At 71.5% G+C, this 55,883-nt stretch carries 52 protein-coding genes, 2 tRNA genes, 1 pseudogene and 1 riboswitch (1 of these 56 running past the window's edge); of the genes and pseudogenes, 25 read left to right on the top strand and 30 right to left on the bottom strand.

Going from position 1 to position 55,883, the window contains the following annotated elements; translation table 11 throughout:
* The 3 genes from A4V12_RS12370 to A4V12_RS12360 form a co-directional block, all read right to left on the bottom strand.
* Positions 1-323: the start of a glycosyl hydrolase family 18 protein gene (locus A4V12_RS12370; protein WP_064069351.1), read on the bottom strand. Its footprint begins 1,345 nt before the window's first position; the window shows 323 of its 1,668 coding nt (coding positions 1-323); it begins with the start codon at positions 321-323; its stop codon lies beyond the left edge, outside the window.
* Between the two features lie 500 nt (positions 324-823).
* Positions 824-1,972 carry an LLM class flavin-dependent oxidoreductase gene (locus A4V12_RS12365; RefSeq protein WP_079137026.1) on the bottom strand — a complete coding sequence of 383 codons (1,149 nt, stop codon included), beginning with the start codon at positions 1,970-1,972 and terminating at the stop codon, positions 824-826.
* A gap of 78 nt (positions 1,973-2,050) precedes the next feature.
* On the bottom strand, positions 2,051-2,770 hold the full coding sequence (locus A4V12_RS12360) for a maleate cis-trans isomerase family protein (protein ID WP_064069350.1): 720 nt from the start codon (positions 2,768-2,770) through the stop codon (positions 2,051-2,053).
* A 285-nt stretch (positions 2,771-3,055) separates the two neighbouring features.
* On the opposite strand from A4V12_RS12360, the gene A4V12_RS12355 reads away from it, so the two are divergent.
* The 4 genes from A4V12_RS12355 (at position 3,056) to A4V12_RS12340 (ending at position 6,674) form a co-directional block, all read left to right on the top strand.
* A complete protein-coding gene (locus A4V12_RS12355; protein ID WP_064069349.1) occupies positions 3,056-4,006 on the top strand; it encodes a D-2-hydroxyacid dehydrogenase in 951 nt (316 codons plus the stop codon).
* The gene (locus A4V12_RS12350) at positions 3,999-5,396 is read left to right on the top strand and encodes an amidase (RefSeq protein WP_064069348.1); all 1,398 of its coding nucleotides are present in this window, start codon (positions 3,999-4,001) and stop codon (positions 5,394-5,396) included. The genes A4V12_RS12355 and A4V12_RS12350 overlap by 8 nt, the downstream gene beginning before the upstream one ends.
* A 359-nt stretch (positions 5,397-5,755) precedes the next feature.
* Positions 5,756-6,514 carry an IclR family transcriptional regulator gene (locus A4V12_RS12345; RefSeq protein WP_064069347.1) on the top strand — a complete coding sequence of 253 codons (759 nt, stop codon included), beginning with the start codon at positions 5,756-5,758 and terminating at the stop codon, positions 6,512-6,514.
* A gap of 86 nt (positions 6,515-6,600) precedes the next feature.
* A tRNA-Lys gene (locus tag A4V12_RS12340) sits at positions 6,601-6,674 on the top strand.
* A gap of 158 nt (positions 6,675-6,832) precedes the next feature.
* Here A4V12_RS12340 and A4V12_RS12335 read toward each other — a convergent pair.
* The 5 genes and pseudogenes from A4V12_RS12335 to A4V12_RS12315 form a co-directional block, all read right to left on the bottom strand.
* Positions 6,833-7,486, bottom strand: a complete 654-nt coding sequence (locus tag A4V12_RS12335; RefSeq protein ID WP_064069346.1) for a response regulator — start codon at positions 7,484-7,486, stop codon at positions 6,833-6,835.
* A complete protein-coding gene (locus A4V12_RS12330; RefSeq protein ID WP_064069345.1) occupies positions 7,465-8,718 on the bottom strand; it encodes a sensor histidine kinase in 1,254 nt (417 codons plus the stop codon). The genes A4V12_RS12335 and A4V12_RS12330 overlap by 22 nt, the downstream gene beginning before the upstream one ends.
* 129 nt (positions 8,719-8,847) lie before the next feature.
* The gene (locus A4V12_RS12325; RefSeq protein WP_064069344.1) at positions 8,848-9,438 is read right to left on the bottom strand and encodes a lytic polysaccharide monooxygenase auxiliary activity family 9 protein; all 591 of its coding nucleotides are present in this window, start codon (positions 9,436-9,438) and stop codon (positions 8,848-8,850) included.
* A 142-nt stretch (positions 9,439-9,580) separates the two neighbouring features.
* Positions 9,581-10,879: pseudogene (locus A4V12_RS12320) on the bottom strand (SPFH domain-containing protein); the annotation flags it as partial.
* 62 nt (positions 10,880-10,941) lie between these two features.
* Positions 10,942-12,258 carry a peptidoglycan-binding protein gene (locus A4V12_RS12315; RefSeq protein WP_064069342.1) on the bottom strand — a complete coding sequence of 439 codons (1,317 nt, stop codon included), beginning with the start codon at positions 12,256-12,258 and terminating at the stop codon, positions 10,942-10,944.
* A gap of 197 nt (positions 12,259-12,455) precedes the next feature.
* Between A4V12_RS12315 and A4V12_RS12310 the strand changes: the two genes are divergently transcribed.
* The 3 genes from A4V12_RS12310 to A4V12_RS12300 all read left to right on the top strand — a co-directional run bounded on the left by A4V12_RS12310 (position 12,456) and on the right by A4V12_RS12300 (position 16,824).
* A tRNA-Lys gene (locus tag A4V12_RS12310) sits at positions 12,456-12,529 on the top strand.
* A 414-nt stretch (positions 12,530-12,943) separates the two neighbouring features.
* Positions 12,944-14,875: a glycosyltransferase family 2 protein gene (locus tag A4V12_RS12305; protein ID WP_064069341.1), complete on the top strand. Its 1,932-nt coding sequence runs from the start codon at positions 12,944-12,946 to the stop codon at positions 14,873-14,875.
* Positions 14,872-16,824 (top strand): galactose oxidase-like domain-containing protein, encoded by a 1,953-nt coding sequence (locus A4V12_RS12300; protein WP_064069340.1) that lies wholly within the window; start codon positions 14,872-14,874, stop codon positions 16,822-16,824. The genes A4V12_RS12305 and A4V12_RS12300 overlap by 4 nt, the downstream gene beginning before the upstream one ends.
* Positions 16,825-16,900: 76 nt before the next feature.
* On the opposite strand, the gene A4V12_RS12295 is transcribed toward A4V12_RS12300, so the two are convergent.
* The 6 genes from A4V12_RS12295 to A4V12_RS12270 all read right to left on the bottom strand — a co-directional run bounded on the left by A4V12_RS12295 (position 16,901) and on the right by A4V12_RS12270 (position 22,869).
* Entirely contained in the window at positions 16,901-17,935 is a 1,035-nt protein-coding gene (locus A4V12_RS12295; RefSeq protein WP_064069339.1) for a glycoside hydrolase family 6 protein, read from the bottom strand.
* Between the two features lie 146 nt (positions 17,936-18,081).
* Positions 18,082-18,777 carry a class F sortase gene (locus A4V12_RS12290; protein ID WP_079136998.1) on the bottom strand — a complete coding sequence of 232 codons (696 nt, stop codon included), beginning with the start codon at positions 18,775-18,777 and terminating at the stop codon, positions 18,082-18,084.
* The gene (locus A4V12_RS12285; protein WP_064069337.1) at positions 18,774-19,361 is read right to left on the bottom strand and encodes a hypothetical protein; all 588 of its coding nucleotides are present in this window, start codon (positions 19,359-19,361) and stop codon (positions 18,774-18,776) included. The genes A4V12_RS12290 and A4V12_RS12285 overlap by 4 nt, the downstream gene beginning before the upstream one ends.
* A 113-nt stretch (positions 19,362-19,474) precedes the next feature.
* The gene (locus A4V12_RS12280) at positions 19,475-20,254 is read right to left on the bottom strand and encodes an HAD-IIA family hydrolase (RefSeq protein WP_064069336.1); all 780 of its coding nucleotides are present in this window, start codon (positions 20,252-20,254) and stop codon (positions 19,475-19,477) included.
* Between the two features lie 485 nt (positions 20,255-20,739).
* Complete coding sequence (locus A4V12_RS12275) at positions 20,740-21,564, bottom strand: hypothetical protein (RefSeq protein ID WP_064069335.1); 825 nt, start codon at positions 21,562-21,564, stop codon at positions 20,740-20,742.
* 237 nt (positions 21,565-21,801) lie between these two features.
* Positions 21,802-22,869, bottom strand: a complete 1,068-nt coding sequence (locus A4V12_RS12270) for an ROK family transcriptional regulator (protein WP_234372159.1) — start codon at positions 22,867-22,869, stop codon at positions 21,802-21,804.
* Between the two features lie 56 nt (positions 22,870-22,925).
* Between A4V12_RS12270 and A4V12_RS12265 the strand changes: the two genes are divergently transcribed.
* Both A4V12_RS12265 and A4V12_RS12260 read left to right on the top strand, forming a co-directional pair.
* On the top strand, positions 22,926-23,990 hold the full coding sequence (locus tag A4V12_RS12265; protein WP_064069574.1) for a Gfo/Idh/MocA family oxidoreductase: 1,065 nt from the start codon (positions 22,926-22,928) through the stop codon (positions 23,988-23,990).
* 20 nt (positions 23,991-24,010) lie between these two features.
* Positions 24,011-24,544, top strand: a complete 534-nt coding sequence (locus A4V12_RS12260; protein WP_423563136.1) for a heme-degrading domain-containing protein — start codon at positions 24,011-24,013, stop codon at positions 24,542-24,544.
* 76 nt (positions 24,545-24,620) lie between these two features.
* Here A4V12_RS12260 and A4V12_RS12255 read toward each other — a convergent pair whose 3' ends face one another.
* Entirely contained in the window at positions 24,621-25,130 is a 510-nt protein-coding gene (locus tag A4V12_RS12255) for a DUF2000 family protein (protein WP_234372158.1), read from the bottom strand.
* 49 nt (positions 25,131-25,179) lie between these two features.
* Here A4V12_RS12255 and A4V12_RS12250 point away from each other — a divergent pair, with 49 nt between their 5' ends.
* Entirely contained in the window at positions 25,180-26,004 is an 825-nt protein-coding gene (locus tag A4V12_RS12250; protein ID WP_064069333.1) for an AraC family transcriptional regulator, read from the top strand.
* Between the two features lie 106 nt (positions 26,005-26,110).
* Here the strand turns inward: A4V12_RS12250 and A4V12_RS12245 are convergent, their stop codons facing one another.
* The 3 genes from A4V12_RS12245 to A4V12_RS12235 form a co-directional block, all read right to left on the bottom strand.
* A complete protein-coding gene (locus A4V12_RS12245; protein ID WP_064069332.1) occupies positions 26,111-26,968 on the bottom strand; it encodes a fumarylacetoacetate hydrolase family protein in 858 nt (285 codons plus the stop codon).
* A gap of 101 nt (positions 26,969-27,069) precedes the next feature.
* Complete coding sequence (locus tag A4V12_RS12240) at positions 27,070-27,762, bottom strand: YidC/Oxa1 family membrane protein insertase (protein ID WP_064069331.1); 693 nt, start codon at positions 27,760-27,762, stop codon at positions 27,070-27,072.
* A 90-nt stretch (positions 27,763-27,852) separates the two neighbouring features.
* Positions 27,853-28,161 (bottom strand): DUF6412 domain-containing protein, encoded by a 309-nt coding sequence (locus A4V12_RS12235; RefSeq protein WP_064069330.1) that lies wholly within the window; start codon positions 28,159-28,161, stop codon positions 27,853-27,855.
* 383 nt (positions 28,162-28,544) lie between these two features.
* On the opposite strand from A4V12_RS12235, the gene A4V12_RS12230 reads away from it, so the two are divergent.
* The 8 genes from A4V12_RS12230 (at position 28,545) to A4V12_RS12195 (ending at position 38,651) form a co-directional block, all read left to right on the top strand.
* Complete coding sequence (locus A4V12_RS12230) at positions 28,545-29,558, top strand: SEC-C domain-containing protein (RefSeq protein ID WP_064069329.1); 1,014 nt, start codon at positions 28,545-28,547, stop codon at positions 29,556-29,558.
* Positions 29,559-29,691: 133 nt separating this feature from the next.
* Entirely contained in the window at positions 29,692-30,153 is a 462-nt protein-coding gene (locus A4V12_RS12225; protein WP_064069328.1) for an excalibur calcium-binding domain-containing protein, read from the top strand.
* Between the two features lie 92 nt (positions 30,154-30,245).
* On the top strand, positions 30,246-30,692 hold the full coding sequence (locus A4V12_RS12220; RefSeq protein WP_234372172.1) for a very short patch repair endonuclease: 447 nt from the start codon (positions 30,246-30,248) through the stop codon (positions 30,690-30,692).
* A gap of 100 nt (positions 30,693-30,792) precedes the next feature.
* Entirely contained in the window at positions 30,793-32,325 is a 1,533-nt protein-coding gene (locus A4V12_RS12215) for an ATP-binding protein (RefSeq protein WP_064069327.1), read from the top strand.
* On the top strand, positions 32,318-33,292 hold the full coding sequence (locus tag A4V12_RS12210) for a PD-(D/E)XK motif protein (RefSeq protein ID WP_064069326.1): 975 nt from the start codon (positions 32,318-32,320) through the stop codon (positions 33,290-33,292). Before A4V12_RS12215 ends, A4V12_RS12210 begins: the two co-directional genes overlap by 8 nt.
* Positions 33,293-33,310: 18 nt before the next feature.
* On the top strand, positions 33,311-36,241 hold the full coding sequence (locus A4V12_RS12205; protein ID WP_064069325.1) for a Z1 domain-containing protein: 2,931 nt from the start codon (positions 33,311-33,313) through the stop codon (positions 36,239-36,241).
* Between the two features lie 89 nt (positions 36,242-36,330).
* Complete coding sequence (locus tag A4V12_RS12200) at positions 36,331-37,326, top strand: DNA cytosine methyltransferase (protein WP_064069324.1); 996 nt, start codon at positions 36,331-36,333, stop codon at positions 37,324-37,326.
* Between the two features lie 89 nt (positions 37,327-37,415).
* Positions 37,416-38,651 (top strand): DNA cytosine methyltransferase, encoded by a 1,236-nt coding sequence (locus A4V12_RS12195; protein WP_234372157.1) that lies wholly within the window; start codon positions 37,416-37,418, stop codon positions 38,649-38,651.
* A gap of 24 nt (positions 38,652-38,675) precedes the next feature.
* On the opposite strand, the gene A4V12_RS12190 is transcribed toward A4V12_RS12195, so the two are convergent.
* Genes A4V12_RS12190 through A4V12_RS12180 form a run of 3 tightly spaced genes read right to left on the bottom strand, consistent with a single transcriptional unit; the run spans position 38,676 to position 42,564 of the window.
* Positions 38,676-39,557 carry a DUF6339 family protein gene (locus tag A4V12_RS12190; protein ID WP_234372156.1) on the bottom strand — a complete coding sequence of 294 codons (882 nt, stop codon included), beginning with the start codon at positions 39,555-39,557 and terminating at the stop codon, positions 38,676-38,678.
* Complete coding sequence (locus A4V12_RS12185) at positions 39,554-40,519, bottom strand: hypothetical protein (protein ID WP_064069323.1); 966 nt, start codon at positions 40,517-40,519, stop codon at positions 39,554-39,556. Before A4V12_RS12185 ends, A4V12_RS12190 begins: the two co-directional genes overlap by 4 nt.
* The gene (locus tag A4V12_RS12180; RefSeq protein ID WP_064069568.1) at positions 40,516-42,564 is read right to left on the bottom strand and encodes a helix-turn-helix transcriptional regulator; all 2,049 of its coding nucleotides are present in this window, start codon (positions 42,562-42,564) and stop codon (positions 40,516-40,518) included. Before A4V12_RS12180 ends, A4V12_RS12185 begins: the two co-directional genes overlap by 4 nt.
* A 435-nt stretch (positions 42,565-42,999) precedes the next feature.
* Here A4V12_RS12180 and A4V12_RS37490 point away from each other — a divergent pair, with 435 nt between their 5' ends.
* Positions 43,000-43,176, top strand: coding sequence for a hypothetical protein (locus A4V12_RS37490; protein WP_159028862.1), 177 nt, complete (start codon positions 43,000-43,002; stop codon positions 43,174-43,176).
* Between the two features lie 303 nt (positions 43,177-43,479).
* Here the strand turns inward: A4V12_RS37490 and A4V12_RS12175 are convergent, their stop codons facing one another.
* Complete coding sequence (locus A4V12_RS12175) at positions 43,480-44,091, bottom strand: hypothetical protein (RefSeq protein WP_064069322.1); 612 nt, start codon at positions 44,089-44,091, stop codon at positions 43,480-43,482.
* A 282-nt stretch (positions 44,092-44,373) separates the two neighbouring features.
* Between A4V12_RS12175 and A4V12_RS12170 the strand changes: the two genes are divergently transcribed.
* Genes A4V12_RS12170 through A4V12_RS39480 form a run of 3 tightly spaced genes read left to right on the top strand, consistent with a single transcriptional unit; the run spans position 44,374 to position 45,067 of the window.
* Positions 44,374-44,616 (top strand): hypothetical protein, encoded by a 243-nt coding sequence (locus A4V12_RS12170; RefSeq protein ID WP_064069321.1) that lies wholly within the window; start codon positions 44,374-44,376, stop codon positions 44,614-44,616.
* 50 nt (positions 44,617-44,666) lie between these two features.
* The gene (locus tag A4V12_RS12165) at positions 44,667-44,969 is read left to right on the top strand and encodes a hypothetical protein (protein ID WP_064069320.1); all 303 of its coding nucleotides are present in this window, start codon (positions 44,667-44,669) and stop codon (positions 44,967-44,969) included.
* Positions 44,942-45,067: a hypothetical protein gene (locus A4V12_RS39480; protein ID WP_267893189.1), complete on the top strand. Its 126-nt coding sequence runs from the start codon at positions 44,942-44,944 to the stop codon at positions 45,065-45,067. Before A4V12_RS12165 ends, A4V12_RS39480 begins: the two co-directional genes overlap by 28 nt.
* Before the next feature lie 89 nt (positions 45,068-45,156).
* Here the strand turns inward: A4V12_RS39480 and A4V12_RS12160 are convergent, their stop codons facing one another.
* The 5 genes from A4V12_RS12160 to A4V12_RS12140 all read right to left on the bottom strand — a co-directional run bounded on the left by A4V12_RS12160 (position 45,157) and on the right by A4V12_RS12140 (position 49,820).
* Entirely contained in the window at positions 45,157-46,446 is a 1,290-nt protein-coding gene (locus A4V12_RS12160; RefSeq protein ID WP_234372155.1) for a DUF445 domain-containing protein, read from the bottom strand.
* 91 nt (positions 46,447-46,537) lie between these two features.
* Positions 46,538-47,212, bottom strand: a complete 675-nt coding sequence (locus A4V12_RS12155) for a DUF1707 SHOCT-like domain-containing protein (RefSeq protein ID WP_064069318.1) — start codon at positions 47,210-47,212, stop codon at positions 46,538-46,540.
* Between the two features lie 26 nt (positions 47,213-47,238).
* Positions 47,239-48,210 carry an ABC transporter ATP-binding protein gene (locus tag A4V12_RS12150; protein ID WP_064069317.1) on the bottom strand — a complete coding sequence of 324 codons (972 nt, stop codon included), beginning with the start codon at positions 48,208-48,210 and terminating at the stop codon, positions 47,239-47,241.
* A 4-nt stretch (positions 48,211-48,214) separates the two neighbouring features.
* On the bottom strand, positions 48,215-48,979 hold the full coding sequence (locus A4V12_RS12145; RefSeq protein ID WP_107415399.1) for an ABC transporter permease: 765 nt from the start codon (positions 48,977-48,979) through the stop codon (positions 48,215-48,217).
* Between the two features lie 40 nt (positions 48,980-49,019).
* Complete coding sequence (locus A4V12_RS12140; RefSeq protein WP_064069315.1) at positions 49,020-49,820, bottom strand: ABC transporter permease; 801 nt, start codon at positions 49,818-49,820, stop codon at positions 49,020-49,022.
* A gap of 191 nt (positions 49,821-50,011) precedes the next feature.
* On the opposite strand from A4V12_RS12140, the gene A4V12_RS12135 reads away from it, so the two are divergent.
* Positions 50,012-52,405 carry a transglycosylase domain-containing protein gene (locus A4V12_RS12135; protein ID WP_064069314.1) on the top strand — a complete coding sequence of 798 codons (2,394 nt, stop codon included), beginning with the start codon at positions 50,012-50,014 and terminating at the stop codon, positions 52,403-52,405.
* 33 nt (positions 52,406-52,438) lie between these two features.
* Here A4V12_RS12135 and A4V12_RS12130 read toward each other — a convergent pair whose 3' ends face one another.
* From A4V12_RS12130 to A4V12_RS12120, 3 genes are all read right to left on the bottom strand, one after another.
* Entirely contained in the window at positions 52,439-52,759 is a 321-nt protein-coding gene (locus A4V12_RS12130) for a DMT family transporter (protein ID WP_064069313.1), read from the bottom strand.
* A 35-nt stretch (positions 52,760-52,794) separates the two neighbouring features.
* A riboswitch (guanidine-III (ykkC-III) riboswitch) is annotated at positions 52,795-52,864 on the bottom strand.
* 77 nt (positions 52,865-52,941) lie between these two features.
* Positions 52,942-53,280 (bottom strand): GroES family chaperonin, encoded by a 339-nt coding sequence (locus A4V12_RS12125; RefSeq protein ID WP_064069312.1) that lies wholly within the window; start codon positions 53,278-53,280, stop codon positions 52,942-52,944.
* 55 nt (positions 53,281-53,335) lie between these two features.
* Positions 53,336-53,656 carry a DUF3618 domain-containing protein gene (locus A4V12_RS12120; protein ID WP_064069311.1) on the bottom strand — a complete coding sequence of 107 codons (321 nt, stop codon included), beginning with the start codon at positions 53,654-53,656 and terminating at the stop codon, positions 53,336-53,338.
* A gap of 132 nt (positions 53,657-53,788) precedes the next feature.
* Between A4V12_RS12120 and bcp the strand changes: the two genes are divergently transcribed.
* Both bcp and proP read left to right on the top strand, forming a co-directional pair.
* Complete coding sequence (bcp, locus tag A4V12_RS12115) at positions 53,789-54,256, top strand: thioredoxin-dependent thiol peroxidase (protein ID WP_064069310.1); 468 nt, start codon at positions 53,789-53,791, stop codon at positions 54,254-54,256.
* Between the two features lie 129 nt (positions 54,257-54,385).
* The gene (proP, locus tag A4V12_RS12110) at positions 54,386-55,867 is read left to right on the top strand and encodes a glycine betaine/L-proline transporter ProP (protein WP_064069309.1); all 1,482 of its coding nucleotides are present in this window, start codon (positions 54,386-54,388) and stop codon (positions 55,865-55,867) included.
* The last annotated feature ends 16 nt before the right edge of the window (positions 55,868-55,883 follow it).

Genomic DNA, 55,883 nt, shown 5'->3' with positions numbered 1-55,883 from the left:
GAGTCGCCCGCGCCGTCACCGGCGTTGGGGTTGTTGTCGTCCCCCGCCGCCTTGTTGGCCTCGAAGCAGGTCAGCTCGGTCGGGTGGATGTTGCCGAACGAGTAGTTGATGACGTCCAGCTTGCCGGCGATCCCCCGGGTGTCGAGGTGCTTGGGGTAGAAGGCGTTCCCGTACACGCTCCACTGGTCGTAGTACGCGATCTTCACCCCGCCCGAGGAGGGCGCGGCGGGCTGCGCGGTGGCCGTGCCACCCACGGCTGCCAGCGCCCCGGCGGCGAGCACCACGCTCGTGAGCGCGGCGATGAGGGGTTTGCGGTGGTGCACGTGCGGCCTCCGGGAGGGGGTGTGCGGTACGGGAGTTGGAGAAGTGATAGCCGCCGCGTGAACACCGCGTCAATGGTCCGGACCAAATGAGGACTAGACCAATGCTTCACCAAAACCCCTTGTCACCAGGGGTGTCCACCGCGAAGGGACCCTTCCGCGCCCCCCATGACAAGCCCTTTAAGCCTGTCTTAGGAACCTTGTGCGCCCGTTCCCGAGCGAGAACCACCCGCCCCCGCCCGGGGCCGCATCCCGCCCCGACCCACCCGCGGCCGGGCGACGGCCCGGGGTGGGGCCGTGCAGGGTCGCCCCCGCAGGGGTTGGCGGCGAGGGGTGGGCTCTCGATCCCGTGACCCAAGGCCGCCGGCCCCGAGGAGGCGAGCCCGGAGGGGCCACACCCCACCACCCGCCGCACCGGTGCCGCCCACCGGACCGGCACCCCGACCGGGGCACTGGCCACCCGGCGGGGGCACGAACCACCCGGCCGGGCACTCAGCGGGCGGTCAGGCCCGCGGCGCGACCGCCGGGAGGTCGTACACGTCGGCGATCAGCTCGTACGACCGCAGCCGCGCCTCCGCCCCGTGCGCGTTCGCCGTGATCATCAGCTCGTCCGCGCCCGTCCGCTTCTGCAGCCCGTCCAGTCCGTCCCGGACCGCGTCCGGCGTACCGTGCACCACGTTCGCCAGCCAGCCGTCCACGAAGTCCCGCTCGACGGCGCTGAACTCGTACGCCTCCGCCTCCTCGGGCGTCGGGATCAGGCCGGGCCGCCCGGTGCGCAGCCGGACCATCGACAGCGCTCCCGTCAGCACCTGCCGGCGCGCCTCGCGCTCGTCGTCCGCGGCCAGCGCCGAGACGCCGATCAGCGTGTAGGGCGCGTCCAGCACGGCCGAGGGCCGGAAGGAGTCGCGGTAGAGCTCCAGCGCCGGAACGGTGTTCCGCGCCGAGAAGTGGTGGGCGAACGCGAACGGCAGGCCGAGCATCCCCGCGAGGCGCGCGCTGAACCCGGAGGAGCCCAGCAGCCACACGGGCGGGCGCCCCTTCGGTCCCTGCACGGGCCCCGGTACGGCGTGGATCCGGGCGTAGGGGTGGCCGTCGGGGAAGTCGTCGTCGAGGAAGCGCACCAGCTCGGCGAGCTGTTCCGGGAACTCGTCGGCGCCCTCGCTCAGCCGGTCGGTGCGGCGCAGCGCGGCGGCGGTGGCACCGTCCGTGCCGGGGGCGCGCCCCAGGCCGAGGTCGATCCGCCCGGGCGCCATCGCCTCCAGGGTGCCGAACTGCTCGGCGATGACGAGGGGCGCGTGGTTGGGCAGCATGACGCCGCCGGACCCGAGGCGGATCCGCGACGTGTGGGCGGCGAGGTGCGCGAGGATCACGGCCGGCGACGAGGAGGCGACGCCGGGCATGGAGTGGTGCTCGGCGACCCAGTGCCGGTGGTAGCCGCGCCGCTCGGCCAGGCGGGCGAGGGCGACGCTGGTGCCGAGGGCCTGTGTGGCGGTGCGGCCGCTGCCGACGGTGACCAGGTCCAGTACGGACAGGGGGACGGGCGCCGTCCCGCTCGCCGCGCCCCGGACGGCGTCCGCGCCCCGGATCTCGCCGGCGCCGGGGCGCACGTCCGCACCGGGGGCCTCGCCCGGGCCCGTACCCTTGCCTCGCATCGCGTCGTCGTCGCTCACCGGTGGACCTTCCTGCACGGGAAACACATACGGCCACCGGTAACAGGAGGTTATCTCCGTTTATTCCTTGCGGGCGAACAGCGTCCCCAGGTCCGCCGACCACGCCCCGCGCCGCTCCGCCAGCCGCAGCCCTTCCCACACCGTCACCTGGTTCGCCGTGAGCACCGGCTTGCCCACCGCGGCCTCCAGCTCCGGCAGGCACCCCACGGTGTGCAGTGCCGTGTCCGGTACGAGGACGGCCTCCGCGCCGGGACGGTCCGCCGCCCGCACCAGCTCCAGCACCCGCTCCGGCCCCCACGCCGCGGCCTCGGCCGCCGTGGCGACGCCGGCCGCCCGGGACGCGACCACCTCGACGCCGGCCGCCTTCAGGAAGCCGGCGAACAGGTCGGTGACGTCCTCCGGGTAGGTGGCCGCCACCGCCACCCGCGCGGCGCCCACCTCCCGCAGCGCGTGGACGAAGCCGAACGAGGTGCTGGACGCCGGGAGCCCCGCCGACACGGCCAGGGTGCGGATCTGCTCCTGCGCTCCCTCCCACCCGTACAGGAACGATCCGCTCGTGCTCGCCCACACCACCGACTCGGCGCCCGACAGGCGCAGCTGCTCCATCCCGGCCGCGAGCCGCCCGGCCGATCCGCTCTCCAGCAGCGCGTCGACCCGGCGTGCGTCCTCGCCGGTGCCGGTGTGGACGATCGGCACGTTGACGCCGGTCAGCAACGTCTCGATGCGGGGGTAGTCGTCCTCCGCGTGGTGACCGGGGTAGAGCAGTCCCACAGTCGTCATGTCACGCCCTCCTGGGGGTCGGGGGCCGTCCTCGGCCCCGTTCATGAGCAGCGCCGCACGCGCGCCGGTCCGCCGCGCCACGGCCCGTGGCGGCCGGACGCGCGGCGGGGTCCGCCCCGTCACGGCTGCCCCCGCCGGCCCGGGATAGTCCTCGCGACCCCCCACCCGGCCCTCCGGGCGGGCAGTGTCCACCGCGGGTGTCCCCCGCTCCCGCGACCCGCCCAGGGGCTTGTTGACGGCGGTGGGCCGGGGTGCCACCGTGGTCGACCGATGCCGCCCCGACCGATGTCGCCCCCGACGCTGCTCGTCCTGCGGGCCGACCCGCCGCCCCGTCTCGGCCGGCTGACCGGGCGGGTCCGGGTCCGGTACGCCGACGAGGGCTCCCTCGCGGCCGAGCTGCCGTCCGCCGACGTCCTGCTGGTGTGGGACTTCACCTCGGACGCCGTCCGCGCGGCCTGGCCCGGCGCGGGGCCGCGACCGGCCTGGGTGCACACACCGAGCGCGGGGGTCGACCGGCTGCTCTGCCCCGAACTGGTCGCCTCCGACACGGTGGTGACGAACGCGCGGGGCATCTTCGAGCAGCCCATCGCCGAGTACGTGGCGGGTCTGGTGCTGGCGATGGCCAAGGACCTGCCGGGCACCCTGGAGCTGCAGCGGGAGCGGCGCTGGCACCACCGCGAGGGGCTGCCGGTGGCGGGCACCCGGGCGGTGGTGGTCGGCGCGGGGCCGATCGGCCGGGCCGTCGCCACGACGCTGCGGGCGCTGGGCGTGCGGACGGCGGTCGTGGGGCGGACGGCACGGCCGCGCGTCCACGGCGCCGAGGAGCTGGACCTGCTGCTGACGCGGGCCGACTGGGTGGTGTGCGCGGCGCCGCTCACCACGTCGACCCGGGGCATGTTCGACGCCCGGCGCTTCGGGCTGATGCAGCCGTCGGCGCGGTTCGTCAACGTGGGGCGCGGGCAGTTGGTGGTGGAGGACGACCTGGTGGCCGCGGTCACCAAGCGGTGGATCGCGGGAGCCGCGCTGGACGTCTTCGCCGAGGAGCCGCTGGGCGAGGACAGTGCGCTGTGGGACGTGCCGGGGCTGATCGTCTCGCCGCACATGAGCGGGGACACGGTGGGCTGGCGGGACCGGCTGGGGGCGCAGTTCGTGGACATGTTCGAGCTGTGGGCGGCCGGGCGGCCGCTGCCGAACGTGGTCGACAAGGAACGTGGGTACGTACCCGTGCATGACTGAGCCGACGACGTTCCTGACGGACCTGTCCGCCCGGCAGCTCCTCGACGGTTACGCCCGGGACGACTTCACGCCGGTGGACGCGGTGCGCGCGGCTCTGGACCGGATCGAGGCGGTGGAGCCGCTGGTGAACGCGTTCGTGCGGGTCGACGCGGAGGAGGCGCTGGCGGCCGCGGCGGCCTCGGCGCGCCGGTGGCGGCGCGGGGAGCCGGTGGGGCGGCTCGACGGGGTGCCGGTGACGGTCAAGGACGTGCTCCTCCAGGCCGGTGGCCCGACCCTGCGCGGTTCGCGGACCGTGCCGGCCCGGGGCCGCTGGAACGAGGACGCGCCGCCGGTCGCCCGGATGCGGGCGGAGGGGGCGGTGTTCCTGGGCAAGACGACGACCCCGGAGTTCGGGTGGAAGGGCGTCACCGACTCGCCGCTGTCGGGCGTCACCCGCAATCCGCACGACCCGTCCCGGACGGCGGGCGGTTCCAGCGGCGGCAGCGCGGCGGCGGTGGCGCTGGGGGCGGGAGCGCTGTCGCTCGGGACCGACGGGGGCGGCTCGATCCGTATCCCGGCCTCGTTCTGCGGGGTCTTCGGTCTGAAGCCGACGTACGGGCGGGTTCCGGTCCATCCGGCCAGTCCGTTCGGCACGCTGTCGCACACGGGGCCGATGGCCCGCGACGCGGCGGACGCGGCGCTGCTGCTGGACGTGATCAGCGGGGAGGACTGGCGGGACTGGTCGCACCTCGGCCCGGCGCGTCCGGTGGGCGCCGCGCTGCGGGAGGGCGTGAAGGGGCTGCGGGTCGCGTACTCGGCGTCGTTCGGCGGGCAGGTGGCGGTGCGGCCCGGGGTGGCGGCGCTGGTGCGGGCCGCGGTGGAGCGGCTCGCGGGTCTGGGCGCGTACGTGGAGGAGGCGGATCCGGACGTCGCGGACCCGGTGGACGCGTTCCACACGCTGTGGTTCAGCGGCGCGGCCCGGCTGGTGCAGCGCCTGGGGCGGGAGCGGCGGGAGCTGCTGGACCCGGGGCTGCGGGAGGTCGCCGAGCGGGGGGCGCGGTACAGCGCACTGGAGTACCTGGCGGCGGTGGACGTGCGGACGTCGCTGGGGCACCGGATGGGCAGGTTCCACTCCTCGTACGACGTGCTGGTGACGCCCACGCTGCCGCTGGCCGCGTTCGACGCGGGGGTGGAGGCGCCGGAGGGGGCGCGCCGGTGGACGGCGTGGACGCCGTTCACGTACCCCTTCAACCTGACGCAGCAGCCGGCGGCGTCCGTCCCGGTGGGTGTCGACGACGAGGGGATGCCGGTCGGGCTCCAGTTGGTGGCCGCCCGCCACCGGGACGACCTGGTGCTGCGGGCGGCGCACGCGCTGTACGAGTGCGGCGCGGCGGGCGCCCCGCAGCCCTAGTGGGATGTCCGGCCGCACCGGCGGGCCGCGGGCAGCGGGCCGCGGTCGGGGATCGGTCGGCCAACTCGCGGGCACATGCCGGGAGGTCCGCATGTGCGACGGCGGGAAGGCGATCTGGTCCGGCTCGCCGGAGAAAAACTTCTCCGCGCCCGAGCACGAGCGGACCCGCGACTTCCTCGGCGCGGTGCTCTGACCTCACGTTACCGGCGGGAAGTTTGCCTCTGTCATATGCCGGTGTGTCCCGCCCCAGCGTACGCGCATGGGGCCGGGCAGTTTCTTGTCAACAGGAGCCCACGAAACGGCTCTTGGCCGCTATCGTGGTACGGAAGCTTGCGGTCACAACCTGGTAGGGGGAAACCGTGGCGCTGAAGCCCGAGCCGACCGCGCCGTTCCACTCGGTGCAGTACGCCCTGCGCGTCCTCGAGACGATCTCACGGCACGGCGGCGGGGTGACCGACGTCCAGATCGCTCGCGAGACGGGGCTCCCGGCCGGCCACCTGACCCCGCTGCTGCTCATGCTGCGCCGCGAGGGTTACGTCGAGCAGGTCAGCGACGGCGCCTATGTGGTGGGTGATTCCCTGGTGCTGCTGGGTTCCGGCGCGACCCGCCGCGAGGCCCTGGAGACCAAGCTGCAGGAGACCCTCACCGAGCTGCGCGACTCGGTCGGTGCCGCCGTCTACATCAGCCGGTACATCGACGGCGAGGTCAAGATCACCCAGATGGCGGACGGCCCGCACACGCCGAAGGTCAACGAGTGGGTCGACTTCCGCTCGGCGGCCCACGCCAGCGCGGTCGGCAAGTGCCTGCTGACCCAGCTCGACCAGAACGGCCGCCGCGACCACCTGTCCCGCCACAAGATCGCGCGGCTGACCTCGCGGACGATCACCAGCGAGAAGGTGCTCTTCTCCAAGCTGGACAGCCAGCCCCCGACCGTCCCGGTCCTGGACCTCCAGGAGTACGCGGTGGGCACGGTCTGCGCGGCCGTGCCGCTGACGGCCGGTTCCGCGGTCGGCTGCCTCGCCCTCTCGCTCCCCATCGAGCACGCGCACCGGCTCCGCTCGGCGGCGGACACACTGAACCGCAGAGCCGCGCCGGTGGTGCTGTCGCTGGCGCTCTAAACCTCCGGGACGCGCACTGTGACCCGGATCACGGCCGGTTGGTCGGAAGCGCCCCTCGGGCCAGGTAGTATTAACTCTGTCAGCAGGCGCCGCTAGCTCAGTTGGTTAGAGCAGCTGACTCTTAATCAGCGGGTCCGGGGTTCGAGTCCCTGGCGGCGCACAGACGGGAAAAGCCCCTCGCGGAAGCGGGGGGCTTTTTCGTACGTCCACGGAATCACGGGGCCGGGATCACGGGGCCGAAATCGGCCCGGCCGTACGGGGCGGGCGGCGGGCACCGGCCGTACACGCCCCGTTCCGCTCGCCGCTCCACCCGCGGTCTCACGCGCGGAGGAAGGCCAGGACCGCGAGGACCCGGCGGTGGGTGTCCCCGGCCGGCGGCAGGTCCAGCTTCCCGAGGATGTTCCCGATGTGCTTGCCGACCGCCGCCTCGCTCACCACCAGCCGGCGGGCGATCGCCCCGTTCGAGTGGCCTTCCGCCACCAGGGCCAGCACCTCGCGTTCGCGCGGGGTCAGCGCCGCCAGCGGGTCGCGGTGCCGGCGCAGCAGGTGGCGCACCACTTCGGGGTCGACGACCGTGCCGCCCGCCGCGACCCGGGCCAGGGCGTCCACGAACTCCTCGACCTGGCCGATCCGGTCCTTGAGCAGGTATCCGACGCCGGTGCCGTCGCCCGACTCCAGCAGCTCCGCGGCGTACGCCCGCTGCACGTACTGGCTGAGGACCAGCACCGGCAGTGCGGGGCGCTCGGCGCGCAGCGCCACGGCGGCGCGCAGCCCCTCGTCCTGGAAGCCGGGCGGCATCCGGACGTCGGTGACCACGATGTCCGGGTCGTGCTCGGCGACCGCCCCGCGCATGGCGGCCGCGTCGCCGACCGCCGCGACGACCTCGTGGCCGAAGCGGAGGAGGAGCCCGGTGAGCCCTTCGCGCAGCAGCACGCTGTCCTCGGCCAGGACTATCCGCAGAGGGGTCGGCACGGGATCTCCACTCGCAGTACGGTCGGCCCGCCCGTCGGGCTGGTGATCGTCAGTCTGCCATCGAGGACGGCGATGCGGTCGGCCAGACCGGTGAGGCCGGTGCCGCCCGAGGGGTCGGCGCCGCCGGTGCCGTCGTCCCGCACCTCCATCCGCAGCAGCGTGCCGGTGTGGCGGGCGGTCAGCCGGACGCGGGACGCGCCGCTGTGCCTGCCGGTGTTGGCGAGCGCCTCGCACACCGCGAAGTACGCGGCGCTCTCGACCGGCGGTGGCAGGCGCGGCAGCTCGATGTCGGTGTCCACCGGTACGGCCGAACGGTCGGCGGCGTCGGTCAGGGCGGCGTCCAGGCCGTAGTCGGTCAGCACCTGCGGGTGGATGCCGTGGATCAGCTCGCGCAGCTCGGTGAGGACCCGGCCGGCCTGGTCGTGGGCCTGGGCGAGCCGGTCGGCGAGGGGGCCGGGCGGGGCGTCGAGCCGGGCGAGCCCGAGGGTCATGGTGAGGGCGACCAGCCGCTGCTGGGCCCCGTCGTGCAGGTCGCGCTCGATCCGGCGACGCTCCGCCTCGAAGGCGGCGACCAGGCGGGCCCGGGAGCGGGTGACCTCGCCGATGCGGCGCCGCAGCTCGGCGTCCCGGGGGGCCAGCAGCATCCGGGCGAGGGCGGCGCGGGCGCCGGCCAGGGCGCCGAGCCCGTACAGCAGGGCGGGCAGGAGGAGCAGCCCGCACAGGGCGGCCGCGCAGGCGCCCGGGTAGGTGGTGACGAGCGGGCCCTTCAGCACCCGCACCTCCTGCCCGTCCAGCGCGAGGAGCGCGGGCGTGGCGAGCAGGGCGAGCGGCCCGCCCAGGGCCACGGCGAGGGCGAGGAGTTCCAGGGGCCAGAGCACGCAGCCGTGCAGCAGCGCGTACGCCAGCTCCCGCCAGGTGGCCTGCTCCCGCAGCCGGAGCCGCAGCCAGGCCGGGAGGCCGGGCTCGTCGGGCGTCCGGTGCGGGTCCGCGGCCGGCTCGGTGTCGACGAGCCGCAGCCGCCGCCGCTCGGCGCCGCCGAGGGCGACCCCGAGGAGCAGCAGCGGCGGCAGGCCGACGAGGACCAGGGAGAAGACGGCCAGCAGCAGCAGGACGGCCAGCAGGGGCAGCCCGACGAGCACGCCGCTCGCCAGGTAGCCGGCCGACCGCCAGGGCCAGCCGCCGCGCAGGTAGTCACCCCTGGTCAGGGCCTGCCAGGGCGTACGGGGATCCATGGGGATCACGGTAGGTGCCGGGCTCTCGGCGCCACCATGGCCCCAGCGGGTGTACGCGGGGTGGGGCAGGCCCCACCACCTGCGCGGCGGCCGTCCGCCGTCACCTGCGCGACGGTCGCACGCCGTCCGTCAGAACTGCACGTCGGAGCAGGCGTAGAAGGCGTTCGTCGTGTCCGCGACCGTCCAGACGGCCAGGATCAGGTGCTTGCCGGTCTTCCCGCTCGGGATGGTGCCCTGGTGGGAGAGCGTGGACGGCGGCTGCTGGGCGTTGTAGGGGATGGTGAGGAACGGCTGGGGGTCCAGGGCCGCGCGGGTGAGCGGCGCGCTCTGGTTCCAGCCGTTCCTGGTGATGTAGTACTTGAAGTCGGTGGTGCGGTGCCGGGCGGTGAACTGCCAGCGGAAGGTGAAGCTCTGACCGCCGGTCACCCTGGTGGCGGGCCAGCCGCCGCCGCGCGGGTCGTCGAGCTGGGCGAACTGCCCGTTGCCGCCGGCGCAGATCCGGCCGTCGGCGGGGCCGCCGGACGGGAAGCCCTTGGGTCCCTCGACCGACTGCGGCTCCCACTGGATGTTGCCGCAGTTCGAGACGGTGCCGTTGGCACAGAGCTTCTGGCGGCTGATGGGCGAGTCGGTGTAGCCGTGGCTGCTGGCGCTGCCGGTGGCCACGAGGGAGACCCCGGCCACGCCGAGGGCCACCACGGCCGCGCCTATCTTGTGTCGCATGCTGTCGCTCCTGACAGAACGTGGGGGAGTTCGATGAGCCGTGCTGCACGCGTGCGGGGGTGGTGCGGCTGGTGACCGCACGGTCGATCCGGTCTAGACCAAGTTCCAATGTATGGACGCGAGTTGAACATGTCCATACCAATCACGGGCCTTCGACCGGACCACCACGACCCGTGTAGAAGGCCACCGTCAGGTCCTTGACCAGCGCCTTGCGGTCGTAGTCGTCCAGCTCGACCAGACCACGCGTGGTCAGCCGGTGGACCATGTCGTCGACCGCGTCCACCACGGAGGTGAGCACCGCGTCCCGGTGCCTGGCGTCGATCGCCGCGACCCGGCGCCGCAGCATGGCCGCGGCGATCTCCGGCGCGTACTCGATCCGGGTCGGCTGCGCCGAGAAGACCTCGACGCCGACCGGTGCGCAGTGCTCGGACAGCATCCCCGTCAGCGCCTCCCCCACCGCCTCCGCGTCCCGCAGCGTCATCGGGGCGTCCTCGCCGGCGGAGCAGTCCCCGCCGGGGCCGGCGGGAGCGTCGGCCGGCAGCCGGGACAGCACCCGGGCCATCGCCGACTCCACCTGCTCGCGCAGGTACCGCTCGTGGTCCGCCACCCCGAGCGCCGCCCGCACCGTGTCGCTGATGCGCCACACCACCAGCACCACCACCCGCAGCGCGGTGCCGTTCGCGTCGACGGCCGGGAGCGGCTCGCTGCGCCAGTGCCGCAGCCGTACGTCGACACGGCGGCGCAGCAGCAGCGGGCTCACCCACATCAGCCCGGTCCGCCGCACACTGCCCCGGTAGTCCCCGAAGAGCGTGAGCACCCAGGCGTGCCCCACCCTCCCCCGGCACAGCCCGCCGAAGGAGAAGAGCACCGCGAGCACCCCCAGGGCCAGCAGCGCCCAGACGCCCAGCCCGATGCCGTTGTACGGGCGGTACGGCAGCCCCAGCATGTCCGCCGCCGACGGGGGCACCGCGCCGGTCCACCACAGCAGCGCGGCGCAGCCGGCCAGCGCGGCCGCCCCGCCGGCGACCCCGGCCCACCCGGGCAGCACCGGCCCCGGCCGCTCGGCCGGTTCGGGCCCGGCCGGCGGCACGGTCCGCCGCGCCGACGCGGGTACGGTCACCGCCGCCGTGCCGGCCGGTGCGGCGGGCACGGCACGCGGCACGACGGCGGGGACGGCACGCGGCGCGGCGGTGGTGGCGCCGGCGGATCCGGCCGCCGGGGCCGGGCGCACGTCACCGGACGGCCCGCCCCTGCCGGACGGCCGTTCCGTGACCGGCGGCCGTTCCGTCACCAGCGCCCGCTCCTCCCCGGCCGTCCGTCCGCGCACGGCGGCGGCCGGCCCGGCGGCCACCGCCCCCGGACCGGCCTTCTCGTCGTCGCGGAACAGCAGGTGCACCGGGATCGGCCCGGTGGTCTCGTTCCCGATGACGGGAACCCGCCGCCCGGCCGTCGTCCCGCCGCCCTCCGGCATCGCCGTGCTCAACCCTGCCTCCTCGTGGTCGGTCATCCGAACAGCCGCCGCCATGTCTCGGGGCCCGGGTAGCCGTTGGCGGCGGCCCCGCGCCAGCCCTGGGCCCGCTGGAACGCCTCGACGTTGCGCCGGTCCGCCTCGCTCCAGCGCGGCCCCGGCCCGGAGCGGTAGTGGGCGCCGAAGCCCCGCTTCACCAACTGGCGCCCGAGCGCCTCGACGTACGTGCTCGAAACGCCCGGCCGGAAGTGCGCGCGGCCGGGGAAGGCGGGAGCCGGTGCGGCCGCGCCGGGGCCGGAGGGGATGTCGCGGCCCCGGCCGGTGACCAGCAGCCGCCAGGTGTCCGGCCCCGGCAGCCCGTCCGCCTCCCGCCCGGTCCAGCCCTGCGCCCGCTGGAACGCCCGCGTCGCCCGGCGGTCCGCCTCGGTCCAGCGCGGCCCGGGCCCGGAGCGGTAGAACCGCTTGCCGCCGCGCTCCACGAGCATCTGTCCGAGGCGGGTGACGTGGCGGTTGTTCGCGCCCGGTCCGAAGGCCGCCGGGCCGGGGTACGCGGCGGAGACCCCCGGGCCGCCGGGCGTCCCGCCGCTCAGGCCCTTGTAGCGGTAGGCGACGTAGCGGCTGGAGTTGTCCCAGTACGCCATCGGGGTGGCCAGCCTGCGGGCGTGCGGCCGGGTCTGCTCGTAGGCGGTGTAGGAGGTGTGCGTGTAGTCGGTCCAGCCGCCGAAGATGGTGACGTGCGAGCCCCGGTTGGGGTCGGCCGGGTTGTGGAACAGCAGGATGTCCCCGGGCTGGAGCTCGGAGCGGTCCAGCCGGGTGCCGAACCGGTCGAGGGAGCCGGTCCACTCGTTGCCGGCGAGGTTCCACGCCATCGAGACGAAGCCCGAGCAGTCCTGGCGGTAGCCGTCCGTCCAGTACTTCTCCATGGAGTACGGGACCTTCGCGGCGACCCAGCGCTTGGCGCGGTTGATGATCTCGGCGCGGGTGGACCGGCGCAGCGAGGGCGCGGAGACGTGACCGCCCGTCGGCCCGGCGTGCGGGCGGCCGTGCAGCGGCCCGGTGCCGCCCTGCGGGGTGGCGGCGTCCGGGTCGTCCCGGTCGCGGCCCGGGCCGGCCGGGTCCAGCGGCCCGGCCGGGCCCGCCGGGAGGGTGACGGCGCCCGCCCCGGCCCCGCCGCCGAGGGCGACCCCGGCGGCGGTGAAGAGGACCAGGGCGCGCCGCGCGCCGTGGGCGGCGGGGTGACCGCCGGCCCGCACGGCCGGGCGGAGGGCCGTCTCGCGCCGGTGCCGGGCGCAGCCGGTGCAGGGACAGTCGGGGGCGGGCTCGTACTCCTCGAAGACCGGCACGGCGGCCATGCGCTTCCCCTCCAGGTTCTTACGGTGCTGCGGTACGGGCGCCAGTGTCGCAACTGACCCGACATGTCGCATTTTGACGGTTGAAAGGGAAAAACCGGTCGGCCGACAGGCCGGGGCGGCCCCATTCACCGGCGCGCGGCACTCCCGGGCGGTCCTGACCACCCCCGCGCATCGGGTAGAGTTGTGCAGGTCAGCACGCGCCGCTAGCTCAGTTGGTTAGAGCAGCTGACTCTTAATCAGCGGGTCCGGGGTTCGAGTCCCTGGCGGCGCACGCGAGGCCGAGGCCCCCTCACCACGAGTGAGGGGGCCTCAGTCGTGCCACCACTCCCGATTCATCCGCGAAGCACGCATATGCCCGACAAGCAGTCCGTATCGCCCTTACGACCGGGCGGGACGGCCGCAGACCCTATCCTGGAACGGGTGTCCCCCAATGGGACACGTGGTTCGTGCGGTTGGCGGCGGTTCCGGGGGGTGCTCCGGTTGCGTGGACCACGGGGTGGGGGTCCCGTTCACGCAGCGATGCAGTGACAGGCATCATGCAACCGGAAGGCCGTCCATCCCTGTCTTCGGGAATGGTGGCCGACCACTGATGTGCCGGAACGCGCCGGTCTAGGGGGACCGCGCGCTCCGGACGGAAACGAACACGACCAATCACGCAGCCAGTATGCGTGCGGGGGGAAGACTCATGACGTCGACGCCGAGCGGCGCCCGGCAGGACAACGACCCGTCCCGAACCACGCAGCTCCGGGTTCCCCCGCAGCTCCGGTCCGGCGGGTCCCGGCAGCGCGGCGCCGCCAAGCCGCTGCCCCGCTACGACTACGAGCACTACAGCAGGCTCGCGGGCCCCCTGACGCAGCCCGCCGCGGACAAGCCGTACCGGGTGCAGTACCGCTCCCTGATCTCGCAGGAGCCGCACCGCATCCGGGTCGCGCTGATGCTGGCCGCCGCCCCGGTGCTCTCCCTGGTGCTGCTGGTGTGGCTGCTCCAGCCCTCGCACTGGACCGAGCGCGACTACCCCGCGTTCGACTGGCTGCCGGCCCTCGACATCGTGATGCTCGTCTCGATCGGTCTGATCGAGTTCTTCCGCTGCATGAACGTGCTGTCGAACGCCCACGCGACGCTGGTCGCGCGCGACCCGGTCCCGGTCGTGCCGGAGACCGGCACCCGCGTCGCCTTCCTCACCTCCTTCGTCCCGGGCAAGGAGCCGTTGGAGATGGTGACGAAGACGCTGGAGGCGGCCGTCAGGATCCGGCACCGCGGCCTGATGCACGTCTGGCTGCTCGACGAGGGCAACGACCCCGAGGTCAAGGCCGTCTGCGAGCGCCTGGGCGTGCACCACTTCTCCCGCAAGGGCATCGCGAAGTGGAACCAGCCCACCGGCCCCCACCGCGCCAAGACCAAGCACGGCAACTACAACGCCTGGCTCGACGCGCACGGCGACAACTACGACTTCTTCGCCTCCGTCGACACCGACCACGTGCCGCTGCCGAACTACCTGGAGCGCATGCTCGGCTTCTTCCGGGACCCGGACGTCGGCTTCGTCATCGGCCCGCAGGTCTACGGCAACTACGACAACTTCGTCACCAAGGCAGCCGAGTCGCAGCAGTTCCTCTTCCACGCGCTGATCCAGCGGGCCGGAAACCGCTACGGCGCGCCCATGTTCGTCGGCACGTCGAACGCCGTGCGCATCAAGGCGCTGAAGCAGATCGGCGGCCTGTACGACTCGATCACCGAGGACATGGCGACCGGCTTCGAGATCCACCGCCACAAGAACCCGGCGACGGGCAACAAGTGGCGCTCGGTCTACACCCCGGACGTGCTCGCGGTCGGCGAGGGCCCCAGCGCCTGGACGGACTTCTTCACCCAGCAGATGCGCTGGTCGCGCGGTACGTACGAGACGATCCTCAAGCAGTACTGGAAGGGCTGGTACTCGCTGCCGCCGAGCAAGCTCTTCAACTACACGATGATGATCATCTTCTATCCGATGTCCGCCCTGAACTGGATCCTCGCCGCCCTGAGCTGCGCGCTGTTCCTGGGCCTGGGCGCCTCGGGTGTGAACATCGACCCGACGGTGTGGCTGATGCTCTACGGCAACGCCTCCGCGCTGCAGATCGGCCTGTACGTCTGGAACCGCCGCCACAACGTCTCCCCGCACGAGCCGGAGGGGTCCGGCGGCGTGGCCGGCATGCTCATGTCCGCGCTCTCCGCGCCGCTCTACGCCAAGGCGCTGATCGACTCCGCCCTGCGCCGCAAGAGCAAGTTCGTGGTCACCCCCAAGGGCGACTCCGCCAGCCCGGACCGGTGGTTCGGCACCTTCCGCTACCACTGGTACTTCATCGGGATCTTCGGCGCGTCCATCGCCGCCGGCTTCGTCTTCGGGCACTCGCACCCGGCGATGATCATCTGGGCGTCCTTCGCCACCCTGATCACCGCCACGCCGATCTTCGTCTGGCGGCACATGCTGCGCCAGGAGAAGAAGAAGCCCGCCCGGCACGGAGGCGGCGGCCGGCCGCCGCAGCCGCCCGTCCCGCCCGTGGACGAGGCGCCGCAGGCCAAGCCGAGCTGGGCCGAGCAGAACGACACCATGCAGATCGCCCTTGGGGGACGTAACAAATGAGCAGCCTGCCCGTCCGGCCGAACCACCGGAGGAACCGTGCCCGTCGCATCCTGATAGGCACGGCGGTGGTTGCTGTGGTCGCCGGGTTCAACGGGCCGGCCCTGTACAGGTACGGCTCGGAGACATACCACGACTACACGATCAACAAGCCGGAGTACAAGGCCGCCAACGGCCACTGGGACTTCCTCGACGTCCCCTCCGAGTTCCGGATCAACACCATCCACGCGGCGCTGCTGCACACCGGCAAGGTGCTGCTGGTCGCGGGGTCCGGCAACAACCAGAAGAACTTCGACGCGAACAAGTTCGAGTCGGTCCTGTGGGACCCGAGGACGAACAAGTTCAAGATGATCCCCACGCCGAAGGACATGTTCTGCGCCGGGCACACCCAGCTGCCCGACGGCAAGCTGCTGATCGCCGGCGGCACCAAGCGGTACGAGAAGCTCAAGGGCGACGTCACCAAGGCCGGCGGCCTGATGATCGTCCACAACGAGGACCCGGACAAGCCGATCACCCTGCCCGCCGGGACGAAGTTCACCGGCAAGGCCAACGGGAAGACGTTCGTCTCCAAGGACCCGATCCTGGTGGAGAAGGCCGAGAAGGTCTTCGACAAGGCCACCGGCCGCTTCCTGCGCACCCAGCCGGGGCTGGGCCGCATCTACGTCGAGGCCGAGGAGTCGGGCAAGGAGTTCGAGACCGGCACCGAGGACAACTACAAGGTCGTGGGCCTCAAAGGCAAGGACGCCCGCAACGTCTACGGCATGGCGCAGAAGCTCGCCCTCGACAAGAAGGACTTCCAGGGCATCAAGGACGCCTTCGAGTTCGACCCGGTCGCCGAGAAGTACATCAAGGTCGACCCGATGAACGAGGCGCGCTGGTACCCCACGCTGACCACGCTCAAGGACGGCAAGGTCCTCGCCCTGTCGGGCCTCGACGAGATCGGGCAGATCGTCCCCGGCAAGGACGAGATCTACGACCCGAAGACCAAGAAGTGGGAGTACACGGGGATCGAGCGCCGCTTCCCCACGTACCCGGCGATCTTCCTCATGGACAACGGCAAGCTGTTCTACTCCGGTTCCAACGCCGGGTACGGCCCCGCCGACGTCGGCCGTGACCCGGGCGTCTGGGACCTGGAGACCAACAAGTTCAAGAAGATACCGGGGCTGGGCGACGCCGACCGGATGGAGACGTCCGCCACCGTCATGCTGCCGCCCGCCCAGGACCAGAGGTTCATGGTCATCGGCGGAGGCGGCGTCGGCGAGTCGCAGGACTCCAGCGAGAAGTCCCGGCTGGTCGACCTCAAGGACCCCAACCCCCGCTTCAAGGACGGCGCCTCCCTCGACAGGGGCACCCGCTACCCGAGCGCCTCGCTGATGCCGGACGACACCGTCCTGGTCACCGGCGGCTCCGAGGACTACCGGGGCCGCGGCGACTCCAACGTGCTGGAGGCGCGGACCTACGACCCGAAGACCGGGACGTACACCCGTGTCGCCGACCCGCAGGTGGGCCGCAACTACCACTCGGGGTCGGTGCTGCTGCCCGACGGCCGTGTGATGATCTTCGGTTCGGACTCGCTCTTCGCCGACAAGGCCAACACCAAGCCGGGCGTCTTCGAGCAGCGCATCGAGATCTACACCCCGCCCTACCTCTTCCGTGACTCCAAGCCCAAGGTCACCGGCGGTCCGGAGACGATCAAGCGCGGGCAGAGCGGTGTCTTCACGACCCCGGACGCCGCGAGGATCAAGACGGCGAAGCTGATGCGGCCGAGCGCCGTCACGCACGTCACCGACGTCGACCAGCGCTCGATCGCGCTGGAGATGAAGAAGACCGCCGACGGCATCCAGGTCACCGTCCCGAAGAACCGGGCCCTGGTCCCCTCCGGCTGGTACATGCTCTTCGTCACCGACGACAAGGGCACCCCGTCCGAGGCGGTGTGGGTCGAGGTCCCGTAGGACCCGGACACGACGGCGAAGGGGCGCCCCCGGCGGGGGCGCCCCTTCGTCGTGCGTGTACTGCCGCGCGGTGCCGCTACTTCGTGTTGCGGGCCAGTTCGAGGGCGTACTCCGGGAACCAGTCGCCCGCCTTCGGGCCGCCCTTGCAGTCGCCGTCCGACTCGCCCGGGCGCTTGATCCACAGGTAGGCGTCGACCAGCGGGTCGCCCGTCTGCGTCGTGGGCGTCTCGCCGAGGGCGCGGCCCGGCGGGTTGCACCAGTTCTCGGCGGGGTCGCCCTTGGTGTAGGGGCCGTTGCCGTTGCGGCTGGTGTCGACGACGAACGGCTTGCCGCCGACCCTCTGCGACACCTTCTTGCCGTACTCCTTGCTGGCGGCCGTGGTCTGGAAGTTGGCCACGTTCACCGCGAAGCCGTCCGCCTCACCGACGCCCGCCCACTTCAGGGGCTCGAAGATCTGGTCCGGCTTGCCCCAGCCCGCGTTGCCCGCGTCCAGGTACACCTTGGTGTTCGGCAGCTGCTTCAGCCGCTTCACGGCGCCCTTCAGCAGGTCGTACCGCTCCTCGTGGTACTGGTCCTCGGTGCAGCCGTCCACCATGTGCATCACGGCGTCCGGCTCCACGATCACCGTGGCCCGCCGGTCGCCGATGCCCTTGGCGACCTTGTCCAGCCAGGCGCGGTACGCGCCGCCGTCGGCGGCGCCGCCCGCGGAGTGCTGGCCGCAGTCGCGGTGCGGGATGTTGTAGAGCACCAGGACCGCGTCCCGGTCCGCCTTCGCGGCCGCCTCGGTGAAACCGCGGGCGTCCTCCTCGGGCTGCTCCGTGCCGACCCACTCGCCCACCGGCTGGGAGGCGATCTTCCGGATGAGGTCGGCGTCCTCCTTCTTGCCGTCCCGCAGGTAGCTGGCCACCTGCTGGGCCGCCTTGCTGCCGGGATTGACCCAGAACGGATCGGTCGCCTTCGGCTGCTGGCTCACGCCGGGCACGGCCTCGGTCTTCTCGCCGCCGCCGGCGTCGGGGGAGGTGCAGCCGGCCAGCAGCAATGCCGCCACGGCTCCGACCGCCCCCACCGTGGCCGCCCTCACGCGGGCACGCCCGGTGCAACTGCCGTACATCCACTCCCCCTCGGGTGCACTCTGTGCGGGGCCACCCCCCAGGCGCCCCCTCCCGGACAACCCGGTCCAATCCATCCTGACACACGTGTCCGGAAAGCCACGAGGGCGGCCACCCGCCCCCGGGACCCCACGGCCGCCCGTCACCGTCACCCGCCCCGCGCCGCCGGCGCGGCGTCCCGGCCGCCCGTCAGATAGCCGGAGACGACGACGTTCGCGGTGTAGACACCGGCCGCGCGGTCGAAGGTGCCGCCGCAGGTGATCAGGCGCAGTTCGGGGCGGCCCGGACTGCGCTGCCCGTACGCCTTCTTCGGGTCGAACTCGTGCCGGGCGAAGACCTGCACGTCGTCGATGGTGAACTCGGCGACCGAACCGTCCGTCCGGGTCACCCGGACCCGCTCGCCGGGGCGGGCCGAGCTGAGGCCGTAGAAGACGGCGGGCTCCGTCTCGGTGTCGACGTGGCCGACGAAGAGCGCGGCGCCGTCGGCGCCCGGCTTCGCCCCGCCGCCGAACCAGCCGACGCTGTGCGCCTCCTCGTACGGGGGCGGGTCTATCGCGCCCGTGCCGTCCAGGCCCCGCGGGGCGACCGGCGCGGTGATCCTGAGCGACGGGACCTCCAGGCGCGCGGGGGCGGCGGGCTCCATCGGCGGGCGGGCCGGCGGCAGCGGGACGCCCAGGGGGCGGCCGACGGCGGCCACGTCACCGGTGGTCGGCGCGGACAGGCCGCCGGGGCCGGCCGTGATGTCCTTGCCCCACAGCCACAGGCCGAGCAGCAGCAGTGCCCAGGCCACACCGGTGAGCAGCCGGCCGTTTCCGGCGGGGCTCGGTGCGCGGGACACGGTCAGTCCGCGCGGGTACGGCGCCGGCGGCGGGTGCTGCGGAACGCGACGGCGACCGCCGCGGCGCCCGCCAGCACCAGGCCGATCACGGTGTGCGGGGTGCCGGGCCCCTGCCCCTCGGTGTCGCCGCGGGGCGCGTCGGCGGCCATCGGCGCCGCTCCCCCGCCCCCGGCCCGTACCGGGGCGACGGGGGTGGCCGGCGTGTGGTGGGTGACGTGCACGGTGCCGGCGTCGTGGTGGTCGCGCCCGTCGCAGTGGACGGTGAGCGGGTACGTGCCGGTGTCCAGGTGGGACTTGACGGTGGTGTCGCCGTGCAGCGGCCCGCCCTTGCCCTCGCGGCCGGACAGCTCGGCGTCCGCGACGAAGGCCTTCGACCTGACGGAGCCGTGCTCGGCGCGGCAGCCGTGGACCCGGACGTCCACGTCCTCGCCGGGCCTGGTGGTGGCCGGGACGACCACGGCCGTCACCTTCTCCCGGTGCTTCTCGCCGTCCCGGTGCTCCTCGCCGTCACCGGCGTGCGCCGGCCCCGCCGCCAGCGCCAGGACGGTGACCGTCCCCGCGGCACGGAGAGCAAACAAAGCTGAACGCATCGTGAACCTCCTGCACTGAAGATTCACCCGGTTCGGCGGTTCCCGCATCCGCAGGGGGACGGTGTTCACCCGGTCGGACGTCGCTGACCTGGGCTGATGCCCGGCCGAACAGGTCAGATGCGATCCACCAGATCGGCGATGGAGTCGACGACGGTCGAGGGCCGGAAGGGGTAGCGGTCCACGTCGGCCGGGGTGGTGAGCCCGGTCAGGACGAGGAAGGTCTCCATACCGGCTTCCAGGCCGGCCAGCACGTCGGTGTCCATCCGGTCGCCGATCATGGCGCTGGACTCCGAGTGGGCGCCGATGGCGTTCAGGCCGGTGCGCATCATCAGCGGATTGGGCTTGCCCGCGAAGTACGGGTCCTTGCCGGTGGCCTTGGTGATCAGCGCGGCGACCGAGCCGGTGGCGGGCAGCGGGCCCTCGGTGGACGGGCCGGTCTCGTCGGGGTTGGTGCAGATGAACCGGGCGCCGCCGTTGATCAGCCGGATCGCCTTGGTCAGGGACTCGAAGCTGTAGGTGCGGGTCTCGCCGAGGACGACGTAGTCGGGGTCGTGGTCGGTGAGGATGTAGCCGATGTCGTGCAGCGCGGTGGTGAGCCCCGCCTCGCCGATCACGTACGCCGTGCCGCCGGGCCGCTGGTCGTCCAGGAAGCGGGCGGTGGCCAGGGCGGAGGTCCAGATGTTCTCCACCGGCACGTCCAGCCCCATGCGGGCGAGACGGGCGTGCAGGTCGCGGGCGGTGTAGATGGAGTTGTTGGTGAGGACCAGGAAGGGCCGCTCCGCGTCCCGCAGTTTCTTGATGAAGGCGTCGGCACCGGGGATGGGAACGCCCTCGTGGATGAGGACTCCGTCCATGTCGGTCAGCCAGGACTCGATCGGCTTGCGCTCTGCCATGGGGCGGGACTCCTGCCGTACGGATACGTGCATGCGTGCTGGGGGCGCCGCGACAGCGCTGTGGCGACGCCCCAAGACTAGGCCCTGCCGGACCGGGCGGGCCGGGCCGGGGAGCGCCGGTCCGGTGCGTGCGGACGCAGGGCGGAGGAGGGGGTCGCCGCGGTGGGGCCCCTGGTCGAGCGAAGCCGAGACCTTGGGGGAGCCGGCGACCGGCGACGCCGCCGCAGGGGTGGGTGCCGGGGCACGGGAGCCCGCGCACGGCCGGCCGGACTCGTCCTGATCGGCTCGCGCCGATCCTCACCCGTCGACCGTCCGGTGCCAGTTGGTCGGACCCGTATGGCGGGAAGGGAAGGAGACGGCCCGGGGGCAGCGCTCGGCCCTCGCTCAGGTTCTCGACGGCGGGCCCCGTCGGTGGGGCCCGTCAGGGCCGGGTGGGGCGGTGATGGCGGCCCGTCAGGGCCGGTGGCGCCGGGCGGCTCCGGCGGTCAGCCGCGGCGGTCGCGGATCCGGCCCGCCAGGGCGAGCGTTCCGGCGCCGAGGAGGAAGGCGAGGACCGACGCCCCGGCGATGACCAGGACGTTGCGGCCGGTGCGCGGAAGCTCCTCGGCGAACTGACTGGCGGGCTCGTCGTGGACGAGCGCGAAACGGTAGTCGGCGGACTCGCCCACCCAGTCGCCGTCCCCGCCGCGCCGCTGGACGACGGCGGCGTTCGCGGTGATGGTGTCGGGCGGGGCGTCGGAGGTGAAGGCGAGGCGGACCGGCACGGTGACGGTCCGTCCGGGCGCCACCACGAAGCCGCGGAAGCGGTCGCCGCCGCGGGCGGAGCCCGTACCGGTGCCCGTGACGCCGACGCCCGCGGTGCCCGCGGCTTCGCCCGCCGCGCCGGCGTCCAGGACGCCGACGAGTTCGCTCTCGTCGGTCTTCTCGATGACGACGGGGTGCTGGCGGCCGCCACCGCCCCGCTCGTCGGCGCCCTCGTAGAACTCCAGCTGGATCTGTCCCGGCTTCAGGGCGCGGGTGCGGTCGGTGAAGACGATCACCGGATGGATGTTGCGGCAGGGCTCGGCGGTGGTGTTGGTCAGCTCCACCGTCCAGGTGTGGAAGCCGCCACCGGGCCGGTACGAGGCGGGCCCGCCGACGATGCGGGTACGGATGGGGAACTCCGCGGCCGAGGGCGTGCCGCAGGCGGGCTGCCGGTCGGGAACGGCGGCCTCGAAGGTGGCGGTGCCGTCCGCCGGCGCCGCCGCGGTGAGCGCGAGTACGGCGACGGCGACGGCGGCGCCGGGGGCGGTGGCGTTGCGCAGTCGCATGGGGAACCTCTGGCGGCCGGTGGACAGTCGTGCCCCGAGAACCTCCCACGCGGTCGTCCCGCCGCACCGCGCAGCCGGCCACCACCCGCCGTACGGCCGCCCGGAAGCGCCCGATCGGCGCAACGCGGGCTCGGGTGGTGACGACGGGCGGTCGGCCACGGGCGGCCCGGCCGCGTGACCCGCCCGCGTGTCGTTCGCGCCCCGCCCCCGCCCGGTCAGCGGGGGGCCGGCGGCAGGTCAGCGGCCGAAGACCGGGGCCAGGACCAGCTGCGCGGCGCCCTCCGCCACCGGGTCGGGCGAGCCGTCCGCGAGGGCGACCGGCACGGGGGCCTCGCCCGCGCGCTCGGCCCGCTCCGCCAGGACCGCGCGGACGCCCCGTACGAACGGCTCCGCCGCGCCCGCCACCACCCGGCCGCCGAGCAGCACGCGGTCGATGTCGAGCAGTTTGACCAGGTTCGCGGCCCCGGCGCCCAGCACCCTGGCCGCCTCGTCGAGGTCGCCCCGCGCGACGGCCGCCAGGCACAGCGCCTCCAGGCAGCCGCGCCCGCCGCACCCGCACGCGGGGCCGTCCAGCTGGACGGTCTGGTGGCCGAACTCCCCCGCCCCCGTGCGCGCGCCCCGGTACACGGCGCCGCCGAGGACGAGCCCCGCGCCCAGTCCCGTACCGAGGTGGAGGTAACCGAACGAGTCGCCGCCCGCCCCGCTCAGCGCGATGCTCAGGGCCGCCGCGTTCGTGTCCTTGTCGAGCACCACGGGCAGCCCCAGCCGCCGGGCGAGCGCGTCGCGCAGCGGGAAGCCGTCCCATTCGGGGAAGCCGGTCACCCGGTGCGGGACGCCCGCCGCGTGGTCGAGCGGGCCCGGCATGGCGACGCCGACCCCGAGCAGCGGCCGCGAGGTGAGCGCGGCGACCTCGCCGGCCGCCACCTCCATGACCACCTCGGCCCCGGCCCCCAGGTCCAGCGGGACGACGTTCGCCGCCACGATCACGCCCGACAGGTCGACCAGGACCGCGGTCAGCTCGTCCCGGTCCAGGTGCAGGCCCACGGCGTGGGCGGCGCCGGGGACGAGCCGCAGGACGGTGCGCGGCTTGCCGCCCGTGGAGGCGCGGTACCCCGCCTCGGCCACGAGCCCCTCCTCCCGCAGCCGGGCGGTGATCTTGCTGACCGCCTGCGGGGTGAGCCCGGTCCGGTCCGCCAGTTCCAGCCGGCTCGCGCCCTCCTCGCCGGCCGTGCGCAGCAGGTCGAGCACGAGTGCGGCGTTGTGGTTGCGGAGGGCCGGCAGGTTCACACCCGTGTCGCTGTTCACCGTCCCATTGTCGCGCCCGCTTGCACTTTGGCAACAGCGTTGCTTAAGTGGCGGGCATGACTGGACCGCTGCGCGTCGGACTCGTCGGCTACGGCCTGGCGGGCTCCGTCTTCCACGCCCCGCTGATCGCCGCGACCGAGGACCTCGTCCTCGACACGGTCGTCACGTCGGCCCCGGAGCGGCGGCAGCAGGCCCGTACGGCCTTCCCCGGCGTCCGGTTCGCCGCCTCCCCCGACGAGCTGTGGGCCCGGGCCGGCGAGCTGGACCTGATCGTCATCGCGTCCCCGAACAAGACGCACGTACCGCTCGCGACCGCCGCCCTCGAGGCCGGCCTCCCGGTCGTGGTGGACAAGCCGGTCGCCGGCACGGCGGCCGAGGCGCGCGGCCTCGCCGACCTCGCCGAGGCGCGCGGCCTGCTCCTCTCCGTCTTCCAGAACCGCCGCTGGGACAACGACTTCCTGACCCTGCGCGCACTGCTCGAGCGCGGTGAGCTCGGTGACGTACAGCGCTTCGAGTCCCGCTTCGAGCGGTGGCGGCCGCAGCTCAAGGGCGGCTGGCGCGAGTCCGGCGACCCGGAGGAGTTCGGCGGGCTGCTGTACGACCTGGGCAGCCACGTCGTCGACCAGGCGCTCGTGCTGTTCGGCCCCGCCACGCGGGTGTACGCCGAGGCGGACGTGCGCCGCGAGGGCGCCGAGGCCGACGACGACACGTTCATCGCGATCACCCACGCCGGGGGCGTCCGCTCCCACCTGTACGTCAGCGCCACCGCCGCCCAGCTCGGCCCCCGCTTCCGGGTGCTCGGCTCGCGGGCCGGGTACGTCAAGTACGGCCTCGACCCGCAGGAGGCGGCGCTCCGCGAGGGCGCGCGCCCCGGCCCCGGCTGGGGCGCCGAGCCGGACACCCTGTGGGGCGCGCTCGGCGCCGGGGAGTCCCCGCTGACGGGCGGCGGCACCCCGGTCCCGTCCCTCCCGGGCGACTACCCCGCCTACTACGCCGCCGTGGCCGCCGCCCTGCGCGACGGCACGCCCCCGCCGGTCACCGCCCGGGAGGCGGCGGCGGCCCTGGACGTCCTGGAGGCGGCCCGCCGCTCGGCCCGCGACGGTGTGGCGGTGACCCTGTGAGCACGGAGCCCGGGACCCCCATGAGCCCCATGGACCGCACCGCCCCCGCAGACCGCACGGACCAGACGGACCGCACGGACGGCAACGACCGCACCGCCCCGAGCGTCGCCGAGCTGGAGGAGCAGCAGGCCCGCCTCACGCTCCCCCGCTTCACGTACGACGACGCCTGGACGCTGGGCACCCTCCTCGTCGAACTGGCCCGGGAGCGCTCCGCGCCGGTGGCCGTCGACGTCCGGCGCGGCGGCCAGCAGCTCTTCCACGCCGCCCTGCCCGGTTCGAGCGCGGACAACGACGCCTGGATCGACCGCAAGCGCCGGGTCGTCGAGCGGTACGCCGAGAGCTCCCTCCTGGTCGGCACCCGGTTCCGCGCGAAGGGCAAGTCCTTCGACACCGACTCCCGCCTGGACCCGGACCGCTACGCGGCGCACGGCGGTTCGTTCCCGATCACGGTCACCGGCGCGGGCGTCATCGGCACGGTCACCGTGTCGGGCCTGCCGCAGCTGGAGGACCACGCACTGGTGGTGGAGGCCCTGGAGCGCCTCACCGCCCGATGAGCCGGCGGGCCGCCCCTTTCCCCCGGGGGGTGGCCCGCCATTTCCCCGCCGGCCCCGGCCGGTGGGCCCATGGTGCTCAGGGGTGCATCCGGGCGCCCTTGACCACCTTGTCGACCGCGTTGCGCGGCCCGTACACGGCGAGCCCCACCAGGTCCAGCAGGTCCTTCGGGACGGCCCGTACCGCCGCCCGGTTGTCGCGGTCGTTGCCGGTGGCGAAGAGGTCCGAGGTGAACACCGACCGGGGAAGCGCACGGGACAGGGCGCGGCCGTGCGCGGCGGTCAGCGTCTCCTTCGACGCCTCGAAGACCAGCACCGGCTGACGGAACATCGGCAGGTAGGGGGTGCCGTCGGCGTCCGCGTACGGTTCGCCGACGACCTCGGGCACGTCCGTTCCCAGGCCGCTGACCAGGAACGCGGTGACGTTCAGCCGCTGCCAGAGCTCCAGGTCCTCCCGCAGCAGGACCGCGATCTTGGTGTCGAAGCGTACGGGCGGGCCGCCGGCCGCCGCCGCGGGGAGCGCGGTGGGGGCGGCGGTGGGGGCGGTGGGCGCGGTGCGCGCCGGGCTCGTGATGGGCGTCGTGGTCATGCCCCGATGCTGCCGCCGGCCGTGCCGACGGGTCTTGTACGTTCTTTGCATGGTGGCCAGGCAGCGGGTGTCCGCGTGGCGCCCGCCGGTCGCGGGTGTCGTGGAGGTCTTCCACGCCCACTTCACCGAGCACCGCTACCCGATGCACGTCCACGACGCGTGGACCCTGCTGATCGTCGACTCCGGCGCGGTCCGCTACGACCTGAACCGCCACGAGCACGGCACCCCGCGCGACACGGTCTCCCTGCTCCCGCCGCACGTGCCGCACAACGGCTCGCCCGCGACCGAGCAGGGCTTCCGCAAGCGGGTCCTCTACCTCGACCTGACCCAGCTGGACGAGAGCTTCATCGGCCCGGCGGTGGACGCCCCCGACCTGTGCGACCCGGTGCTGCGGCGGCGGGTCGGGCAGCTGCACACGGCCCTGGCGCACCGGGGCGACGAGCTGGAGGCGCAGAGCCGCCTCGCCCTGATCGGCGAGCGGCTCCGGGCCCACCTGCGGCCCCGGCTCGCCGCCGCCCCCGGGACGGCCGGCCCCCGGGCGGCCGGCCACGGGGTGGCCCACGGCCTGCGGGACCTCCTCGACGAGCGGCTGCTCCAGGGGCTGTCGCTGGACGAGGCGGCGCGGCTGGTGCACGCCCACCCGGCGCACCTGGTGCGGGCGTTCAGCGCCGCCTTCGGCATCGCCCCGCACCAGTACCTGACCGCCCGCCGGGTCGACCGCGCCCGGCGGCTCCTGCTGGACGGGCAGCCACCTGGCGCGGTGGCCGCCGCGGCCGGCTTCTACGACCAGTCGCATCTGACGCGGCACTTCAAACGGCTCGTGGGCGTCGCTCCGGGCCGCTACGCCCGTACGGCTGCGGCCGGCGGCAGGTGACGGCCGGCGGCCCGGCCGCCCACCCCGTACCGCCTCCGCCTCCGCGTCCGCCTCTCCGTACCGCCTCCGCTTCCGCTTCCGCGGCAGCGTCCGCGTCCGTGTCCCGTCAGGCGTCCTTCAGCTGCTGCCGCTGCCGCCCGAGCCCCTCGACCTCCAGCTCGACGACGTCCCCGGCGCGCAGGTACGGCTTCGGCTCCGGCTGTCCCATGGCGACGCCCGCCGGCGTACCGGTGTTGATGACGTCGCCCGGGTACAGCGTCATGAACCGGCTGACGTACCGCACGACCTCCCCCACCGGGAAGATCTGGTCGGCCGTGGAGCCGTCCTGCTTCAGCTCGCCGTTCACCCACAGCCGCAGGCCCAGCGCCTGCGGGTCCGGCACCTCGTCGGCCGTCACCAGCCAGGGTCCGAGCGGGTTGAACGTCTCGCAGTTCTTGCCCTTGTCCCAGGTGCCGCCGCGCTCGATCTGGAACTCGCGCTCGGAGACGTCGTGGGCGACCGCGTACCCGGCGACGTGCCCGAGCGCGGCCTCCGCCGACTCCACATAGCGGGCGGTACGCCCGATGACCACCGCCAGCTCGACCTCCCAGTCGGTCTTGCGGCTGCCGCGCGGCACGAGCACCGTGTCGTCCGGGCCGACGACGGTGTCGGCCGCCTTGAGGAAGACGACCGGCTCGGCGGGGGTCGCCTGGCCCGTCTCGGCGGCGTGGTCGTGGTAGTTCAGCCCGATGCACACGACCTTGCCGATGCGGGCGACCGGCGGCCCGATCCGCAGCCCGGCCGGGTCCAGCGCGGGCAGCACGCCCGCGCCGGCCGCGGCCCGGATCCGGTCGAGCGCGGACGCGTCGGAGAGCAGGGCTCCGTCGATGTCGGGCACGATCGCGGACAGGTCCCGCAGGACCCCGTCCCGGTCGAGCAGCGCGGGGCGCTCCGCCCCCGCCGTACCGACGCGCAGCAGCTTCATGGTCTTCTCCCTGTGGTCGAGGTAGGCCCCGGCCGATGGGGTGCGGCCATCGGAGGATTGGTCGATCCTCCAAGAACTCGGTTCACCCCGCAAGACCCCGTTCACACCGTGGACGGCTCGCGGTACAGGTAGGCGCGCTCGGCGGCGGTCCACACGGTGCTGGTGACGACGTAGAGCGCGGCGGCGAGCGGCACCACGGCGACGGTGATGAGCGTGGCGAAGGACAGCAGCGGCATCACCTTGCCCACCCCGGCGCCCAGGCCCCCCGCCATGCCCTCGCCGAGTTCCGTCATCTGCCCCTTGGTACGCCGGTAGGTGTACGTGGCGACGGCGGTGACGATCACGAACAGCGCCAGGTACACCAGCCCGGCGTCCCCGAGGAGGCCGCCGTGCCCGAGGGCGTCCGTCCAGCGCCCGCCGAGGGGCGCGGCGAGCAGGGTGTGCCCGGTCATGCCGCCGCTGGAGAACAGGTGGTACATCAGGAGGAAGGCGGGCGCCTGGAGCAGGCTCGGCAGGCAGCCGGCGAGCGGCGACACCTTCTCCCGGGCGTGCAGCTCCAGCACGGCCCGCTGGAGTCGCTCGGGGTCCTTGGCGTGCTTCCTGCGCAGCTCGGCCACCTGGGGCGCGAGGCGGGTGCGCGCCTTCTGGCCGCGTGCGGCGGCCCGGGACAGCGGGTGCACGGCGAGCCGCACGGCCAGGGTGAACACGACGATGGCGGCGGCGGTGGCGGAGCCGTGGAACAGGGGCTGGAGCAGGCCGGCGAGCTGCTCGACCAGCGAGGCGAAGACGGACATGGGTGGGAGCCCTCCGAGGGTCTCGTCGTACCGGAGAAGTGGATCTCGGCATGACGGAACCGCGTGGGGCGAAGCCCGGAAGGAGGAGCCCTACGCGGCCGTCGGGAGGAGACGGCCGGGCGCCCGGGGCCGCCGGCGCCCGGAGGCGTCGGGGTCGCGCTGGGGCAGGAAGGCGGTGCGCTGCTCGCGGTCGCGGATGGCCGTGCGCACGCGTGTCGGTGGTACGGCGGGCACGAGACGTGCGGCGACGACCGCACAGGCGACCAGTTCGGAGCCGACGGCGGCGAGCGCCACCGCCGCAGAGAGGGCGCCGCCCTCGGCGTACACGCCCTCGGAGAAGAGGAACACCAGGAAGCCGAGCAGACCGCACGGCACCAGCCGCGCGACGAGACCGCTCATGATCGCCCCCCTTCCTCTCCCCTGTTGACGCGGCGCACCGCCCGGAGGTTGCCCCGCGCGACGGCCCGTCGCGCCCACTGTACTCGGCGGCGCGAGGCGACGGGGTGCCGATCCCGGCCACGTACGTGAACGCCCATGCCCCGGCGGCCGGACCGGAGAAGGTCCCGGAGCGCCCGGGCGGCCGCCCCGCGCGGACGCCCGCCGCCGCCTCCGTACCGCGCCGGCCGCCGCCCACGCACCGGCCCTCTACCGGCCCGTGAGGCGGCGGCACCACCGGCGCACCCGTCGCCGTACCGTCCGCCGGCATCCGCTCGCGCCCGGCGGGACGACAGGTCTCCGCGGGTGATCCCACCGGTCCGCCGCACAGCAGTACGGTGTCCCCCATGCGCCCCGACACGCCTGCCGATCACATCACCGAAGCCGAGCGTCTGCTGCGCACCGCGGCGCAGTACCCCGAGGACCGCGAACCGCTGCTCCTCCGGGCGGCCGCCCACCTGGAGCTGGCCGGCGCCCGCACGCGCGCGACGACGCTGTACGACGACCTGCTGGCCGCGACACCGCCCCCGGAGAACCCGCAGCTGGCCAAGGCCCTGAAGGCGGCCAACCTCTGGGAGTACGGGCACGAGGCCGAGGCCCGGGTCATCATCGACGGCATCCGCGCGACGCCCCCGTCGGACGCCGCCGCGTGGGAGATCGTCGCGGAGACGCTGGAGGCCCACGACGAGCTGGAGTCCAGCGAGGCCGCGTTCTCCACCGCCGTCACGGCCCTGATCCCCTCCCCCGACGACGAGGTCCCGTACCCCTCGCAGTCCCTCCTGATGGGCCGCCACCGCGTGCGCCGGCTGCTGGGGATGCGCCACGACGACTGGGACGTCCTGGCGGACCGCCTGCACACCGGCTCCGTGCCGCTGGACGAGCTGCACGACCCCAAGCGCCTGTGGTCCCTGGGCTCCTCCGACCCGGCCGAACTCCAGGCGGAGATCACCCGCCTCCGCAGCGAGCTGGGCTCCTACCGCACGGCCCTGTCCCGCCCCTTCCCGGTGGCGGTCCTGCTGTGGCCGGCGGACGAGCTGACCGAGCTGCTGGCGGCCTACCCGGAGCTCGAGGCGGAGTACCCCACGCACGAGGCCCACCTCACCGACCTGGAGGCCTCCCTGCGCGAACTCGCCTCCGCGGGCACCCCGAACCTGGGCATCGTCCAGGGCACGGTCCCCTCGTACGAGGCGTTCGCCGCCTCCGAGTCGACCTCCCCCTCCAACGCGGCACTGCTCCCCCAGTACGCCACCACCCTCGCCGCCCGCGGCCGCGCCACCCCCTGGCCCCCCTCCCGCACCGCCCCCTGCTGGTGCGGCTCGGGCACGGCGTACGGGGAGTGCCACGGGACGCCGAAGATCTGACCGTCCGGGAATTGGACCGTTTCCCTCCTCTTCACCACACCCGTGCAGTATTTTCACTCTCAACTACTGCCGTGACTGGCCCCCTGTTCCCCCACACAGCTCCAGTCCCCGTGTGTGAGGGAGACGTGTGCCCATGAGGAACGCGTACCAGCAGCCGTCCGCCGCCCGCCCCCTGTACCGCATGAAGCGCGTCTGGGCGGGCGGCCTGCTGCTCTTGATGATCGGCACGGGCTGCGGCGCCCTGGGCTCCGAGGACACCTCCAAGCCCACCACCAAGGCCGCCCCGGCCCCCGCCGTCACCGTGACCACCACGGCCACCGCGACCGTCACCACGACCCCGTCCGCCGCCCCGGCCCCCACGGTCACCGCCACCAGGACCGTCACGGCCACCGCCACCGTGACCCGCCAGGCCCCGGCAGCCGCCGACGACTCGTCCGACGCCGCCGCGGACACGGACGCCGACAGCGGCAGCGTCTACTACGCCAACTGCACCGCCGCCCGCGCCGCCGGCGCCGCCCCGGTCCACCGCGGCGAGCCCGGCTACGCCAGCCACCTGGACCGCGACAACGACGGCGTGGGCTGCGACAACGGGTGAGCACGTCGATCAACACGGTCGGGCGAGGACTGTGGTTCGAGTGCGCAACCACCTCTCCCCATGCGGTCCGCCTGCGCCGGCACAATGTCAAGGTGCCCGATGCCGTCCCTTCCTCCGCCGCCGTGTCGGCGAGGATGAGCCGCCAGCTCTCCCGCGACACCGCCCCCGAGGTTGCCGTGCGCAAGCTCCTCCATGCGGCGGGGTTGCGTTACCGGGTGAACGTCCCCGTCCCGGGCATGCGCCGACGGTCGATCGACATCGCCTTCGGCTCGGCCAAGATCGCCGTGTTTCTCGACGGCTGCTTCTGGCACGGTTGCCCGCAGCATGCGACTCATCCGAGGTCGAACGCCGAATGGTGGCGGGCGAAACTCGCCAAGAACATCGCTCGTGACCGCGAGACCACGGAGCATCTCCAAGCACTGGGATGGACAGTGATGCGGTTCTGGGAGCACGAGAGCCCCGACGCCGTCGCTCAGGCAGTGACTCAGGCGCGGAGAGCGGTCGCAGCATCACCGCGACCCACGAAGCGTCGCCCCTGACCGGGCTCCCGACCCACATGGTTCGAGGGCTCCGCACACCGGTCGTCAGCCCCGACCGCAGCTCCGTTCACATCGTCCACTCGGCAAGCAAGGCGAGGACATGGCTCACGATTGGCAGTTCGACGTCCCCACCGCCGGGAGCAAGCGCCTTCCGCCCGACGCGCGTTACATGGAAGCGCTGAGCAGCCAGGGCTACAGCTTCGAGGTCGCGATCGCCGACCTCGTCGACAACTCCATCGACGCCGGGGCGAAGGACGTGGTCGTCCACTTCCTCCGAGACGGTGATCAACTCGTGAGTCTCCTGGTGGTCGACGACGGCAAGGGCATGGACGAGAAGGCCCTGGACGTCGCCATGACCGTGGGAGGGCGACGTGACTACGCCGCCGGGGCGCTGGGCATGTTCGGGACCGGCCTCAAGGCCGCCTCACCCAGTCACGCCTCGGCCGTCACGGTGGTCACCACGACCAAACGCACGCGCGCCGTCGGCCGCCGATGGCTCATGGCGCGCGCCGTGTCGGGATTCCAATGCGACATCGTGGCCCCTGACTATGCCCAGAGCCTCATCGACCGTTATGACAACAAGCGGCCCATCGAGTGGCAGGGCACCGTCGTCCGGTGGGACGGGGTCAAGGGTTTCCCGAAGCACGGGGGCGGCGGTCAGACGGACCGCTATCTCCATCGGACGATCAACAAGTTGGGCCTGCACCTGGGGCTCCATCTCCACCGTTTCCTTGCCCGCGACGACTTCAACATCACCATCGCGGTCGAGGACGTGCGCACCGGCACGGTCTACATGAACTTCGGCGTCGAGCCACTCGACCCGTTCGGGTACCCGGTCACTGGTCACCCCGACTACCCGAGGAGCTTCACGGCTGCCCTTCCTTCAGTCGGTGGGGTCACCCTTGAAGCCCACATCTGGACTCCGAAGTCGAATCTCGACGAGTACAGGGCGGTGGGTTCGGTCATGGACCGGCAGGGCTTCTACTTCTACCGTCATGACCGCTTGGTGCAAGCCGGCGGATGGAACAACTTCCGTCAGCCCGAGCAGCATCTGTCCCTGGCGCGCGTCGCGGTGGACCTGCCCGACGACCCGGGCGACGCCTTTCGGCTCACAGTGAAGAAGTCGGGTGTCGAGGCAACCCCCGAATTCAGCGCCGCGCTGGAGAAGGCCGACGCGAGTGGGCGCACCTTCCTCGATTACCTGGTTGCCGCGGAATCTGTCTACCGCGACGCTCGCAAGCGTTCCGGCACCACGCGGAAACCGGTCCTACCACCCGGCAAGGGACTGGACCCCGTCGTGCGAGAGACGATCGAGGACGAACTCCCGATCATCCCGTCCGAGGAACCGATCTCGCTGCGTTGGCAGAAGCTGGACAACGAACTCTTCTTCGCGGTCGATCGCGAGGATCGAACCATCGTCCTCAACCAACACTATCGAGCCGCGATTCTGGGCGGCCGACGCGGCGGCCTCAATGACGCCCCTCTCATCAAGTCCTTGATGTACATGCTCCTGCACCAGGTCTTCGAGAAGGAGTACAGCGGCAGTCGCGAAAAGGACAATCTGCAGCTCTGGCAGTCCATCCTGATCTCCGCGGCTCGGGCAGAGCTGGACAGGGTGGCCGACGATGACTGAGCGTTCCTACGTGCCCTGGCACTCGGTCGAGCACTACCTGGGCATGGGACAGTGCACGTCGTACCGGCTCTCGCCGCCCTCCGCCCGCCCCGAGGTGTGGTACGTCATCGGCGACGACGGCCGCGAAATAGCCCTCCACGTGGAACTGGGGCGACGACACCAACCGCCGCGATCGCCGCTGGCGTCGATCCGCATCGACCAGATCGCGGAGCGGGGTATGCGGATGGCGCGAATCAGAACGACCCAAGCCACTCTGATACGCGACTTCCACGACCTGCTGAACGCCGTCGCCGATCGCATAGTCGGTCAGGAACGCACACTCGACCAGGCACTCGCCGAGACCGTACGGGCCTGGAGCGCGCTGTTGGACAGGCCGCGCGGACTCAGTACGGAGCAGCGCATCGGTCTCATGGGGGAACTCGCGGCCCTGGCCTCGATCGCCCGCTCGCAGGATTGGTCCACGGCTGTCGAGTCGTGGAAGGGCCCCCGCGGCGAGGAACACGACTTCGGGCTCGCCGGCTTCGACCTCGAGGTAAAAACCACCTCCGCCGAACGCCGTCGCCACGGCATCCATGGCCTGGGCCAATTGACACCGTCCGTTCACCGGCCGCTGTGGTTGCTCTCCTTGCAGGTCACTCGCGGGGGGTCGGACGGGCGCACACTCAGCTCGTGCGTGGATTCCGTGCGGAGCCGTGTGGGCGAGCATGCACCCGCCTGCCTCGACCTGCTGGACGAGCAACTGATCGCGTGCGGCTGGGACGCCGGTCTCCGTGACGACGAGCGATGGCGCCTGCGGACGAAGCCACTCGCTCTCCCGGTCGACGGCCGTCTTCCGCGCCTCGACCCGCAGTTGATCCCCGAGCCGTTTCGGAACCACATCGCGAACATCACCTACACAGTGGACGTGACCGACATCGAGGCGCCCACCAGCCCCCCGCACATCTTGACCGATCTCCACCTCCCGTAAGCACTCGAGGACCCATCAATGAATTCCGCGGAAATGCTACGGATCACCCTGCACACCTCGGCGCTGGCAGGAATGGACATCCGGCCGAAGAACCTCCGACGCGCCCTGGAGTACCAGGCCGAGGAGGAGGGCCCCGAGGCCCAGCTCCTTGCGACGGAGACCGACTTCATGCAAGTCCTGAGCAGCGCCCATGCAACCGACCAGCTGGTGGAGCTGTGGCGCAAGCAGCTCACGCACTGGGACTACGTGGAGAACCCCGCCTGGTCCCGGACGGATCCGCGCACGGACGAACGTCGTACTGCCGCCCTCGCTCTTCTCGGAGTGTCGGAACGGACTCAGCAGCTCCTCAACTCCCTGATCCCCGTGCCCAAGGCGTCCGGGCCGGTTGTGATCAGCGACAGGTTCACTCCCTGGTACACGCCCCAGTCGCAGCAGGGCCGCTCCTGGTACTGGCCGGCATACAGGCGCCTACTCGCACGGAAGGGCTGGTCGGAAGCGGCCGTCGCGGGTCTCGACGCGGCTTCGGACCGCGTGGTGGAGCGACTCGCCAATCCGACGTCCGACAGCGCCTACCAGTCCAAAGGGCTGGTCGTCGGCTATGTGCAGTCGGGCAAGACCGCCAACTTCACAGGGGTCATCGCAAAGGCCGCCGATGCCGGTTACCGCCTGATCATCGTGCTGGGTGGGACTCTGAATCTGCTGCGGGCACAGACACAGCGCCGTCTCGACATGGAACTCGTGGGACGCGAGAACATTCTGCGTGGCGCCTCCGAGTACGAGTCCGACTATGCGGACGATCCTGCCTGGAGTCGGGGGGAGTTCATCGCACACGGTGGTCTGCCGTCCGCCCTCGGTGGCTTCGACATCGTCCGCATGACGACGAGGGACAACGACTACAAGAGCCTCCTTCAAGGCATCGTCGCCCTGGAGTTCGAAAAGCAGGAGCCGGCGCTTCCCCTTTTCGACCCGCGGAACTTGCACCGCTCCTCCGCCCGCCTGATGGTGGTCAAGAAGAACAAGACCGTTCTGACTAAATTGGTCAAGGATCTCAACAAGATCAAGACGCCGCTCGGCGAGATTCCCGTCCTGATCATCGACGACGAGTCCGACGAGGCCTCGGTCAACACATCGAACCCGAACAAGCCGAACGCCGAACGCACCGCCATCAATGAGAAGATCTCCGAGCTCCTGAGGCTCCTCCCCCGAGCCCAGTACGTGGGTTACACGGCGACACCGTTCGCCAACGTGTTCATCGACCCGAGCGACACCGAGGACATCTTCCCGAAGGACTTCATCGTCTCGCTTCCGCGCCCGGAGGGATACATGGGCGTGCAGGACTTCCACGACCTGGATTCGCCGATCCCGCCGGCGGAACGCACCTTCGCGAACTCGAACGAGAAAGCGCACGTGCGCGACATCCATCTGTCCTCCGAGGATGACGAGACTGCACTGCAGCAAGCGATGGACATGTTCGTCCTCACGGCGGCCATGAAACTGTATCGCGAGGCCAACGGCCTCGGGGACCGATACTTCCAACACCACACCATGCTGATTCACGAGTCCGTTCGCACGGCCGATCACCGTGAGCTCCGCGGGCGGGTGCAGAAGATGTGGTGGTCCGCCGGATACACCGGCCCGTCGGGTCATGAGCGCCTCCGCGCTCTCTTCGACACAGACGTGGCTCCCGTGTCGCACGTCAGGGCGGACGGATTTCCGATCCCGCCTTCGTACGACGACCTGTCCCCGTACATCGGTGCCGCGGCCATCCGCATCGGTGGGGACGATCGGCCGATCATCGTCGTCAACGGTGACAACGACATCGAGAACGGCGAGGCCGACTTCGACAAGCGCTCCTTGTGGAAGATCCTCATCGGTGGTCAGAAGCTGGCCCGCGGCTTCACCGTCGAAGGCCTCACCGTGACCTACTACCGCCGCCGCACCAACAACGCCTCCACGTTGATGCAGATGGGACGGTGGTTCGGCTTCCGCAAGGGATATCAGGATCTGGTCCGGCTGTACCTGGGGCGCGAGGAGTCGATGGGCCGAAAGGACATCGACCTGTACGAGGCGTTCGGGGCCATCTGCCGTGACGAAGAGAGTTTCCGCGAGGAGCTGCGGCAGTACTCCGTCCTGGTCGACGGCGAGCCGCAGGTCACTCCCGAGCAAGTGCCTCCACTGGTTACTCAGCACCTCGCCTGGCTGAAACCGGCGAGTGCCAACAAGATGTACAACACGCGTGTCGTCGAGATTCACTCACCCGGCAAATGGGAGGAACCGACGGCATATCCGTCGAGCACGTCCGACCTTCGCGAGAACACTGCCCGATGGCAACCCGTGCTCGAAGCGTTGTCGACGACTCCGAGCACATTCGCGTACTACTTCGACGAGGCTGAGACCCACCACCGCTTCGACGCCCTCACCGGGGTTCTTTCCAACAGCGAGTTCCTGACCCTGGTGCGATCACTGAAGTGGGACGTCGCAGGGCGGTTCGACCCGCACCTCACCTATCTGGAGGAGATCAGTCGTACCTCTCCCGCGAAGGTGGACGACTGGCTCGTACTCGCGCCGCAGCACACGTCCCGGAACAAGCAGGTGTCCATCGGCACGTCGTCCCGGTCCATTTCGTGGTTCGGTCGTCAACGCCGCCGTGGCGAGGTGTTCGGCGCCATCAGCGAGCCCAAGCACCGTGCGGCTGCTCTCCGCATCGCCGGCGCTCTTCCCCACGGAGGGAACGACACGACGGAGCAGTACGTCTCCGAGCGGCGCGGGGTGGTCTCCCTCTATCCGGTGGTAGAGCCGGAGCACAGGAGGGAGATCGAGTCGTCCGGGCGCATCGACCCTGGAAAGGTCGTGATCGCGTTCACCTTCGTGGCTCCGGCCTCGGCACGAAGCAGTGATGGGAAGGTGATTCGCTTCACCACGATCAACTCGGCCGACACGGGAGGGTGAGCCGACCCCGTACCCGTCCCTGCCTCGACACACATGCGGCAGATCTCTCTAACATGGATAGCCGGTGTCGGGGTGGGGAAGGCGGGCACATGCAGGAGCGGCATTTCACCGTGGTGGAGCTGTGCGCGGGGGTGGGCGGGCAGGCTCTGGGCCTCGAACAGGCGGGGTTCCATGTCGTCGCCGCTGTGGACATCGACGCGGACAGTTGTGCCACCCTGGCACGCAACCGACCTCACTGGTACATCGTCCACGACGATCTGAATCACATCGAGCCCGTGCACCACGAGCCGATGGACTATGCCGATGTGCTCAGCTGCGGTCTTCCTCGCTCCCCCTACAGCATCGCAGGGAAGCAGCTCGCGACGGACGACAAGCGGGACACCCTTCGCGCCACGCTGGACATGGCCTCCTACATCAGGCCCAGGGTGTTATTGCTGGAGAATATTCCCACCTTTCTCCACGCGGCAAAATTCGAGACGGAGCGTCGAGCCGTACAGGAAGCGGTCCATGACCTCGGCTACCAACTGAAGTCGGCCGTCCTCACGGCCACGGACTTCGGTGTGCCGCAGCACCGTCCGCACGGCTTCATGGTCGCCATGCACCCCGATGATCTGTCGCACTTCGAGTGGCCCGAGCCATACCCCGGCGTCTGCCCGAGCATGGGCGAGACCCTTCATGAGTCCATGGCCTCCGCCGGTTGGCCGGAGGCCGCCGACTGGGCAGCCCGAGCTTCCGAGCCGGCGCCACTGATCATGGGTGGAGCCACCGGCCGTGGGGGCGCGGACCTCGGCGCCAGCCGCGCCAAGGCGATCTGGGCACGCTGGGGCGTCTACGGCGGAAGCATCGGCGACTCGGTGCCGGGGCCCGACTTCCGTATGAACTTCGATGTCGAACCACGGTTCGGTCTGCCACGGATCACCGTGGACCAGGTGGCTCTCCTCCAGGGCTTCACCAGGGAATGGGGGATCGTCGGCAGAAAGACATCGGCGTACCGGCAGATCAGCCAGACCACACCCCCGCCGCTGGCTGCGGCGGTCGGACGACAGATCATGTCTGCACTTCGTCACTCCACGCGTACCCCCTGAAGCAGTGGTCGGCTCGCGGGCGGCCGTGATGCACCGGTTGCCGGAGGCCTCACGCCGCCCACGCGTGCGCCTTAGTAGAATCCCATCCCATGGCGACCACCTTGACCGACACTGCTGCGGGCACAATCTCAGCCCGACCCGAGATCACGGTGGTGGACCTGTTCTCCGGCGCGGGCGGGTTCTCGGCCGGATTTCGCGCGTACGAACCGGCCGGCAAGGGATCCTCACCTTTCCGGTCGGTCGCGGCGGTCGAGTTCGACGAAGCAGCAGCCGCCACGTACGCGGCCAACTTCGGCACGGCTCATGTCGCCAATGTCGACATCAGCACTTGGGACGCCCGGCCCTACGAAGGACAGGTGGACGTCGTCATGGGCGGCCCACCGTGCCAGGGCTTCTCCGCCCTGCACAGAAACAACCCGGACAAGCCCAAAGTGGACGACCCGCGCAACCAGCTGTGGATCGAGTACATGCGCGTGGTCACCACGATCAAGCCCAAGATCTTCGTCCTGGAGAACGTCGATCGTTTCCTCTCCTCCCGCCAGTTCGACGAGCTGAGGACCGCGACCCGGCGCGGGGGCCCTCTCGCCGATTACGAGCTTCGCTCGAGAGTCCTCAACTCTGCGGACTACGGAGTTCCCCAGGCCCGCCGCAGGGCGATCGTCATCGCCACCCGCAAGGATCTCGGCGCTCCTCTTGAGCACCCGGGTCCGACGCACGCGCGGAACGCAACTCTTTCCCAACCGACTCTCGACGGAAAGCAGCCCTCGCCGCTGGAGCCGTGGGTCGCTGTCGGTCGTGCGGTTTTCGACCGCACACCGAAGGACGCTCCCCTGGTCAACCTCCCCCAGCGGGAGGACAAGCCTCTGGGGCTCCTTCTGCCCGGCCCCTATCTGACGACGGAGCTGCACATCGGCCGCACACCCACCGGCCTGTCGTTGGAGCGGTACAAGGCCATTCGACCCGGTGGAAACCGTCACGACCTTCGGGGTAAATGGGCCGTCGTCGACGGTGAGAAGAAGTACCTGTCCACGGAGAGTTGGGACAAGCACAACACCGGCTCCGGGGACGTCATGGGACGCATGCACGAGGACCGCCCGTCGGTCACGATCCGCACGGAGTTCTACAAGCCGGAGAAGGGCCGATATCTCCACCCGAAGGAGAACCGCCCCATCACCCATTATGAAGCCGCTCTGATCCAGGGATTCCCTGGCGACTTCAAATGGTTCGGCAGCAAGATTCAGATCGCGCGGCAGATCGGTAACGCCGTGCCCGTAGGCCTGGGCCGCGCTCTGGCCCAGGCCATCCACGAACGACTGAGCGCCTGAACGGCGCAGCCGCAACGGGCGGCGCTACCCTTCGTCCACCGTCCGCCTGCCCCTGACCGGCGCATCGGCGAAAAGCTTCTCGAACCACTCCGTCAGTATTTCCGCGGAGCGGTGCGGAACACTGCCGTCGTTCGGTCCCTGGGGCAAAGTGTCGTACTGGATCGCCGGCCCTTCTCCGGCACTGAAGATCCACTCGTGAAGGGCTTCGGCATCCTGGATCTCGTCGGGAGCCACCGCCTCGTACACCAGTGTGGCGCCTGCCGCATTCGCAACGGATGCGGCGGCGTTGACCTCTCGGCCCGTGCTGACCGCACCCCTGTGCAGCAGCCTGAGCAGCGCCTGGGCCGCCGGCCGGTGCTGAATCATCTCCTGTCTCAATACCGTGTTGAGGATGTCCTGATTTCCACAGGCGAGCTCGACCGGTCCATAGTTCTTCCCGTCTCGGAAGAGCTCAGCCGCCCACCATAGGCGTGAAAAGCACTGGAGATCCCATCGACCGGCGAAGCGGGCGGCCTGGGCCACCTCTCGGCCGCTCTCACCGCGCCCCCAACGCCATTGGACGAAGTCCGGGGCCACGCACAGTGCCAGGAAATTCCAGATCCCCGTGTCCGACGCCTCCGCACGCGTGAGCCGGAGGGTGCAGTGCAGCCGAGGGGCCAACCACGCGTCACTTGCCGTGGGAGCCGACTCCGAGAATCGCCGCTTCGCCTCGGTCAGCAGTTCGATCACCGGGGCGGAGTACCAACGCGCTGTGTCGTCGAGCGGCTCCTCGGCCTTCCCCTTGAAGGAGGAGAAGGACAACGTCTCGAATCCCTGGAGGACACGTGGAGTGATGGAGCGCGCGGCGACGGCGTCCGACAGCCGCCCTATTCTCGCCGGGAACTCAGGGCTCTCCCATGGGTTCATGCCTCGTCCCCCGTGTTGGCCGGGCGAGCCAGAGCACGAACCGTACTCGCCACAGTCTTCTGCTTCTTCGAGTGCACGGTGACCGCATGCATGAGACGGACGTGCATGTCGGATCCGCTCTCCCCCGCCGTACGGCGACCGACCAGGTCGACGAGCGCCTCGTCCGGCGACGTCTCGGGAAAGAAGTCGGGCAGCATTCGCCGCAGCACGTCCTCGTGCCAGCCCCCGGGCCACTGAGGCTCTCCCCGTTCAACAGCGCTGGCGTAGAGAGCGGTGTTGAACATCGCTGTCCAAACCTCACCGGCAATCTGGGTGGCCATGAGCTCACGCACGAGCTTCTGCTCCGGGGTGGAAGCGTTGTCGAGCACCGCCCTGAATCCCTCCAGCGAGGAGTTCAGATAAAGGATCGGCGACCCTGCCTCGGCGTCCAGAATCCACGGGTCGTCGCGGAATTCGTTCAGCTGCGGATGGTCCACGAAGTTCCTCCAGAGCATCTTGACACTGCGCTGCCTCGTCGGCTGCTTGGCCTCGAAGTCAGCACTCCAGCGCCTTTCCGCTCGGCCGATCAGGCGGCCTTCCACACCGTCGACCCGGGCGGCGATCCACGCATCGATCTCGCAACGACCCACATGCTCGCCGCGGCGCAGTTCCACCTCACCGCTCCAGCGCCCACGTTCCTGATATTTCAAGGGGAACGAAAGACGAACGTTCGTCCGCCTGTTGCGCACGACGGCGAGGCAGACGGGCGACACCCACGTGCCGTCCGCCAACTCGTCGGCATCCACCGAGACTGAGATCTTGATCCGTATCTCCTCCCAATCGCGCTTGATCGCGTGGAGGGCGATCACTCGCTCCGACTCGGAGACGAGATTCAAGGAAAGAGGAATGTTGTCCACCCAGACCTTGTCCGCAGCGAGCGCGACCTCTCCGGCCAGGATCGGATAGGGGTAGGCCTTCTTCACTCCGCGATCTCCTTGGCCCTCGGAACGTCCACCTCGATGCACGACATGCCGGCTGCCACCGGGTGGGTGGACGCATCCGTGACACCTCTGAAGATGCCCCTCCTCGCCCCTTCACGGAATCGCAGGTTTCCGCTTGCGGTCAACTCGCAGTCGCGCTCCGGGACGAGCATGCCGGCCCACTTCACGGGTATGTTGCCGCCCGACCTCACGACGAATCTGGCAACCGGCGCCAAGACCCACGGGGCGTCCCGCTCCGGCAGCTTCACGGTCACTCGGACCTTCCAGGCTCCGCTGTCCGTCACGTCGCCCTCCACGGCGTGGACCACGGGAAAGCCCTGGGTTCGTGCCTTGGTGGGGGCCTCGAGGGTCAGCAGGTCCCGCAGGATCGGCGGCCCCTCGTCGGTGTCGCTCTCCTCCTCCTGCCCCGCCAACAGCTCACGGATGGACTGTTCGGCCGCCCTCTTGAAGTCGAGAATGCACTGCCTGGCTCCCCGCACATAGGTGGCCGTGAGGTCCTCGGTGCTGGTCCAGTCGTTGTGGTCGGGCGGCTCGGCCGTGCGCAGAAGCCGTTCGGCCGCGACAGCATCCGGGCTGTCCACCCCGGTGGCCACACCGGTGAGAAGAACCGCCTGAAAGCGCCGATGTCCCAGAGGCAGATCGCTGACCCTCTTGTAGCGCACCACCATCCGCGTTGATCGCATGTAGGCGATGTGGTCTGGCTTGGGGTCGTCCTCAGTGGTCGGAGTGACCAGAAGTACGGCCTCATGGGACGTGGGCCGCTGCTCATCAGTGGCGTCGGGCTCCTTCCGAGCGGGCAGGCGCAGTGTCACGGACGCCTTCAGCACGTCCTCGCGCGACGTCAATTCGGCGGTCGTCCTCCCATCCAGGAAGGCCTTCACCGCACGTGACCTCGCAGGCTCGTGAGCATGGGGGTCGACAAAACGCTCAGCTCTTACGACGTGACCGTTTCGCCATGCCGAGACAGATGCGCGGAGCAAGGGCCCGACCTGCTCACCGCCGACCATGGATGCCCAGAAGTTGCGCGCGACGCCGTTGACCAATTGGTCGTGCATGTCCTCCAACTGCTCGGTGTCGCCGGAGCCGTCGTATGCACCGACGACCAAGAAGGAGGTACCCGGGGAGGAGTCACTCCTTTCCATGTACAGGCTCTCGGCGGTGACGTCGTCGGCCCACCAGGACCGCACCGAGTTCGTACGCTCCCTGTCTTTGATTCCGAACCAGGCCGGGCCGGCGAAGTCCTCACCGTCCACCCTGTGCCAAGGCAGTTCGAGCCTGCCCGCCATGCGACGCTCGTGCCGGCCGTCCTGTGCTTCGGAGAGGGTGCTGTTGACCAGGACGAGCCCGAACCTGCTCGCCGCCCACAGAGCTGCTTTGCCCAGACCGTACGACCCGCCCTGGGCGCCATTCTTGCCGCTGTCCAGGGTTCGCCGGATGACGCGGGCGAAACGACCGTCGTCATAGTCGGGGCCGGTGAGTCCGGTGGCGTTGTAGTCGTCGACCCGAAGCAACACCAGGCGACCGGTGCGCTCCAGCTCGTTGAGGCCGTCGAGGAGCACTCGTCCCGTCTTCTGCCTACGGTCGGCCGCCTCGCGGATGTGCCTCTCGATCGAGGACCACCGAAGGGCGGTCAGGAAATCGTGAAGCTGGCGGCCCGTCAGTTCGTGCAGGACGAATCGTGAGGTCACCGGCAACCTGCGCTCGAGCCGTTCGTCGAGACTGTTCTGCGTCGCCTCCCGCGCCAACACCTCGAGGTTGGCGGCGAACGCATACGCCGCAACATTGCCACCCGTCCTGCTGCCGTCCTGTGGAGCCCTCTGGAAGACCCACTCCAGTTCGGACGGCGTCGACTCGGGAGGACGGCGACTCACAGCGTCCTCGACAGCAACTCCGAGCGCTTCCGCTATGTCGGCGATCTTTTCGTACCGGGGAACGGACCGCCCCTTGGCCCAGGCGTTCACCGCCGCCGGCGTCACCCCCACGAGCTGAGCCAGCTCCTTCTGCGACAAGTCCCGTTGCAGCAGCATCCCGTTGAGCCAATCTGCGAAGTCTTGTGTCACTCCCGCACCCTTTCATCTCTGCGCTTGCAGATCGTACAAGGGAACACTTCATCCGACCCTAAGAAATGAAGAGTTCTAGCATCGCAGGGCGCGTAAAAACCGATGAATACACACAAAAAGGACGGAAGTGAACACGGCAAAAGGTCGTCGGATTCGGGAGGCGTCGCCCGTCCGGACAGATGTACGATGCTGCATCGTGCGGTACCGCATGAACGGAGCAGTCGTCAGGGCTCGTTGAGGCGAGCCGTGCGACCCGGGGGCGGTCACGTGCGCAGCGACCACCCAGGCACACATCGCAAGTCTTGTCCGTTTCGCCCGGATTGCGAACTTAAGACAATAAGCACGACAAGCGAAACATCAGCCGGTTTGTACAACAGGATCCAGAAGAAAGGATTCTCGCGCGTGATCGCGAAGAGGATGGTCGAGTTCAGCTTTTCCGTACCCGCCGACTGCAAGGCGTCGGTCTCCCTCAACCACACGAAGGGCGGCACGACGGGGCGCATCGAGACCGAGAACGGCTGCTACGACATTGCCGTGCGCCACTACGACGTCAACGAGGAAGACAACTCGCTGCGTTGAATCGACGTGCGGCCGGGCACCCGTCGTGGCTTGGAAGGGCGGCTTCCGGAGCCGGGCCAACACCTCGTAAGGGGTGCAGTAGTCAGCTCGTGGCAAGTCGAGGGGGCGGTGATCACATCGATCACCGCCTCCTCCGTGACAGCAACGCCGAGCCTTTGTCGAGTCGCATGAGCCTCACCGTTCTGTCCGCCCGGAGCGGCTCCCCGCCACGTCACCTTGCGGGCGCATCGCAGCCGAACGCCATGGGGTCAACGAGAGTGGCGACGAATCTTCCCCGCCCGTGCCGGAGAATCGCGGGTCACGTTACGGGATCCACGGCTCGCCCGCCCCCCGGAACATCGCCATCACCCCTGCGAGGAGCGGGAGTTGGGCCTGTGCCGCCTCCGCCAGGAGGTCGTCGTGGTGGCAGAGGCCCCGCTGCGTCACCTCCGTGAGGAGGGCGGTGGCCGCGTCGTCGGTCGGGAGGGACGGGAGGGTGTCCATGACCGCTCGCGGGAGGGGTACGCAGGCCAGGCCGTCGACCGGGACGCGGCGGGCGGGGCGGGTGGTGGGGTGTACGCGGACGTAGGCGTGGCCGCGCGGGGCGGTGCGGTGGGTGACCAGGACGTCGACCCTCGGGGTGGCGGGCAGGGACGTCACGCCGTACAGGGCGAGGGCGGCCGGGCCGGTGAGGAGGGCGTCGGGGCCCGCGTAGAGGAGGGCGCCGCGCAGCCGTTGGCGGGGGGTGGGCGGGGTGGTCCGCAGGGCGATCACGCGGGGCAGGAGGCGGCGCCAGGGGCCGGCCGGGCGGCAGTGGACGGTGGTCACGGAGGACGCGCAGCCGAGGTCCATCAGCTGGTGGACGGTGGCGACTCCGTCCTGGGCGACGACGAGCGGGTCGGTGGCGAAGAGCTGCGGCGGGATGAGGGTCGGCATGCGGGGTTCGTGCCCGCGGGCGGCCCGGGCGTATCCGCGGGCGGCCCCGCCGTTACGCGATGGTGGCAGGAAGGGTCCTGCACCGGCCCGGTCGGTGCCGTGTCGTCATCCGGTGGTCACCGTGCCGTCGGCCGGGTGCGGTACGGCCGCGCGCGGGGCCGGGCCGCGCGCGGGGGTGACCGCGGGGCCGCACCGGCCGCGTCGGCGGGGCGGAGCGCGCGGCGCGGCACACGATGGCGGGGCACTGCCCCGTACCTCACCGAACGACAGGTGGATCCGATCATGGCTCGACCCCTCCGCACCTCCCCCCGGGCGCGACGGCTGCGCTGGCTGCTGCTGGGCGTGCTGTGTTCCGCCGGCGCCGCGCTGCTGGTGACGGGCGGGACCCTGCTGCTGCCCGGCGGCGTGGCGCGTTCCCTGTCCGGTGGTGCCGCCCAGGCCGGTCTGGTGCTGGGCGGCACGCTGCTCCTGGGCTCGGCCGTGGTGGTACGGGCCCGCCGCGGGCGTGCGCGTCCGCCGCGTTAGCCTCGGGGCAAGGCAGGAACGGACGGACGGCGGAAGGCAGGGCAGCGGAGATGGCGAGGGTTCCGGCAACGGTGGTGGCGGCGAGCGGGCTCGTCGGCGGGTACGCCGTGGCGCGTTGGACGAAGAAGCGGCCGCTCGGCGGGGTGGCCCTGGCCGCGGCCGGGGCCGTGGCGGCGCGCGAGTGGAAGCAGCGCAGCGGGGGCGCGGCGGCCGCCGGGCTGACCGCCGCGTACGTCGCGGCGTTCGCGGGATCGCACCCGCTGGCCAAGAAGGTCGGGGCGTGGCCCGCCGTGTTCTCGGTGGCCGGCGGGATGGCGGCGGTGTCGTGGGCGGTCGGCCGCAAGAGCGGCTGAACGAGCCGCTGGACGAGCCGCTGGACGAGCGGTTCCACGAGGGGCTGAACGAGGGGCTGTACGGGCGGTTGAACGCCCGCCCGGCGGCGTACGTATAGAACAGCACCTCCCCACAGTGGCTGGGCGGGTGACCGGTCGGGCAGGGGCCGGTCCCCCGCCCGGCACGCCCCCCCCGGGGGCGGGCGGGTCAGCCGCCCAGCGCGTGGGAGACCGTGTAGATCAGCAGGCCGGCCAGCGCGCCGACGACCGTGCCGTTGATGCGGATGAACTGAAGGTCCCGGCCGATGTGCGCCTCGATCTTCCGGGACGTCTGGTCGGCGTCCCAGCTCGCGACGGTGTCGCTGATGAGCGAGGTGATCTCGGTGCGGTACGTGGTGATGACGTAGACCGCCGCGTCCTCGATCCAGCCGTCGACCTTGGCCTGGAGACGGGCGTCGGTGGCGAGCCGGGTGCCGAGCGAGAGCAGCGAGGCGCGGGCGCGGAGGCGGAGCTCGCTGCGCTCGTCCTCGGCCGCCGAGATGATCATGGCGCGTACGGAGGCCCAGGCGGAGGCGATGATGTCCTGCACCTCCGGCCGGGCCACCAGGTCCGACTTGAGGCGCTCCACCCGCGCCCGGGTGTCCGTGTCGCCCTGGAGGTCGGCCGAGAAGTCGGTGAGGAACCGGTCGAGCGCCCCGCGCGCCGGGTGGGCGGGCATGTCGCGCATCTCCGTGACGAAGCGCAGCAGCTCCTTGTAGACGCGCTCGCCGACCTTCCGGTCCACGAAGCGCGGCGTCCAGCCGGGCGCCCCGCCCTGCACCGCGTCCATGATCGAGTCGGAGTGCAGGACGAGCCAGTCGTGGGCGCGGTTGCAGATCAGGTCGACCGCCCCGTGGTGCGCCCCGTCGGCGACGATCCGCTGGAGGGTCTTGCCGATCCCGGGGGCGATCTCCGCCGCCTCGGCGCGCCGGGTGATGGCCTCGCCCACCACGGCCTGGACGTCGGCGTCCCGCAGCACGGTGAGCGCGCCGCGCAGGGCGGTGGACAGTTCGGCCGTCACCCGGTCGGCGTGCGCGGGTTCGGCCAGCCAGGTGCCGAGGCGGCCGCCGATGCCGAGGGCGTGGAGCCGGGCGCGTACGACGCCCTCGTTGAGGAAGTTCTCGCCCACGAAGGAGCCCAGCGCGGTGCCCAGCTGGTCCTTCTTGGTGGGGATGATCGCGGTGTGCGGGATGGGCAGCCCCATGGGGCGGCGGAACAGCGCGGTGACGGCGAACCAGTCGGCCAGCGCGCCGACCATGCCGGCCTCGGCCGCCGCCGCCACGTAGCCGGGCCAGCCGGTGACGCCGGAGCTCCTCGCCCAGGTGGCGAGGACGTAGATCAGGGCCACCAGGAGCAGCAGCGCGGTCGCGGTGACCTTCATCCGGCGCACGCCGCGGCGTTTCTCCTCGTCGGCGGCCGTGTACGAGAAGGCGACCAGCGAGGTCTTCGTATGGTTCATCCGGCTCCACCTGTCCGCGCGCATGCGTACCTATGTCCCTATCCCAGGTACTCCCCAGTCGCACGGCGAGTTCCCCGGAAGCCGGGGAAGGTCACTTCCGCAGCTGTTTGCGGGTGCTCCTGCGCTCCTTGCGTCTGACGTCGACGCCGCCCATCAGGGCGAACCCGGTGATCCGTACGCGCGGTGAGCCGGGCGTGCCCTCGCCCGCGCCGCGGTCGTCGAAGCCGCCCATGAAGCCGAAGCCGGACACCTCGACGTGCAGGTCGGGCGGGACGACCACCTGGATGCCGCCCATGACGGCGAAGCACCGGATGACGACCTCCCGGTCCTCGAAGGACGCCTCGCGCAGGTCGATGTCGCCGCCGCCCTGGAAGACGGCCGCCGTGAACTCGCGCGCGACGCTCCACCCGCCCCGCCGCGTGAAGCCGCTCCAGAACGCGAAGGCGCCCCTGGAGGTGGCGGGCCTGCCGATCCGGGCCGGCCAGGCGCGTTCCCCGCCCGCCGCGCCCGCCCCGGGGCCCCCGGCCACGGCGGGGGCACCGGCCGCCCCGCCGGCACCGTCCCCCACCGGGGCCACCGCGCCCGCGGGGAGGTCGCGCAGGAGCGGGACCAACTCCCCGTGGGTCCGCGCCCGGTAGGCGGAGTCCAGGCGCTGCTCGAACTCGGCCATGTCGAGGCGGCCCTCCGCGTACGCGTCCCGCAGCCGCTCCGCCACACGCTCGCGCTCGGCGTCCGAAGCCCGTATGTCGGGCGGTTCGCTCGTCATACCGGCAGCCTAGTGCCGGGTGCCCGTCACAGGCCCGCCGATCGCTCCGCGTACATCTTGGCGATCACGGTCTCGATGTCCGGTTCCCGCACCGACAGGTCCACCAGCGGGTACTCCGCCGCGATCCGGGCCACCAGGGGCGCGGCCGACCGGGCGGCGGGGAACGCCAGCCACTGGCGCGGGCCGTCGACGCGCACCACCCGGGCGCCGTCGGCGGTGATGGGCGGCAGCTCCCGCTCCAGGTCCACCACCAGCGTCCGCTCGCTCTCGCCCACCTCGTGCAGGCCGCCGAGGGGGCCGTCGTACATCAGGCGCCCGTGGTCGATGACCATCACCCGTTTGCACAGCTGCTCGATGTCGGTGAGGTCGTGGGTGGTGAGGAGCACCGTGGTGCCGCGCTCGGCGTTCAGGTCGCGGAGGAAGTCGCGGACCTTCGCCTTGGAGATGACGTCCAGGCCGATGGTCGGCTCGTCCAGGTACAGCACCTCGGGGTCGTGCAGCAGGGCGGCCGCGATGTCGCCGCGCATCCGCTGCCCGAGCGACAGCTGACGGACCGGCACCTCCAGCAGCTCGGCGAGGTCGAGCAGTTCGACGCAGCGGTCCAGGTTCTCGCGGAAGCGGGCGTCGGGGATGCGGTACATGCGGTGCACCAGGCGGTAGGAGTCCCGCAGCGGCAGGTCCCACCAGAGCGTCGTGCGCTGCCCGAACACCACGCCGATGCGGCGCGCCAGCCGGGTGCGCTCGCGGGAGGGGTCGATGCCCGCGACGCGCAGCCGGCCGCCGCTGGGGGTGAGGATGCCCGTCAGCATCTTGATGGTGGTCGACTTGCCCGCGCCGTTGGGGCCGATGTAGCCCACCATCTCGCCGCGCGGCACCCGGAATCCGATGCCGTCGACCGCCCGGACCTGGCGCTTCTCGCGCCGGAAGCGGCCGGTTCTGCGGCGCACCTCGAAGACCTTCTCCACCCCGTCCAGTTCGATGAATCCGGTGTCCGTCACTCCATCAGCTCCCCGTGCTCCGGTACGAACGCATGCCCACCCGCCACGCAAGACCCGCCACCACCCAGAACACCGCCGCCACCAGCGGTGACGCGAACGCCGCCCACCCCGGCAGTCCCGCCGGCGCCTCGCGCCCCAGCACGTACAGCGCCGGCACCCAGTTCACGAACGCCAGCGGCACCACGTACACCACCCCGCGCACCAGGTCCTGCGCGAAGATCACCGGCGGGTACTGGAGCAGGGTGTTCCCGCCGTAGGTGAACGCGTTGGCGACCTCGGAGCCGTCCTGCGCCCAGAACTGGAACGCCGCCCCCATCACCATCACCGCCGAGAAGATCAGCCACCCGCCGATCACCATCACCGGCACGAGCGCCGCCTTCAGCGGCGTCCACTCGACGTCGAGCAGCACCAGGGACCACACCAGCACGATCAGCCCCTGGATCACCCGTCCCACCCGCCGCAGCGCGAACCGGTCCGCCGCCACCTGCGCCAGCACCGGCACCGGCCGCACCAGCAGCGTGTCCAGCGTCCCGTCCCGCACTCGCCGCCCCAGCCGCTGCACCTGGCCGAGCACCAGGTCGGCCAGCCCGAAGGCCGTCCCGGTCGTCCCGTACAGGAAGGCGACCTCGGCGAACGAGAAGCCGCCCAGCCCGTCCACCTGGCCGAACATCAGCAGGATGACGACGAAGTCGAACCCCGTCGCCGTGAAGTTGGACAGCAGCGTCATCGCGAAGGAGAAGCGGTACGTCATCGTCGACCGCACCCACATCGCGGCGATCAGCCCGTACGCGCGCACTCCCGCGACCGGCTCAGCCACCCTGCACCACCACCCTCCGGGTCGCCACGGCCTGGAGCGCGCGCCCCGCCGCCAGCAGCACCACCGCCCAGCCGGCCTGGAAGGCGTACGCCTCCAGCAGGGCCCAGCCGGTCCGCTTCTCCAGGAACACGTCCGCCGGCACCTGGAGCAGCGACGCCCACGGCAGCAGCCGCGCCACCTCGCCCAGCGCGCCGGGGAAGACGGTCAGCGGCAGCAGCATCCCGGAGAAGAACGTCCCCGCCAGCCACGCCACCTGCACCGCCCCGGCCCCGTCCATCAGCCAGAACGCGCTCAGCGCCACCAGGAACCAGACGGCGAAGCTGACCACCACGCCCAGCGCCACCGACAGCAGGAAGGCCGCCCATGTCGACGGGTGCCCGGGCAGGGCGAGGTCGAAGGCGAGCGCCCCGACCGCCATCGGGACCACGCCCCGGCCCAGCAGCTGGAAGGCCGACCGGCCCAGGGCGACCGACAGCCACCACGCCTGGAGGTCCGCCGGGCGGTACAGGTCGACGGCGATGTCACCCGTCTTGATGCGCTCCATCAGCTCGTCCTCGAACCCGCCGCCCATGAGCCCGCAGGTCGCCAGCAGCGCCTGTCCGATCCACACATAGGTGAGCGCCTCGGACATGTCGTAGCCACCGAGCCCCGGACGCTCGTCCCACAGGGCCATGTAGGTGTACGCCAGGATGAAGCCGAAGACGGTGTTGGTGAACACCCCGGCGGCGGTCGCCACCCGGTAGGTCGCATAGCGCCGGAACCCGCCCGCCGCCACGGCCGCGTACAGCCGCATCCTGGCCCCCTCCCGCGTCCGTCCGCCGTCGGCACACACCAAAGCCGAGGAGCCTAGCCCGCTCACATCCGTGCCCGCGAGCGGTTTTCGGCTGTCGTTCCGGCTGCCGTTGCCGGGGTTGGGCGGGTGGACCGTGCACTATGAAGGGACTTCGCAAAACGCCCCATACGTGACGAAACAGGCCGGAGATCATGAGCGACGAGCCACCGCAGCCAGGCTGGGAGCCCCGCGACCCGACCGACGCCGGGCCCCCCGCCGAAACCCCCGTCCCGCCGGAACGGAAGCGGAAGGGCAGGCGGAAGCGCACCGGCCTGCGCCGGCTCCTCCCCACCTGGCGGATGGTCCTCGGCGCCTTCCTCCTCGCCGCCCTCCTCCTGATCGGCGGCTTCTTCGCCGGCTACCACTTCGTCGACATCCCGCCCGCCAACGCCGCCGCCACGGCCCAGTCGAACGTGTTCCTCTACGAGGACGGCACCCCGCTCGCCCAGAAGGGTGACGTCAACCGCGAGAACGTCCGGCTCTCCCAGGTCCCGGCCACCGTGCAGCACGCCGTGCTCGCCGCCGAGGACCGCGACTTCTACTCCCAGCCCGGCGTCGACCCCGAGGCGATGCTCCGCGCCACCTGGAACACCCTGACCGGAAAGGGCACCCAGGGCGGTTCCACCATCACCCAGCAGTACGTCAAGAACTACTACCTCGGCCAGGAACAGACCCTCGTCCGGAAGGCGAAGGAGTTCTTCATCTCGATCAGGCTCGACCGGGAGAAGACCAAGGACGACATCTTCCAGGGGTACCTCAACACCAGCTTCTACGGCCGCAACGCCTACGGCATCCAGGCCGCCGCCCGCGCCTACTACGGCAGGGACGCCCAGGACCTGACCACCGCTCAGGGCGCCTACCTCGCCGTCCTCCTCAACGCCCCCAGCGCCTACGACGTCGACGGCCGCCCCGAGAACCGGGCCAAGGCGCTCCGCCGCTGGAACTACGTCCTGGACGCCATGGTCACGGAGAAGTGGCTCAGCCCCGCCGCCCGCGCCGCCACCACCTTCCCCGAGCCCGAGGAGGTGACGGCCACCACCGGCCTGTCCGGCCAGCGCGGCTACGTCGTCCAGGCGGTCGAGAACTACCTCACCGACCACCACGTCATCGACGAGAAGACCCTCGCCCAGGGCGGCTACCGCATCACCACCACCCTCCAGCAGGACAAGCAGGAGGCCCTCGCCGGCGCGGTCGACGAACAGGTCATGGCACGGCTCGACGACTCCAACGAGACCGACCGCTACGTCCGGGTCGGCGGCGTGTCCATCGACCCGGCCACCGGCAAGGTGGTCGCCATGTACGGCGGCGTCGACTACACCCGGCAGTTCGTCAACAACGCGACCCGCCGCGACTACCAGGTCGGCTCCACCTTCAAGCCGTTCGTCTTCGCCGCCGCCGTCCACCACTCCTCCGTCACCCAGGACGGCGACCGCATCTCGCCCCACACCCGCTACGACGGCACCAACAAGCGCGCCGTCCAGGGCTGGACCGGCAGCCGGTACGCCCCGGCCAACGAGGACGACGTCGACTACGGCCCCATCACCGTGCGCACCGCCACCGACAAGTCCGTCAACGCGGTCTACGCGCAGCTCGCCGTGGACGTCGGCCCGGCCAAGGTGGAGCAGACCGCCATCGACCTGGGCCTGCCCCCCGACACGCCCGACCTCAACCCCTCCCCGTCCATCGCGCTCGGCCCGGCCACCGCCAGCGTGCTGGACATGGCGGAGGCGTACGCCACCCTCGCCAACCACGGCAAGCACGCGACGTACGCCCTCGTCGAGAAGATCGAGAAGGACGGCACCGCGCTGCCCCTGCCCGCCCGCAAGAGCGAGCAGGTGATCAGCAGGGAGGCCGCCGACACGACCACCGCCATGCTGCGCAGCGTCATCGAGGGCGGCACCGGAACCGCCGCCCAGGCGGCCGGCCGTCCCGCCGCCGGCAAGACCGGGACGGCGGAGGACGACAAGGCGGCCTGGTTCGCCGGCTACACCCCGGACCTGGCGACCGTCATCACCGTCATGGGCCAGGACCCGGACACCGGAGCGCAGAAACCCCTGTACGGGGCGCTGGGCCTGGAACGCATGAACGGCGGCGGGGCCCCGGCGGAGATCTGGGGCGAGTACACCCGGGCGGCGCTGGCCGACAGCGCGGTCCGCGACTTCGACCTGGTGCTGGCCGACGGCGCCGAGAAGGAGCTGGAGGAGCCCGACCCCTCCGGCTCCGGTGCCCCGGAGGACGTGGAGGGCTGGGACGTCGAGGACGCCGGCGCGGAGCGGGGCAGGGGCGACGGCTCCGGCGGGTACGACGGCTTCGAGGGCCCCGGCGCACCGGGCGGCGCCCGCGAATCGGCCGGTACGCGGACCGGCGGCGGTACGCGGGGGACGCACGGGGCGGGCGGCCAGGACCCGGCAGGCCCGCCCGGCTCCCCCGGGACCGGCACACCCGCCGGCGCCGCGGCCCCCGGCGGCGGGGGCGCGGCGGGGCCGGGCCCCGCGCCGGCCATGCCGGTCATGCCGGCCGGGCCGCCCGGCGGACCGGTCCGGTAGCCGGCCGGCGGGCCCCGGGGCCGTACCGCCGGGTCAGTGCCCGGAGGTCGCCTTCAGGCCCACCACCGCGACCAGCAGCAGACAGACGAAGAAGATCCGCGCGGCGGTCACCGGCTCACCCAGCACCACCATGCCGACGACCGCCGCACCGGCCGCACCGATGCCGACCCACACGCCGTACGCGGTACCGATCGGCAGGGTCTTCGCCGCCTGGGCGAGCAGCAGCATGCTGGCGACGATCCCGGCGCCGGTGAACAGACTGGGCCACCACCGGGTGAACCCGTCCGTGAACTTCATTCCGACCGACCAGCCCACCTCGAGCAGACCGGCGACGATCAGCAGGACCCATGCCATGACGGCACCTCCGGGACGCGACGACGTACATACGGGGTGCGTCGTCTTGTCCTGACCCGGTACGGCGCGTCTCGTCGGGGTCCCTCCACGCTAGCAAAGGCGCGCGCCCCGGTGGCGGGCCCGCGCACGAAGGCCCGGTGACGTCCGCCACCGGGCCTTCCCGCACGCTCGCCGGAGCCGCCCTACAGATACAGACCGGTCGAGTCCTCCGACCCGCCGAACCGGTCCGCCGCGACCGCGTGCAGGTCGCGCTCCCTCATCAGTACGTACGCCACGCCCCGCACCTCGACCTCGGCGCGGTCCTCGGGGTCGTACAGCACCCGGTCACCGATCTCCACGGTCCGGACGTTCTGTCCGACCGCGACCACCTCGGCCCAGGCGAGCCGGCGGCCGACCGCGGCGGTCGCCGGGATCAGGATGCCGCCGCCCGAGCGCCTCTCGCCCTCGGGCGTGTCACTGCGGACCAGCACCCGGTCGTGCAGCATCCGGATGGGCAGCTTGTCGTGGGTGTTCTCGCTCACGCCACGAACCTACCTGCCCCGGCGCGTCCCGCACGCCGGAGGGTCATGACTCGGGTCAGTCCCGGCGCCGCCGGGCACTCATCGCGAGCAGCCCCACCACACCGACGGCGAGCAGCGCCACCGGCACCAGCCGCTCCAGACGCGGCGCGCCGTCCTCCGAGACGAACCGTCCCTTCACGTCCGTCACCACGCGGTTGACGGTGACGAAGGCGCGCCCGGCGGTCTGGTCGACCGTCGAGGCCACCCTGGCCTTCGCGTCCCCGATGATCGTCTTCGGGTGCACGCGCACGCCGATCTCGTCGAGAGTGACGGCGAGCTGCTCGCGTCGGCGGACGATGTCCGCCTCGATCTGCGCAGGGGTCCTGGCTTCCGACACCGCGCTGCCTCCGTAGGTCCGGCCGAATCCGTGGTGGACAGTCTGTCAGCTCGGGGACCCGATGACTGTCCCAGACCCCCATTAGGCTCTGAACGCGTACGAGCCATCCCCCTCCCGAGGAGCCGAGAAGCCATGAGCGAGCGACTGCAGCCCGGCGACACCGCCCCCGCCTTCACCCTGCCCGACGCGGACGGCAAGGACGTCTCGCTGGCGGACTACCGGGGCCGCAAGGTCATCGTCTACTTCTACCCGGCCGCCCTGACCCCCGGCTGCACCAAGCAGGCGTGCGACTTCACCGACAACCTCGACGTCCTCGCCGACGCCGGCTACGACGTGATCGGGGTGTCGCCGGACAAGCCCGAGAAGCTGGCCAAGTTCCGCGAGAAGGAGGACCTGAAGGTCACGCTGGTCGGGGACCCGGAGAAGGAGACGCTGACCGCGTACGGCGCCTTCGGCGAGAAGAAGCTGTACGGCAAGACGGTGACCGGCGTGATCCGCTCCACGGTCGTCGTGGACGAGGAGGGCAAGGTCGAGCGCGCGCTCTACAACGTGAAGGCGACCGGGCACGTGGCCAAGATCATCAAGGACCTCGGCATCTGAGCCGTCCGCCGGAAGGCCCCTCGCCGTGTGACCGAAGTCCCAATGATCCGGGACTTCGGTTTGCGATCGCCACTCCCGAGCAGATGTTCCCCCTGGATTGATCCACAGTCCGGGAAAGGAACCCTGCCCATGGCGGCCACGACCGATCCTGCGGCGGTCAGGCGCCACCGCATGCTGTTCCGCACCATCCAGCGGCGGCGGAACCCCAAGCTCCGGCGGTCCGACATCACCGTCACCGATGTGACGGCGGTGAAACGGGCCGTGAAGGCCGCCTCGCTCGGCAACGCCATGGAGTGGTTCGACTTCGGCATCTACAGCTACCTGGCCGTCACCATCGGCCATGTGTTCTTCCCCTCCGGGAACGACACCGCGCAGTTGCTGTCCTCGTTCGCGACCTTCGCCGTCGCCTTCCTGATCCGCCCGCTGGGCGGCATGGTCTTCGGTCCCATGGGCGACCGCATCGGCCGCAAGAAGGTGCTCGCCCTGACGATGATCATGATGGCGGTCGGCACGTTCGCCATCGGCCTGATCCCCTCCTACGCGTCCATCGGCTTCTGGGCCCCGGTGCTGCTGATCCTGTTCCGGCTGGTCCAGGGCTTCTCCACCGGCGGCGAGTACGGCGGCGCGTCGACCTTCATCGCCGAGTACGCCCCGGACAAGCGGCGCGGCTTCTTCGGCAGCTTCCTGGAGCTCGGCACGCTGGCCGGGTACGTCGGCGCGGCGGGCCTGGTGACGGTGCTGACCGCGGTGCTGGGCGACGCGTCCATGGAGGCGTGGGGCTGGCGCATCCCGTTCCTGGTCGCGGGACCGCTCGGCCTGGTGGGGCTCTACCTGCGGCTGCGGCTCGACGAGACCCCGGCGTTCCGGAAGCTGGAGGCGGAGGGCGCGACCGCGTCCGAGGCGGCCGACCCGGTGGAGACCTCGGCGAAGGGCGACCTCGCCACGATCTTCCGCGAGTACTGGCCGACGCTGATCCTGTGCATCGCGCTCGTCGGCGCGTACAACGTCACCGACTACATGCTGCTGTCGTACATGCCGACGTACCTCTCCGACGAGCTGGGCTACAGCGCGACGCACGGGCTGCTGATCCTGCTGGCCGTCATGGTCTTCCTGATGCTGATCATCACCCGGGTGGGGCGGCTGAGCGACCGGTACGGCCGCAAGCCGCTGCTGATGGCCGGCATGCTCGGCTTCCTGTTCCTGTCGGCCCCGGCCTTCTGGCTGATCGGCCTGGGCGGCGTCGTCGCCGTCACGGCCGGCATGCTGATGCTCGGCCTGTCCCTGGTGTGCCTGCTGGGCACCATGTCGGCGGCGCTCCCGGCGCTGTTCCCCACCCAGGTGCGCTACGGCTCGCTGTCCGTGGGCTACAACCTCTCCGCCTCCCTCTTCGGCGGCACCACGCCCCTGGTCATCACCGCGCTGATCAGCCTCACCGGCAGCACCCTGATGCCCGCCTACTACGCCATGGCGGCGGCCCTGGTCGGCGTGATCGCGGTCGCGTGCATGAAGGAGACGGCCCGCCGGCCCCTGGAGGGCTCCCCGCCGTCGGTCTGCACCCAGGAGGAAGCCGCGGAACTGGCGCGGTCCGGGGCGCCGGAGCCCAGGTTCTAGGGAGTGTCCGCAAAGT

Source organism: Streptomyces noursei, assembly GCF_001646665.1.
GTDB lineage: Bacteria > Actinomycetota > Actinomycetes > Streptomycetales > Streptomycetaceae > Streptomyces > Streptomyces lavendulocolor.
Note: the sequence above shows the minus strand (reverse complement) of the source record. Positions and strands in the feature narration are given on the sequence as shown.

Excerpts from the sequence above, each read along its gene's own strand:
- A4V12_RS12365 (WP_079137026.1), bottom strand. The coding sequence starts at position 1,972 with ATGCGAGGCAAGGGTACGGGCCCGGGCGAGGCCCCCGGTGCGGACGTG.
- A4V12_RS12360 (WP_064069350.1), bottom strand. The coding sequence starts at position 2,770 with ATGACGACTGTGGGACTGCTCTACCCCGGTCACCACGCGGAGGACGAC.
- A4V12_RS12355 (WP_064069349.1), top strand. The coding sequence starts at position 3,056 with ATGTCGCCCCCGACGCTGCTCGTCCTGCGGGCCGACCCGCCGCCCCGT.
- A4V12_RS12350 (WP_064069348.1), top strand. The coding sequence starts at position 3,999 with ATGACTGAGCCGACGACGTTCCTGACGGACCTGTCCGCCCGGCAGCTC.
- A4V12_RS12330 (WP_064069345.1), bottom strand. The coding sequence starts at position 8,718 with ATGGATCCCCGTACGCCCTGGCAGGCCCTGACCAGGGGTGACTACCTG.
- A4V12_RS12325 (WP_064069344.1), bottom strand. The coding sequence starts at position 9,438 with ATGCGACACAAGATAGGCGCGGCCGTGGTGGCCCTCGGCGTGGCCGGG.
- A4V12_RS12315 (WP_064069342.1), bottom strand. The coding sequence starts at position 12,258 with ATGGCCGCCGTGCCGGTCTTCGAGGAGTACGAGCCCGCCCCCGACTGT.
- A4V12_RS12305 (WP_064069341.1), top strand. The coding sequence starts at position 12,944 with ATGACGTCGACGCCGAGCGGCGCCCGGCAGGACAACGACCCGTCCCGA.
- A4V12_RS12300 (WP_064069340.1), top strand. The coding sequence starts at position 14,872 with ATGAGCAGCCTGCCCGTCCGGCCGAACCACCGGAGGAACCGTGCCCGT.
- A4V12_RS12295 (WP_064069339.1), bottom strand. The coding sequence starts at position 17,935 with ATGTACGGCAGTTGCACCGGGCGTGCCCGCGTGAGGGCGGCCACGGTG.
- A4V12_RS12285 (WP_064069337.1), bottom strand. The coding sequence starts at position 19,361 with ATGCGTTCAGCTTTGTTTGCTCTCCGTGCCGCGGGGACGGTCACCGTC.
- A4V12_RS12280 (WP_064069336.1), bottom strand. The coding sequence starts at position 20,254 with ATGGCAGAGCGCAAGCCGATCGAGTCCTGGCTGACCGACATGGACGGA.
- A4V12_RS12275 (WP_064069335.1), bottom strand. The coding sequence starts at position 21,564 with ATGCGACTGCGCAACGCCACCGCCCCCGGCGCCGCCGTCGCCGTCGCC.
- A4V12_RS12265 (WP_064069574.1), top strand. The coding sequence starts at position 22,926 with ATGACTGGACCGCTGCGCGTCGGACTCGTCGGCTACGGCCTGGCGGGC.
- A4V12_RS12260 (WP_423563136.1), top strand. The coding sequence starts at position 24,011 with ATGAGCCCCATGGACCGCACCGCCCCCGCAGACCGCACGGACCAGACG.
- A4V12_RS12255 (WP_234372158.1), bottom strand. The coding sequence starts at position 25,130 with ATGACCACGACGCCCATCACGAGCCCGGCGCGCACCGCGCCCACCGCC.
- A4V12_RS12250 (WP_064069333.1), top strand. The coding sequence starts at position 25,180 with ATGGTGGCCAGGCAGCGGGTGTCCGCGTGGCGCCCGCCGGTCGCGGGT.
- A4V12_RS12245 (WP_064069332.1), bottom strand. The coding sequence starts at position 26,968 with ATGAAGCTGCTGCGCGTCGGTACGGCGGGGGCGGAGCGCCCCGCGCTG.
- A4V12_RS12240 (WP_064069331.1), bottom strand. The coding sequence starts at position 27,762 with ATGTCCGTCTTCGCCTCGCTGGTCGAGCAGCTCGCCGGCCTGCTCCAG.
- A4V12_RS12235 (WP_064069330.1), bottom strand. The coding sequence starts at position 28,161 with ATGAGCGGTCTCGTCGCGCGGCTGGTGCCGTGCGGTCTGCTCGGCTTC.
- A4V12_RS12230 (WP_064069329.1), top strand. The coding sequence starts at position 28,545 with ATGCGCCCCGACACGCCTGCCGATCACATCACCGAAGCCGAGCGTCTG.
- A4V12_RS12225 (WP_064069328.1), top strand. The coding sequence starts at position 29,692 with ATGAGGAACGCGTACCAGCAGCCGTCCGCCGCCCGCCCCCTGTACCGC.
- A4V12_RS12215 (WP_064069327.1), top strand. The coding sequence starts at position 30,793 with ATGGCTCACGATTGGCAGTTCGACGTCCCCACCGCCGGGAGCAAGCGC.
- A4V12_RS12210 (WP_064069326.1), top strand. The coding sequence starts at position 32,318 with ATGACTGAGCGTTCCTACGTGCCCTGGCACTCGGTCGAGCACTACCTG.
- A4V12_RS12205 (WP_064069325.1), top strand. The coding sequence starts at position 33,311 with ATGAATTCCGCGGAAATGCTACGGATCACCCTGCACACCTCGGCGCTG.
- A4V12_RS12200 (WP_064069324.1), top strand. The coding sequence starts at position 36,331 with ATGCAGGAGCGGCATTTCACCGTGGTGGAGCTGTGCGCGGGGGTGGGC.
- A4V12_RS12195 (WP_234372157.1), top strand. The coding sequence starts at position 37,416 with ATGGCGACCACCTTGACCGACACTGCTGCGGGCACAATCTCAGCCCGA.
- A4V12_RS12190 (WP_234372156.1), bottom strand. The coding sequence starts at position 39,557 with ATGAACCCATGGGAGAGCCCTGAGTTCCCGGCGAGAATAGGGCGGCTG.
- A4V12_RS12180 (WP_064069568.1), bottom strand. The coding sequence starts at position 42,564 with ATGCTGCTGCAACGGGACTTGTCGCAGAAGGAGCTGGCTCAGCTCGTG.
- A4V12_RS12175 (WP_064069322.1), bottom strand. The coding sequence starts at position 44,091 with ATGCCGACCCTCATCCCGCCGCAGCTCTTCGCCACCGACCCGCTCGTC.
- A4V12_RS12170 (WP_064069321.1), top strand. The coding sequence starts at position 44,374 with ATGGCTCGACCCCTCCGCACCTCCCCCCGGGCGCGACGGCTGCGCTGG.
- A4V12_RS12165 (WP_064069320.1), top strand. The coding sequence starts at position 44,667 with ATGGCGAGGGTTCCGGCAACGGTGGTGGCGGCGAGCGGGCTCGTCGGC.
- A4V12_RS12160 (WP_234372155.1), bottom strand. The coding sequence starts at position 46,446 with ATGAACCATACGAAGACCTCGCTGGTCGCCTTCTCGTACACGGCCGCC.
- A4V12_RS12155 (WP_064069318.1), bottom strand. The coding sequence starts at position 47,212 with ATGACGAGCGAACCGCCCGACATACGGGCTTCGGACGCCGAGCGCGAG.
- A4V12_RS12145 (WP_107415399.1), bottom strand. The coding sequence starts at position 48,979 with ATGTGGGTGCGGTCGACGATGACGTACCGCTTCTCCTTCGCGATGACG.
- A4V12_RS12140 (WP_064069315.1), bottom strand. The coding sequence starts at position 49,820 with ATGCGGCTGTACGCGGCCGTGGCGGCGGGCGGGTTCCGGCGCTATGCG.
- A4V12_RS12135 (WP_064069314.1), top strand. The coding sequence starts at position 50,012 with ATGAGCGACGAGCCACCGCAGCCAGGCTGGGAGCCCCGCGACCCGACC.
- A4V12_RS12130 (WP_064069313.1), bottom strand. The coding sequence starts at position 52,759 with ATGGCATGGGTCCTGCTGATCGTCGCCGGTCTGCTCGAGGTGGGCTGG.
- bcp (WP_064069310.1), top strand. The coding sequence starts at position 53,789 with ATGAGCGAGCGACTGCAGCCCGGCGACACCGCCCCCGCCTTCACCCTG.
- proP (WP_064069309.1), top strand. The coding sequence starts at position 54,386 with ATGGCGGCCACGACCGATCCTGCGGCGGTCAGGCGCCACCGCATGCTG.